The sequence below is a fragment of the Nitrospira calida genome, assembly GCF_976986435.1.
In genome coordinates this window covers 3,698,439-3,754,176 of the sequence record NZ_OZ335950.1, presented here as the reverse complement: position 1 = coordinate 3,754,176, position 55,738 = coordinate 3,698,439, and the positions used below count along the sequence as shown (strand labels likewise).

Below are 55,738 nucleotides of genomic sequence, written 5' to 3'. Positions count from 1 at the left end.
CATGGCGGCGACAGTCCCGATACTCGGCCATACACGGGTGAAGCCCTCGGTGTACTTCAATCCGATCGCCCAGACGATTTCGAACAGGCCCGCGATGCCCAGATAGATCCACGACATGAATGAGTCCTCCTGCTGATGCCTGTCCGGTCAATCGGTCGCCGACTCGTACGGCTTACCGTCGAGTTTGCGCATCCACCGGAGAATCCGTTGCTGGCGTTTGATCACCTGCGCGGTCACTTTAAGTGGATCGTGTCGGCGAGGTGCTGGAAGGATCGCTGCCAAGAGCGCCGCTTCTTCGGGGGTAAGGTCGCGGGCGGATTTACCGAAGTGATGGCGGGCCGCCGCTTCGGCGCCGTACACCCCGCGCCCCCATTCCGCCACATTGAGATACAGCTCCAGGATGCGTCGCTTGGACAGCCGGTGCTCCAGGGATCGCGCGATGAGCGCCTCGCGCGCCTTGCGCAGCAGCGAACGCTCCGGCGAGAGATAGAGATTCTTGGCAAGCTGCTGGGTGATGGTGCTGCCGCCGCGCCGGATTTCGCCCGCTTCCAGATTGTGCAACGCCGCGTCCTTGATGCCTTCCCAGTCGAAGCCTTCATGCGTAAAAAAGGAGGCGTCCTCGGCCGCGATCACCGCTCGCTGCAAATGGGGTGAGATGCGGGAGAGCGGGACCCAGACCCACTGGGTTTGGAACGGTCGCCCCCGCTCGCGGGCCTGCGCGAGCCGCGCCTCCATAAGAGCGGTCGAGGTCGGGTTCGTTCGCTCGAGAACGGCGACATCGGGCAGCGTCACCAGCCACACGAAGGCGAGCCCGCCAAGCGGCAGGCCCATCACCAGCACCAGGCTGATGAGAATCAGGGCCGCTCTACGTCGTCGGGTTGACTTGGACATGGTGCGAGTTCAGCAGGGCGATGGGTTATCGGCAGGGGTGACACTGGGAATCGAGACGATGAATGCCGATTGCGGAAAGCAGAAATTTATGGTTCTACTTTCATCGTCCCGGACGAGCGTTCACCTCGCACCGATTATTCATTATTTTATCCATTGCCCATCGCCCGGAAGAGAACTAATGAAAATTCTGTCCGCCGAGTTTATCAAAAGTTGCAACGCTCCCGAACAGTTTCCGCGCGAGCGCCTGCCGGAAATCGCATTCGTGGGGCGATCCAATGTCGGGAAGTCATCATTGATCAATTCCCTGCTGCATCGGCGCGGACTTGCCAAGGTTAGCCGGACGCCGGGCAAAACGCGGACGGTGAATTTCTTTCTGGTGACGACCGACGATCCGTCGTTGAAACGGCTCTATGTCGTCGATCTGCCCGGTTACGGCTATGCGAAGGTGGCCAAGCCGGTGCAGGAACACTGGGGGCCGCTGATCGAGCGGTACCTCACGAGGCGCGACGCGTTGCGCGGGGTGGTGCTGCTGGTCGAGGCGCGCCGGGTGACCGAGCACGATCAGGCGACAGTGCGATGGCTGCGCGCGATTAACCGGCCCGCCGTCGTGGTCGCGACCAAGATCGACAAACTGAAGAACAGCGAGCGACACCACAGCCGCGCGATGCTGCAAGAGGCGCTCGAATTGCCAGAAGGCGGCGAACCGATTCCGTATTCATCCGTGACGCACGAAGGACGGGAGGCGCTGTGGCACGCGATCCGCGACTTGCTGAGTGGTAAGTTGTAAGTGCAGAGTTCTGAGCGGCAAGTTTTTACTGAACTCGGCACTCAGAACTCAGAACTTCACTTCGATGTACGCCTTGTTCTTCAACTCCGCGATCCACACCTGATACACGTCCTCACTTTTCTGCTGGAACACAAGACTCTGGATTTCCGCTTTTACTTCTTCGAAAGGCCGGAACTGGCGCGGCTTCTTCTCGTCCACCCGAATGATATGAAAGCCTTCGGGGGTCTCGATGGCGTCCGTGATGTCGCCGACCTGCGCTGATGAGAGCGCCCGTTCGATGGGCGGGAGCAGTTCCCCTTGGCGGACGAGTCCGAGACGACCGCCGCGGGCGGCGTTGATCCCGTCGCTGTAGCGGAGCGCCAGATCTTCGAACTTCTCGCCCGCCTTGAGGGCCACCAGGACCTGTTTCGCCTTCGCCCGGGCGTCTTCGACGTCGTCGGGTCCCCGCGCGCGGATCAGGATTTGGCTGAGAGTGTATTCTTCCGGCAGGGCGAAACGATCCTTGTGTTCCTGGTAGTACCGCCGCATTTCCGATTCCGCGACCATGATGCCGCTCCGGACTTCGCGGTCCACCACTTTGAGGAGGGTCAATTGCTCGCGGACGCTCCTGACGCTCTCGGGATTCGCCGCGTCGATCTTCTCCCCTTGCCGCTTCATTTCCTCGATCGCCTGGCGCACTTCCTGGTCGGAGACTTCGACGCCCTTGCTTTTGGCGGCTTGGAGCTGCAACTTCCGTTCGATCATCCTGGTCAACGCCGTATATTCAGCCTGCTTCAACCGGCGCTGCCGTTCTTCGCCCGTGTACCGCTTCTGAATCCGCTCCTCCTCCGGTTCGATCTCCTTCTTCATTTCGGACAGCATGATCAACTCGTTGTTGACGACCGCCACAATGCGGTCCTCGAGATGCGCGGTGGAGGCCGCTGTCGGCCATCCCCCACAAAAAAGCGCAATCATGAACAGGCCGACGCGACGGAGCACGCGCCAGGCCGAGAGGCTGCCAGGCTGGCCTCTCGCGAGTGAAGGAGTCCTCGTCACCATTGGATCGTTTGCAGGATGAGAATCCGCTCGCTCGGAGTTCATCGCTGCCCGCTGCTTTGGACACAGAAATCCGCCTGCCGGCCGTCGCCGGCTGGCGGCCAGGATTCTACACGAATGAGGCCCGCGATGGGGAGCGCAGCCGAGGAAACAGGGAAACGGGGCGGGTGAGGGAGACGAGCGGTCAAGGGGCCCCGACGCTGCGGGGACGGTCGGTGTCGTCGGCCACGCGGCCGGCCGCGTCGGCCATGCGGATCGAGGCGCGGGCGCGCAGCTCGGAGACGATTTCCTCCAGTCGTCGGCGGCGTTTCTCCGCGAGAAGCTCCTGGCGAAGCCGCTCGCGGGTTGCCTGATCGGCTTGGAGCGTCTCTCGATCCAGGGGGCTGACTTTCACAAGGTAGTAGCCCTGGTCAGTCTTGATGGGATCGCTGACCATCCCGGGTCGGAGCGTCGGAATGACCGCGTCCACTTCGGGTGCCAACGCGCCCTTGCGATAGGGTCCGACCTCTCCGCCCTTCGCTTTGGTCTTTTCGTCGATGGAATAGCGCTGGGCAAACTTGCCAAAGTCGCCGCCCGACTCGACCTGTCGTTTCAGGTCCTTGGCCGCGTAAATGTTCGGGAGCAACATCTGCGAGACCTGCACCTTGCTGGGACCCAGCAATTCGTGGGCGTGCTGCGCGAAATAGGCCTCCAGTTCTTCCTTTGCCACCTCCACTTTCGTTTTGATCTTGTCTTTCAGCAGCTCGTCGAGCATTAACTGTTCCTTGAACCGCTGCGCACGCTCGCGGATGCTCTGGCTCTGATCCAGTCCCTGCCTGCGCGCCTCCTGCATCAGGAGTTCGCGTGTGATCAGGTCGTCCAGAAACTTCCGTTTGCCCCCTTCTTTCTCGTACCGTGCGCGGGTGGCCTCGGACAATTCCGACCATCGAAACTCGAACTCGCTTAGCGTGATGGGCCGACCGTTGACGATCACGACCACCGCTTCGTCCTGCTGCGGCGCGCAGCTGGAAAGGCTGCCCAGCCACAAGCCGGCCGCTATGCCCAGCATCGGCAGGACGCATCGCAACGGGGTCGGCGCTGGCGGAAGGATGATGTCGAAGGCGAGGATGAGCCGTCGAATCATAACGGGGCGTTCAAAAACCAAGGCCTCTCAGGCGCGCACGGACTCATGCTGCGTGCGTCCCTTGGTATCACAGACTCCCAGGGTTTGCAAGACAACGGTGAGTTCTTGAAATTGCGAAGGCCAGTCCTGATGCGGGATTCGTAATTCGAACGAGAAGGGCGAGAGAACATGCAGGCGCGTCCCGTAGCGATCCATAAGCGCGCGCACGGCTGCGTCCGGCACCCGGGCCTTGGGATTGAAGGCGATGACCAGCGCTCCCGCTTTGACTTCGACCGAACTGAGCCGGAGTGCCTTTGCCTGCAGCTTGATCTGCATCACTTCGAACAGCCGCTCGACCGGCTCGGGCGGAAGACCGTAGCGGTCCTGGATCTCGCCGTGCAGCAGGGCCAGGTCGCCCACCTGCGCGCACGACGCGAGGCGTTTGTAGAGCGAGAGCCGATGGTGCGCGTCCGCGACATAGTCCTCGGGAATGAAGGCGGACATGCTCAGGCGCAGCACGGGATCTGGCTCCTCTTCGACGACCTGTCCTTTGAGGCGTTGCACCGCCTGCTCGACCATCTGCAGGTACAGATCGAGCCCGACGGCGGCGATGTGCCCCGACTGCTGCTTGCCCAGCAGGTTGCCTGCGCCGCGGATCTCCAGATCCGCAGCGGCGATGCGGAAGCCGGAGCCCAGTTCCGTGAACTGCTGGATGGCGATGAGTCGTTTCTGGGCGTCGCCGGTCAACATCCCTTCGTCCGGAACGAGGAAGTAGGCGTAGGCCTGATGACCGGAACGGCCGACGCGGCCGCGGAGCTGATAGAGTTGTGCCAGGCCGAACGTATCCGCGCGGTTGACGATGATCGTGTTGGCGTTTGGCACGTCCAGCCCCGACTGGATGATGGCGGAAGCGACCAGGACGTCGGCCTCCCGGTGGAAGAATTTCAACATCACGGATTCGAGGAGCTTGGAGTCCATCTGGCCGTGTGCGATGACGACGCGGGCCTCCGGCACCAGGCGCTGTAGCCACGAGCCTATCCGCTCTATCGTCTCAACACGGTTGTGGACGAAGTAGGTCTGCCCGCCTCGGCCCAGTTCGCGGACGATGGCTTCGCGGATCGTCGTCTCGTTGAAGCGGACGACCTGGGTGCGGATCGCGAGGCGGCCGGCGGGTGGGGTCTCGATCACGGAGAGATCCCGCACGCCCGACATGGCCATTTGGAGCGTCCGGGGAATCGGCGTCGCGGTCAGCGTGAGCACGTCCACTTGGGTCCGCAGTTGTTTCAGCCGCTCCTTGTGCCGGACCCCGAACCATTGTTCCTCGTCGATGATCACCAGACCCAGGTTGCGGAACCGGACGTCCTTCTGGAGCAAGCGGTGGGTGCCGATCACCACGTCGATCGCGCCGGCTTCCAGGTCCTTGAGAACAGCTTTCGTCTCTTTGGGCGACTGAAACCGCGACAGCAGCGCGACGCGCGCGGGAAACGGGGCGAAGCGCTGGGAGAAATTGTCGTAGTGTTGTTGGGCGAGCAATGTGGTGGGGGCGAGCACGGCGACCTGCCGGTTGTTCTCCACGGCCTTGAACGCGGCGCGCATCGCCACTTCGGTCTTGCCGTAACCCACGTCGCCGCACACGAGCCGGTCCATCGGTTTCGGCGATTCCATGTCGCGCTTGATGTCCTCGATCGCTTTGAGCTGGTCCGGCGTCTCCTCGTATTCGAACGCCGCTTCGAACTCGCGCGTCAGGGTCGAATCGCCGTCGTAGGTGCTGCGCTGGACAAGTTCGCGGTTGGCGTACAGTTCGATCAGCTCCTGCGCCATCTCCTCGATGTCCTTCTTGACGCGGGCCGTGGTTTTGGCCCAACTGCTTCCGCCCAGTTTGTCCAGCTTGGGCACGTGGCCCTCGGCGCCGCTGTAGCGCTGCACGTGATTCAGCCGGTCCAGCGGGACATAGAGCCTGTCGCCGGCGGCGAACTCGAGAACCAGATAGTCGCTCTCGAACCCCTGCACCTCCAGGCGTTTCAAGCCTCGATAGCGGGCGATCCCATGCTGCACGTGCACGACGAAGTCGCCCATGTTCAGGTCGTCCAGCGAGGACAGGAATGTCGCCGCCTTGGTCTTCGGAGGTGGCCGGTGCCGGATTCCCTTCGCGAACAGTTCCTCTTCCGTGATCAGTGCAAGGCGCAACTCGGGGGACACGAACCCCGCCGAGAGGTCGCCCTGCACGACGGAGAACGGCTCTTTTGCCGGGGAGGTGGCGGTCCAAAACGCCGGCTGCCACGCGCGGGCGGGCAAGTCGTGTTCGGCGAACAAGGCGAGCAGCCGATCCACCTGCCCGCGGCTTCGGGCGACGATCAACACGCGGCCGCCGTCGCGGAGCCGGTCGAGAATCCGGAGGGTTTCACTGAACGGCGTGCCGCGCGCGGCCAAACCGACGCTGCTCGGCACACGGGCGGGAAACTCGACGACCGGTCCCCGCCCCGCATCGGACGCGGCCACCGGTTCCAGGGCCAAGGTCGGCCAGGCGTGGAGCCGTTCGTGCACGGCTTCCCATGAGAGGTACATCCGATCCGGCGCGGGATAGGGAGAGGAACCGGCGGTGTCCCCGTGCCGCAGGTATCCCTCCTCAATCTCGGCCCAAAATTCCTTGGCTTTCAGGGCCAGCATGTCCGGTTGATCCAACACCGCCACCGGCTCGCTTGTGAAGTAGTCGAGCAGCGTGTCCATCCGCGGATAGACGGTTGGCCCGCGCCACTCTGCGTCGGGGGGGAAGGGCTCGAGCGCGTCCGGGGATTCCAGCGGGCGGATCAGCTCCCGCGCCGGAAGCACCCAGGCCCGGTCGAGTCGCGCGGTGGATTTCTGCGAAGCGGGGTCGAAGAACCGGGCGGACTCCACGGTGTCGCCGAGGAATTCGATCCGGAGCGGGTCGGCGTAGGCCGTCGAGTAGATGTCGACGATGCCCCCGCGGATGCTGAACTCGCCGGGGACCTCCACGACTGAGACGCGCCGGTACCCGAGCCGCAAGAGTCCGGACGAAAGCGCTTCGCGTTCGATCGACGCGCCAGGACGCAGTTCGAGACAGGCGGCGGTGAACGCGGACTGCGGCAAGAGACGTTGGATCAGCGCCGGAATCGAGGTGACCAGCATCGTGCGGGCGCCTTGCGTCAGCCGATGCAGTGCCTTCATCCGTCGCGCGATCAGGTCGATATGCGGGGCGGCGGCCTCATAGGGCAGCGTTTCCCACTCGGGGAACAGCACCAATGCGTCGGAGGTCAAACCGAAAAGCGCATGGTAGAACCGGAGGTCGTTGTAGAGACGCTCGGCCGCCTCGTCTGTCGTCGCAACCACCAGCCACGACCGGCGGGCCAATCCGGCTTCTTCGCCGCCCCGCGCGCGCGCCAACACCGTCAAGGCGAAGCCGGCGGTTGAGCCATGCAAGCCGACCAGGCAGGCTCTGCCGCCGGGCGGTCGCAACGCGGCGACGACCGGTTCCAGGAAGCGGTCCCACTGACGGGGGGAGGATGTGCTGGACACAGCGCGAGTTACGGTTTGATCGCTTGAATGCGTTCGACCAGGGCCGTGGTGGACACGCCGGGCACGAGCGGGATGGTCAAGACCCGCCCGCCGCGCGCCTCGACGACGTCGCGGCCGGCGATGCGGTCCGGCGCCCAATCGCCGCCCTTGACCAGCACGTCAGGCTGCAGGGCTTTGATCAAGGCCACGGGATCAGGCTCGTCGAACACCACGACATAGTCCACGCAGGCCAAAGCGGCCAGGACCTCAGCCCGCTGCGCTTGGGGGACGATCGGGCGTCCGGCCCCTTTCTTGAGCGAGCGGACCGACGCGTCGCTGTTCACGCCAACCACCAGGATGTCACCCAGTTCACGCGCCGCCTGCAAGTACCGGGTGTGACCGACATGCATGAGGTCGAAGCAGCCGTTGGTGAACACGATGCGTTTGCCCTGCCGCCGCAGGTCTTCCAAAATGGCCGCGAGATCCGGCTTGCTTTTGATCTTGCCGATCACGGCCCCCATCATACCCGTTCAACGACCCGGAATCCTAGTCGGGTGGAGAGCGTCGCCGCACGATCAACGGCGCGAAACCGGAAACAGCCCTCGGCGGGTTGACGAGACTCCCCCCACGGTCCTACATTCAAACTCAGGAGGGGTTGTTTTTCATGGCGGAGATTCCCGACGAGCGCGGCGGCCGAGCCTACAGCCTCTACACATCGCTGCGGCGGTACTTCGAACCGCTGAGAGAACACTGGGACAAGCTCACCCGCGAGGAGCAGGATGTGGTGATCCAGGAGCTGGAAACGTTCTTGAACTCGGTCCGGCCGCCGGACGGTCGGCGGCCTGGGTGACGATCGTTCGTGCCATGGAACTGCCGTCGGAACACCGACAAACCGTGGAGGTGGCCGTGAGCGCCCGATTCGCCCAGGCGCATGGCTGGGTGGTCAACGCCATTACCGGCTTTTTGTCGGCCTATTACATGGAAGATCCACGGTTTCACTTCCGGAAACGCTATCAGGAGCTCGAGTCCGGCGCACACGTGTGGGAATGCGAGATCGAAGACGGCGTGCCGATGACGCGGCTGATCAAGCGGCTGCTGGTCGATCTTCCGCCCGGCAAAGCCGAACCGCAACCGAGCCCAAGCGGGAACGTCCGCTATCTCATCGATTGCAGGGATGATGGGCCCTTTCTCCATAAATAGACCCTGTGAGCCCGCGGCTCAACTCAGAGCTCGCAGCGGATATGAAAAGCCGGTGGTTCCGGCCTATCTTCATCCCCTTTCCCTGTGGAAGAGGAGAGGTGGGGGCATGTTTATTGGATAGGTGTCCCGAAGCACCACGTGGACGGTTCATTATTAGCCACTAGCCATTTGTACTAGTCTCACCGGAGGTCAACCCACTATGAGACGAGCCTGCCTTCCCGTTCTCATCGCGCTCGCGATGGTCCTCGGCTCTTCGGGGCTTGTAGCGGCCGACTCCGCCGAGAAGGCCTCCGACCGGCAGAAATCCGACCGGTCGAAGAGCAAGATCGATATCAGCGTCAAAGATTTGCCGAAACCGATTCCAGAGGTGTTGGAGGGCATCAAACGCGTCGGCGACGAGGTCGGCAAGGGTATCTCCAAGGCGACCAGCGCCGCCGCGGGTGCCGTGAACAAAGCGGTGTCCGAGAAGAGAGACAGGGACAAGAAAGAAGAACGAGACTAGGCGATGGACAACGGCAGGGTGAGCTGAATCGACGCGCCGGACTCGCAGCGTGGAGGGAGTGGGCGGAGGCGCTGGGCGACCGGCAGCTCGCGTAGCGGCCCCAAGCACGCGCCGCAGCGGTGGCGGCGGGGATGGATCGTGCGGCGCTGCCGGCGATAGACGCGCCCGCAGTCCTGGCAGCGCCAGGCGTAGCGGGACAGCGCGTCCACTTCCTGGACGAGGCTGTGATAGATCGTGACAGCCAACCCGTCGCGGTTCATGACTTCCATCATGCGACGGAACTCCGGGCCGTGATCAGGGCGGCGCTTGAGCACGTCGAACTGCCACTGGTGGATCATCTCATGGGCCAGGGTGCTGACCACCTCACGTTCCAGGCCGGAGCGCGGCTTGGGCAGTCGCCGGAGCAGCGGGATGGAAAGACGAATGCATCGCCGCTCGGGCCGCCTATCCGCGCCGTCGCCGGACCTGGCCCTTGGTCCGACCTGGCTCACGAACATGCCGGCTGAGGCGGTGAGGCGCGCGCTCCAGCGGATTTCGATGGGCGGCAATGTCCCGCCGAAGTAGCGGGCGTTGAGTTCTCCCCAGGTGCGTTGGAGGTGTGCGGTCGAAAGCGCCGACATAACGGTGTCGCCGTCGGGGAGATCAGCGGTCTGCCAGTTCTTCCAGAACCGCAGCCGCGAGGAGCGGAAACATGATCTCGTGATGGCCGATCAGCGTGTACCCTTTTCCGCCCTTTTGCGTGGGCCGCCGAACGACATTGGTCATTGGCCGGTAATGGGACAAGAAATCCATGTTGACAGTGGTGATGTTGCGGAGGTCGTGCCCCAGGTTCCGGCCCAGGGCCACGGTCTTGAGGAAGACCTCCGGCATGATGACCGCCGATCCGAGATTCAGATAGACCCCGCCCTCCATTCTCGCGACGACCGCGGCCAACCGGCGAAAATCCAACAAGGAGCCGGCGCCGATTGCTGCGCCGTCGGCGGACGGGTGCATGTGAATGATGTCCGTGCCTAACGCGACGTGGACCGTCACCGGGATGCCGAGCCTGGCGCCGGTCGCCAGGATGCTGGTGGCCCGGTTCGGGAACTGACCTTTGTAGCGGTTGATGTAGTGGCCGACCGCCTCGCCGAGTCCTTGGCCGTCCTTGACCCCCCGCGCGATGGCCTCGTTCAACATGCGGCCCGTCTCTTCCGCCATCCCGAACCGGCCCGAGTCGATCTCCGCGTCCACTTCTTCCGAGGTGTGGCCCATCAAGGCCAGTTCGAAGTCGTGGATGACGACGGCGCCGTTCATCGCGACGGCGCTGATGACGCCGCGCTCCATCAGGTCCACGACGACGGGATTGAGACCGACCTTCACCGGATGCGCGCCCATGCCGAGGATCACGGGTTTCCCGTAACGGTGCGCCCGCACAATGGCGTGCACGACCTCGCGCAAGGTCTTGACGGCGAGGATGTCGGGGAGGCTTCGGAGGAACTGTTTGAACGTGCCGCCGCGCTTCCAGGACGACGCAAAATCGGAAAGGCGGACTTTGCTGTGGCGCCGCTTCAGCGGGTAGGTTTTGAGATCGGCAACGTTGATGGGTGGGATGGCGGTCCGGGGAAGAACCGGCTCGCGCGCCCCCTCAGGCGTTTTTCGCAAAGGCCTGTTCCTCGATCAACTCGCACAGCACGTGCCCGAGCGTGATGTGGCTCTCCTGGATGCGGGCCGTCACGGTCGAGGGCACGACGAATGGGTAGTCCACCATACCTGCGAGCTTCCCGCCCGTCCCGCCGGTCCAGCCGATCGTCATGAGGCCGGCTTCCTTCGCCGCCTGGACACCCTTCAGCACATTGGGAGAATTGCCGCTCGTGCTGATCGCGATGGCGATGTCGCCCTTCTGGCCGTGCGCGCGGACTTGCCGGGCGAAGATTTCGTCGTAGGCATAGTCATTGGCGATACAGGTGATCGCCGCCATGTCGGTGGCCAGCGCGATGGCGGGCAGCGGAGCCCGGTCGCGGTGATAGCGGCCGACGAACTCGGCGGCGATATGAGAGGCGTCGGTGGAACTTCCGCCGTTGCCGAACAGCAACACCTTGCGCCCTTCGCGGAAGGCCCGTCCGATGAGTTGCGCGACCTGCGCAATCCGGTCGGCGTGCTCCCGCACGAACGCGCGCTTGACCTCCACGCTCTCCTCGAACGCCTTGATAATCCGATCTTTCATGAGGGGCGATTGTAGGGGACGACGGAATCTGTGTCAAACGAGGCGGGCAAACGGTCAGGCGCGTTGATCAAGTCGAGAGCGGATGCTATAGTCCCGCCCGTCATGGCGGCCGAGAGTCCCGTCAAAGCCCTGCTGATCGCGGTCACGGACGATGCGCCGGCGGCGGTCTATGCGATTAACCGTCTGAAGCCGGAATCGCTGTGCCTCTTCGTGCCGGAATCGGCGAAATCGTTGGTGGAGACCGCGATCCAGCCGAAGGTCGCGCAGATGCCGCGCCGATGGGACTGGATCGTGACGCCGGATCCCCAGCACTTTCTGGCGTGCTATCAGGCGCTGGCGCACGCGCTCCCCGATCTCCTGCGGACCTGGGAAGTGCATCCCGGCGAGCTGATGACGGACCTGACCGGCGCCACGCCGGCGATGGCCGCCGCCTCGTCGCTGGCGGGGATGCCCTATGCTTCGCGGGTGGTGACGATGCTGCGCCCCATCGCCGGTTCGTCATCCGACGGTGAAAGGGTGACCGTCGAAGGACAGACGTACGTGTGGGTGCAAGGCAATCCGTGGGACGAGGCGGCGGTCTGGTCCCGCCGGGAAGCCTGTGAGTTGTTCAATCGAGGGGAGTTCGGCGCCGCAGCGGCGCTGTTCCGCCAGATCGAGACGCGCGTCAGCGGCGGACAAAAGCCGCTCTATCGGGCGCTGGCCGATCTCGCCGAAGGCTACGGGCTCTGGGAGAAATTTCAGTATCGGCCCGCGTGGGAGAAACTCAAGACATCGCTCAAGGCGCTGGAGATGGCGTCGCTATGGGGCGGGCCTCCGGGCTTGAAGTCGGTCCTGCCGGCGATCAAGGCGAACGCCGGCTTTCTCGAACGGGTGGTGCTCGATCCGCAGGAAGTCAAGGAAGGGGTCGCGCTGGATCTCCTCGCGCACGCGCGCCGGCGCGCCGACGTCGATCATGACGCCGAAGCAGCGATGGCGGTCTTGGTCCGGGCTCTCGAGGCTTTCGCGCAGCGGCAGCTTTTCAAACAGTACAAGATCAAGACCTGGGACGTGCAGCCCGAGCAGTTGCCGCAGGCGCTGCGGGAGACCTGCCGGACCTGTTACCTCGACGACGTGGACGGCAAGTACAAGCTGCCGCTTCAGAGCCAGTTCCGAACGCTGGCCGGACTGGGAGATCAAATAATAGGGCAGACCTTCCTCGCCCAATGGCCGAAAATGAAACCGCTCCTCGACGCAGCCGGCCACGCGGTGCTCGGCCACGGTTTTGAGCCGATCAAAGCCGAGCGGGTGCAGCAGCTCTACGAGATCGCCGTCAAGCTGGCGGACGTGAACGAAGCGGCGCTGCCGAAGTTTCCGGTGTTGAACCTCTAGCGCGATGGGCGCGACAGGTGAGAAAAGCGGGACGGTGTTGGGTCTGACCGTACAAGGAGAGAAAGGCCTAAAGGAAGTGACGTTAAGGACCATTCAGACACATGCGTCTCGCTGGTAGCTGACGTGGACATCCGCATCTACTACGAAGACACGGACTGCGGCGGGGTGGTGTACTACGCCAACTACCTCAGGTATTTCGAGTGGGCGAGGACGGAATATCTCGAAGAGCGCGGCATCTCGGTCGTCGACCTATTGAAGGATGGCACGCAGTTTCTGGTGGTCCACGCGGACGTGGACTATCGGTCTCCTGCCCGCTACGGCGAAGTCCTCAGCGTCGAAACAAAGTTGGCGGACATCGGCCGCAGTTCCCTGACCTTCAGCCACGTGATCCGGGAACGGGCCAGCCGGCGCGTCGTCGTGGAAGGCTCGGCGAAACTGGTGGCCGTGGATCTGCAAGGCAAGGTGAAGCGGTTGGATCCGTCGCTGGTGGAAGCGCTGCAAGCGCCGGTCGAGCGAGGCCATTGATGGAAAAACTCGGCACCTGGTTGGCCATTGCGGCGGTCGCGGTCGGTTTCGTCGTCCTGGCCTGGCTGCTGTTTGCGGAGAGACCGAAGGACAAGAAGAAGTGAGCGTCGGGTCACCTGCCGTCCGGCAGTTCGCGGAGCCGTCGTTCCAGAAACCGCCGCTCCGGCTCCTGCCGTGTGAGACCGAGCGCGCGTCGGTACGAAGCTCGAGCCTCTGTGGTTTTCCCCAGCCGCCGGCACAGGTCCGCCCGTGCGGCGTGAACGAGATGGTAGTCCCGCAGATCGCCGCGCGCCAGGATGGCGTCCACCAGCACCAAGCCGGCAGCGGGTCCGTCGCGCATCGCCACCGCCACCGCCCGGTTCAACTCGACCGCGGGCGACAGCTCCGCCCGTAACAACACGTCGTACAGCCCCACGATCTTCGCCCAGTCCGTCTCGGCGGCGCTCGGCGCCTCGGCATGCACCGCCACGATGGCCGCCTGAAGCGTGTACGGGCCGAACCGGCGCGAGGCGAGCGCTCGGCCCGCCAGCGCGAATCCCTCCGCAATCTGATCCCGGTTCCAGAGCGAGCGGTCCTGGTCGGCCAGCAGGATCAGCTCGCCGTCTGACGACGTGCGCGCCGCGCGCCGCGATTCATGGAGCAACATCAACGCCAACAGTCCCAGCGCCTCGGGCTCCGGGAGCAACTCGATCAGCAGCCGCCCCAGACGGATCGCCTCGGTCGAGAGGTCGCGCCGCGTCAGTGAGACGCCCGAGGAGGCGGAGTAGCCCTCGTTGAAGACCAGATAGACCACGCGGAGCACCGCGTCCAACCGGTCCGGCAGATCGGCGTGCGACGGCACGTGATAGGGGATGCGTGCGTCGCGGATCTTCCTCTTGGCCCGCACGATGCGCTGGGCCACCGTGGGCGGGGAGATGAGGAACGCGCGCGCGATTTCTTCCGTGGTGAGGCCGCAGATCTCGCGCAGCGTCAGCGCCACCTGGGCTTCGGGGGACAGGGCCGGATGGCAACAGGTGAAGATGAGCCGCAAGCGGTCATCCTCCACGCTCTGGTCGTCCCACGCTGCGGGATCGGGAGTCTCGGTTTCGAGCCGCTCGGCCAGCTCCGCCAGCGACGCGTCGTACCGGGCGCGGCGACGCATCCCGTCGATGGCTTTGAAGCGACCGGCCGAAATGAGCCACGCTCGGGGATTGGCGGGCACGCCGTCCCGCTCCCATTGCTCGACCGCCGTCGCGAAGGCGTCATGCAAAGCTTCTTCCGCAAGCTCGAAGTCGCCAAGCAGACGAATGAGCGTGGCGAGGACATGCCGCGACTCGGCGCGGTAGACAGCGTCCACTGCTTCGCGAGCCCGCTTGGTCGCGTCCTCGTTGTACTCCATATGACACCGGTTTCGCCGGCGACAAGGGCGGAAGGCGCCCACATCAGGCTGTTGCGCGGGTGCCCGCGGGAATTCAGGCGTCGACCAGGATCTTAAATCCGCCGTAGGCCATGCGCGTGACGTCGAAGGGCATGAAGTCGGGCTCTCCCTTCGCTAGTCGTGCTGTCGGGAAAAAACCCTCGCGCGTTACGGCTGAGGATTCATGGCGACAAAAGGCACGTCTCCTCTTACCCTCCCGCCATGGCCCCGACGATCAGAAAAGGCTCGGCTCCCGTTGCGACGGCGTCGGGGAGCGGAACATCGGGTGACTCGTGGGACAGATCCTGTTCGCAGGCGAAGAACCGCAGGAACGGGCGGCGCTGGTGCGTGACATGATCGCGGATCGTCCCCCGCAACATCGGATAGCGGGTCTCCAGCGCGTCGAGGATCGACCGCTGCGTCACCGGGCCTTCAAGATCCAGCCTCACCTCGCCGTCGATGCGCGCCAGCGTCCGCAGATGGGCCGGCAATACAACCCGAATCATTTCGTATCTCGCCAAAAACCGTCGTACGTATCTCGTCGCTCGTATCTCGCTTGCGAACGACGCTCCACGCGATACGCTTCACGAAGGTTCAGGGCAGTGTCTGCACCTCGACCGACAGCACAGCCGGCAGATCCCGGACGATCGGCGCCCAGCTCTCCCCGGCGTCGGCCGAGGCGTACACCTGCCCGCCGGTGGTGCCGAAGTACACGCCACAGGGATCGAGCGAGTCGACGGCCATCGCGTCGCGCAACACGTTCACGTAGCAATCGCGTTGCGGCAGACCTTTCGTCAGCGCCTCCCACTCATTGCCGCCCGTCCGGCTGCGGTACACGCGCAGCTTGCCGTCGGGCGGAAAATGCTCCGAATCGCTCTTGATCGGGACGACGTAGATGGTCTCCGGCTGGTGCGCGTGTACGGCGATCGGGAATCCGAAATCGCTCGGCAGGTTCCCGCTGATCTCGCGCCACGACTCGCCCGCGTCGTCGCTTCGCAGCACGTCCCAGTGTTTCTGCATGAACAGCACGTTCGGCTGTGACGGGTGCATAGTAATGCGATGCACGCAGTGGCCGACGTCTGCGTCCGGGTCAGGTAGCTCATACTTGGATTGCAAGCCTCGATTGATCGCCCGCCATGTCCTGCCGGCGTCGTCGGTCCGGAACGCGCCGGCCGCCGAGATCGCAATATAGATCCGCTGAGGATTGGTCCGGTCCAGCACGATCGTATGCAGACACATGCCGCCGGCACCGGGCTGCCACAGATTCCCCTTCACCTCGCGAAGGCCGGCCAGCTCCTGCCACGTCCGTCCGCCGTCGATCGAGCGGAACAAGGCGGCGTCTTCCACCCCGGCGTAGACCGTGTCCGCATTGGTCAGCGACGGTTCGAGGTGCCAGACCCGTTTGAATTCCCACGGCCGTTGCGTACCGTCGTACCACTGATGCGTGGTGAGCGGCCTGCCGGTGTCAGCAGACGTATCGTAGAGAAACATGTTGCTCTCGCCCTCCGCCATGCCGTCCGGCCCCATGAGATCTTTGGGTTGGGTTCCGGGGGCATTCCAGGTTTTGCCGCCGTCATCCGACCGTTGAATGACCTGTCCGAACCAACTGCTGGTTTGGGAGGCGTAGAGCCGATTCGGATCGACGGGAGATCCCGCGAGATGGTAGATCTCCCAGCCCGCAAACAGCGGACCGTTGATGTCCCAGTTCTTGCGCTTGCCGTCCGACGTGAGAATGAAGGCGCCTTTCCTGGTCCCAACCAGAACCCGTATCGTGCTCATCGCTCTCTCCTTGACATGATGAACTGTCACGTTCAGTCGCTCTTCTCGACGCAGACTCTCGTTCGGATTTCATCCCGGCGAGCTGTAGCCGTCAGCCGAAAACTCTCCTATCGGCGGTATCGCCGGGTTTGCGGCCGGTTCAATAAACTGCGCCCGCTCTTCGGCGCCGAGGGCGCGCTTGTAAAAGTCGATCGCCTTGTTCGTGTCCAGAACCGTGAGCATGGGAGTCACGGAGTGGTAGCCTGTGGGAATAGGTTTCACCTGCGTGGCCATGACATCCTCCTTGTCTCTCGGGATTGAAGCTACCGGCTATGAACTTTCAACTATCAACTCCGATCTCTCCCGAGATGCGCTTCACGCTTCGCGGTCCGGCAAGCCCTGGACTTCGATCACCGGCCTGACCTCGACGGTGCCCTTGCGCGCTATGGGAATCCGTGCGGCGACGGCAATGGCTTCGTCGAGATCCTTGGCCTCGATGAGGAAATAGCCCCCAGTTGCTCGTGCGTCTCCGCAAACGGGCCTCTGTCACGAGCCGGTTGCCGTCCCGCACGCGGGCGCTGATCGCCATCGAGGTTGGGTGCAGCGGGTTGACGGCCAGATATTGATCCTTCGCGCGAAGTTGATGCGCGAGCTGTATGGACTCCACGTAACACTCCTGCCGCTCGGCCTCGCTCAGCGCTTTTTCGTCGTGGTAGATCAGCAGCATGTATTTCATGTGGAAGGCTCCTCTACTGACTTCTCGGCAGAACAGGCGAGAAGGGCGTGACTCGCGGACTCGTCTGGAAGTCGCGTTCAGCCTGTCCCGCTTTTCTTGCAAGTCCCGCTTTGTCCCACAGGATAGTCGCGGAGGTCGCCAAAATCGACCATGATTTTACCCTCAGCGCAGGTCCCTGACCGGCCGCATCTCCAGGCTGCCGAACCGCGCTGATGGAAACTTCACGCCATGGTCTCTTGCAGCGAACCTCCGATGGGCATGTGAACCGTTGTTCTTGGTGGATAGTCGTTCGAAAATCTTAAAATCGACATGGGGCTTTCCGAAGCGAAGTAGAGAAAGGAGCGGATATGCGGCGGGGTTGGGGATCGGAGGTGGAAACGGGTCTAATCGGTTGAATCACGCTGGGTTACGTCACGCCAGCCGGGTTACCGTTGCTTTGAGAACTCCGCCGTGAGCACGGCTTCGCCGTTCTTATAGGCGATGCGCTCGGCGATCTCCATCGGCAGCTCAGCCAGCCATGCCCGCACCGAGCTGGCGTGCGAGCCGATCATGCCCCAGCGCTCCGGAGCGAACGTGTCCGTGCCCACCATGAACCGGTCGGAAAATTCGAGCAGGAGGGCCTGCCACTCCCTGGCAAGGCGACCATTCGGAGCGATATCGTTACGTGAAGAGAGCTCTGCCCAGAGGTTCTGATAACGACGCAACATCTCCCGCACGCGTGGCGGCTTCTCGTAGCCGGCATGGGCCCAGAGGATCCGCGCCTCCGGGTCCTGGCGGAATAAACGCTCCACCGCATCGGCATCCGAGTGAGCGTGCAGCATCAAGCCGTGCTGCTTGGCGAGCCGGACGACAGCGCGTACCACCGGCAGATCCGCATCCGCGCCGGTCACGTGAAATTCCCCGATTGCGACGTACCTGTACCGCTTCAGCCGTTCTTCAAGATAGCCGGGCAGCGACTCGTCGCGCAGCCAACGGGAGGTCTCCCCGTTCTTCCGGTAAGGTCGCAGCTCCGGCACGATCAGATCGGGCGCCTCTGCATACAGCTTTTGCGTGCCGTCGTCGCTGGAACTGGACACGAGCGCCCGCAGGACACCGGCCTGGCGCAGGAACGCGATCGCCTCCCTCGGCGAGACCACCTCCCAGGCGTCGTGGTTATAGTGGATATGAGCGTCGAACAGCGAAAGCTCGGCCGCCTGGGTGCGCGTCGGTGCGCCGAGCAGCAGGACGAGCGCAACAGCGGAAAGCAAGCGGAATGTTGGCGACATCGCTAATAGAGGACGCGCCGGAAATCGCGTTGGGATCTCGCGGAAGGGACGGCTATCGTGCGGCGGGTCGTGCGAGAACCGCTTGTGCCGCATCACGCACCCCGGCATCGGCCTCCGTTTCCAGTATGCGCGTCATGGCCGCTGCAACCGACGGGACATCGAATTCGCCCAGGGCGAGGATCGCGCGGAGACGGATTCGCCGGTCGGAATGGAGCATCAGTCTCTCGAGGACAGGGATCGCTCGACTCTCTTTGAGACGCCCCAGTTCCTCGATGGCGTTCTCCCAGGCCCGTGAAGCATAGTAGAGATCGAGGTCGGGAAAGGTTTCGGCCGGCGACAACAGCGTGTCGAACGGAGTGGGGACCCGTTGGTGAAGCTGGCGTTCGAACCGGTGAGCCAAGGCTTGAACCAAGGCCCCTGGGAGGTCTAAGTGATCCTCGACGCTTCCGCGAATCAGGTCACCGAGAAAATAAAAATAGGGATTTTCTTGGAGCTTCTCGACCACCTCCACGTAGGGAGCGGTGACCAATTCGGCATAGCTCGGCGACTCGTGAATCCTTGTCGCCAGCAGCCGCCCTCGCCGGGGATCATCGAGAGCCACGAGGCACGTAATCTCCGTGCCAGAAAGCCCCAGAGAGATCGGCTTTCCTCGTTCCTCTCGGTAGTCCACCGTGAGGATCAGATCGCGAGGGGTCTCCGGGTCCTGCGTGACGGCAAACCCAGCGGAAGTCAGTTTTGACTTCAGCGCAGGGGTCAGCGCGAACGAGACCCGCCCGCGCGTCCGCCACGTGCTGGTGTTGACGTCCAAATAAATGACTGGTGGTTTGCGAAGTCCGGCTGTTGGTTCGATCGGGGTGTCCTGCGCAGAGGACGAAAGCGCAGCGGTCAAGCCGACAAGAAGAACAGAACTGAAAAAAAGAAGTCTCATGGTATCGGCTCCGGAAGGCGAGCAAACGCGGCGATGCTACGGGAAGCGCGAAAAGGAGTCAAGCCGGATCGCACTGTCGCTTGAGCCTCTTTGGCCCAACGCATTACCGTCCAGCCAGACAAGCCGGTGAGCTGGGCCTCTTGGGCTCCCAGCACTCCGGCTTCCAGAAGGTGAACGGCGCCGAAAATTGGCCGTGCTTCTGGGGATCGGTGCTTCGCACGTCCGCGCCCGCATGAAACTCCTTGATATGAATGCGCCGGCGCAACTCCTCTGGCGTATCGTGGAGGGCGACCATGAGGTTGGTGAACCGCCCCGCGGTGCGGTCGTGCGGTGTCGCGGGATTGGCCAGGAACTCATCGACCCACACGAGCAGAGAGCCGCGCGGTGGAAGGTCCACATAACGGACCGGCTCCCAGCGGTCGCGAGCCTCCGCCCGTGCATGCAGAGTCAGATGGTAGAACTGCGCGCGAGGGTTCTTGGCCAGATAGGGGAAGACGCTGTCCTCATACTCTTTAACCGATGCGGCCGCAGCCATGTAGACGATCCGATTGAAGGGCATCGTCCCAGACGGAGATGTCCCGAAGTCGTGGATCAAACGATTGAGCACGATCGTGCCCATGCTGTGGCCCACCAACGTGATGTCCCAAGCGTCGGCGCCGCCGTTCCGCTCGAGTTCCTCCTGAAGCCGGCGCATGAAGACTGAGAACCCGCCGTCCGCCTGGACATGCTGATAGCCTTTCTCCGTGTGCGCCCGCTTAGCGACGTCGGACGCGGTGGAGAAGTCGCCGTCGGTGTGGTACAGCAGGTCCGTGCGCCGCAACATGATCTCCCAGGTGCTTTTGCCGAAGGCGTCGATGAACGGCGCGGTCAGCAGTTTGGTCGGGAGGGTGACGAACCAGGAGAATCCCGAGGCAATCATCTCGGCGATATTCCGCTTGTCGTCTCCCTCCGCCAAGTCGAAGATCCCTTCCCGTTTGACGTCGTCGGCGATGCGCCTGGCGTCCGTTTCGTCCGGCGGGGTGAAGAACGGAATGCTCCGGATGTCGTTCCAGAATTGGAACGACCAGACGACGGGCGCGCGGGCCACGCTCCGCGCCACGTCGGCGAGCAGGTAGAAGGGCGCGAACGGCACGCCCGCCACCCCAAGGTCCTGACCTTTCCTGATGTAGAGCAGGTGATCGAAATAGCTGGAGAAGAGCGAGGACTGCCAGTTGAGGAAGACCGGGAAATAGCCCGCCGCTTGGATGGTCCGGTGGAGAGCAGCGGCCCGTTGGATCGTCCCCACTTGGGTGTTCAAGCCACCGTGGACGAAGATCAAGAGCCGTTTCTTGCCGTCGATCATGGGCGCGTCACGCCGCATCGCCTCGAACAGCTTCGATAGGTAGGCGTCGTACCGGTCCCGTGTCATCTCGGGATAGGCCGTGAACCAGAAGTGCGAGCCGTCGCACGGCGCCGGCTCCTCGGCGCAGCCGACGTTCCCGGTTGGGTCCACAGGGTTCCCGCGGCCGTTGATCATCACGATGTGCTCGGGCGGCACTTGCAGGATCGACGAGCAGCCGGCGAGCACCGCCAGCCCCAGGACGATGAGCCAGCCGGCCCCCAACGTGAGGCGTAGCCCGTTCGCGCGTTGGCTTCTTCCCAAAGGGTTTCGCTGTGCGGTTATCGAGTCTCTTTTTCGGGCAATCGTCATGTTTATAACCGCGGGCGCATCATCTATGGCGCTTCGTTGCGTTGCGCCCGTTGCCTGGGCTCATTACTAGTAGCGATAGAAGATTGAGCGGCCCCGAGCGACGGCTCTTCGGCAGTCACGGGGCGAGACGGGCGAGTGGAGTCCCGAAGTCAATAAACGGGACAGCCTGCTTTGTTTTGTTGTCGAAATGTTGGCCTTGATCAATCTTGGAGCACTGTGAGTGCTCTTATATCCGAACTACAATATCCCTATCTTTCTTCCTTTTTGGCGTTTTTTTCGGCCGATGCTCTACTGCCTCATCTGGCCCACCCGCGCGCCGGCCTGCTGAAAATGATTCGGCAGCAGCATGATGCAATTCGGGTTGAACCCCTGTGTCTTCAACGTGTCGATGCTCCCAAGCACCTGCCCGCCCCTGGCCAAGTCGATCACCGTGACGGAGCCATCGCTCATGCCCTCAAGATTCAGCAAACTGTTTTGCACGAACAGATAGCGCTCGTCGGGAGACAGCACGCTATGATGCGCACCAGCCGCGGCAGGAATGGCTTGCAGAAATTTCGGCTGTCGCGGATCGGTATTGTCATACACATTCACGAACCCCGGCTTGGCCGTTGTGACGTACAACCGGTCCCCCTTGGCGTTGTACAGCATTTCCAGCGGCACACCTTGTTGCCGCGGGCCGAAGTCGTCCACCTGATGGAATGCGAAGGTCTTCGCCTGAGGATCCCAGACACCAGCCCACAGCGTCCCTTCCAGCATAGTGGTGATATGGACCACCGGCGGATCGGACTTGGGCGAGAACATGATTTCCACCGGTGCGGATTTCGCAGGAGAGAGTTTCACCGCAAGCTTGTGCGTGGACAGCACCTTCCCCGTGCTTGCTTCCAACACCGTCACGGTCTCACCCGCTTCCGACATGTTATCCGGCTTCACCGTACTCGTGACGAGCACCCGGTCGATGCCGTTATGGATCGCGATCCCGTGCGGGTAGAGGATGAAGGCCTCAGCGGGCGGGGCGGCGCTTATGACTTTCAACGGCAGATCCTTCACGGCGTCGCCCATAATCACGTTGCTCGATCCCATACAGGTCAGGTACCACGTGCGGTTGTCCTCGGAGACCACCAAGTCTTCCAGCACCTGGCACTCAGGCACGTTGATAGCGCGGAGACGGTAAGGGAAGCGGGTGAGGTCGACGACATGGAGCACCGGTTTGCCGAGCGCCGTGATGTACGCCTTGGTCCGATCACGGTTGAAGAAGATATGGTGGGCCACTAGGTCGGGCGGCAGAGGCACCTCCATTAAAATTTTCCCAAAGTCCGCCGACTGAGGATCGATGTCCATGATCGCGATGCCTTCACGCCGGACCGGCTGATTCGGCTTGCTCTCATAGTTCAAGAGAGCGAGGATCTCTGCCGCAGCGAGCGAGGCAGAAGACAAGAGGAGCACCAGACACATGGCGAAAAGACGATAGGTACGCATTGGTCCCTCCTCGAGATGAGAGGACAAGTGGCGAGCCCTTTCTTTGTGTTTCATCGTGCATCTGATGCGATTGAGCATTCGGCCGAAATAGACCAGAACGCCAACCGGTCATACGGGGTCGCAGATGAGGAACTATCATACTCTACATCGACAAAGAAAACGAACGAAGAGAAGGGAACGAAGAAAAGGGGTCGGGAATCTTTTAGCGCACAGGAATCTTTTATCGCAGATACTCACGCCCTCTCCACATGCCTGGACGAAACCTTTCTCTCCAAAATTCATGTCACAGTCACCTTGCCTCGGTCGCTGAATGCGTCATTCTACTAACCGTAGCAGGCCTGACCGATAAAAGAATCCCGACCTCTTTGTTACTGGACGCCTGGCTCAACGGTACCTCACCACTCGCGATCCTCACCAGAGCTTCGCCGTCAACCAGGTCATCACCCGGCTTCCAATCACCTCGCCCAGCGGATGTTCCCGATGTTTGTCGTTCAAGGCGTTAAAGGCCGAGACAGCCAACTCGACTTTCTCCCGCCAAAAGCGGTAGGCGACGCGGAGATTCAGGAGATTGTAGCTGCCGACCCGTCCATCCGGGACCACGGCGCCGAACGGGGCCAAGGTCGCAAAGGTGGGGTCGATCGGATAGACGGCGGCTCCGTAATGGTGCAACAGCGCTTCGGCGCTGATCCCGTTGCCCCATTCGGCGCGCAGTCCCGCGTTAACTTTGAACCGTGGGGCCCCGCGCTGCGCGCGAGTCGTGAAGGTCTGCCCGACCTCTTGGTAGGCGTAGTTCGCAAAACCGGTGAGCCATGACGTCGCCAGAAACTCGACACCCGCTTCCCCGCCGTAGATGTCGGCCTCGCCTTCGTTCACATTCACGGCGGTCGTGGCCGTCGGGGTGCGCACCGCGATCAGGTCGGAGATGTGATTGAGAAACAGATCCGCCCGCAGCCTAAGCCGGTGTCGCAGGAACCAGCCTTGATAGCCGACTTCGTAGGACACGATTTGCTCGGGATTGAGATTCGAGGTAGGCATGCCGGTCGTCACGACTGGCCCGGGGAGAACCGCGCGGGTATCGAGGTGCGTCTCCAGCAAGGTCGGAGGCCGGTACGCGACCGAGAGGGTGGCGCGGAACGTTTGATCGCGGATGGGGGTGTACAGCAGGGAGACACGCGGGCTCACTGTCGGGTTGATCTCCGTATGGAGATCGTAGCGGACCCCAGTCACCAGTCGTACAGGCCGAGTGACCTGCCATTCGCCTTGAAGGTACGCCCCCAACCGGTCTTCCCGGCCGTACCGGTCGATGATGGTGCTCGACAAGGAATTATGCCGGTAATTCACGCCGTAGGTGACGCGGTGCCCCTCGCCCACCTCGACCGCGTGCTGGGCTTCGATATTGTAGGAATTGTTGACGAAGGCGCCGATGGGCCGGCCGTTGCGATCTGTCAGCACAAACAATCCGGCGAGCCCCGGGTGGGTCCTGAAGTCCGCCGCCGTGTCGAACTCCCGCCACCACGCGCGGACGAAACCATTCCGCCGTTCGTAGCCGATGGTCGCGTAGCCGTCAGTGAACGTGCCGTTCAGCCCGACTCGGTCGGTGATCGGTCCGTCGAATCGGTTGGCGTCGACCAGTCCTCCTGAGACGACCAGCCGCGAGGCCTCATCCAGCGCATACTCGGTATGGACGTTGAACTTATACGCTCGAAAGGCGAGCGCGCGGCGGTCGTCCCATTGCTGGGTCTGATCTTCGCCGATTGAGAGGCGATAGCCGAGCTTGCCCTGGGTGTCGGCATGGATCGCGGCACTGGTCAGCGTGCCGAACTCGCCGCCGCCGACCTGCAGGGTCGTGCCTTTGATCTCGTCGGGCGATTTCGTGATGATGTTGATGACGCCGTCGAAGGCATTGAACCCGTACAACGCCTCGATCGGTCCCTTCACCACCTCGATGCGCTTGATCTCCGGCAGCGTCACCGGGATGGTCTTCCAGAACACCGAACCCTGCACATCGACGTAGATCGAACGCCCATCGACCAGCACCAACAGCTTGTTGGCGAAGACTTGGTTGTCCCCGCGGGCGCTGACGTTGAAATCCGCGCCCGTCATTTGCATCACTTCCAGGCCGGGCACGCGGCGTAGCAGGGTTGGAAGATCCACGGCACCGGAATGACGGATGTCTTCATCGGTGATCACATAGACATTGGAAGGTGCCTCAGAGATCGGCTGCTCGTGACGGATGGGGGTTGTGACTGTTTCCTCTTTGAGCAAGCGAAGCTCGTCCTGAACGCCGGGCGAAAATTCCTGCGACGTCGCTGGGGCGGGCTGCATCAACGCCCACCAGCTCAGGACCAGCGCACGGGCGAAAGGAGTGGGCTCTGGGAAACGGAGGCATGGGGGCCCCGATTCGGCTGTAAGGGATTTCCTACAAGCTGGATGCACGGCGCACGCTCCTGTGTCGGCAGTCAGGCATACCGTAAAAGAGCCGCACTACTAGCTAGTTGATTTCACTTTGTCAAGGGGGACAGGGTGATGGGTTTCGAACTACACCGGACTCACGTAGCCGAGTGACTGATGCAGTCGCTGCCGATTAGAGAAGACTTCAATGAACTCGAACACCTCCGCCCGGGCCTCGTCGCGGGTGTGATAGTCCCGGTCGTGGACCAGCTCGTTCTTGAGCGTGCTGAAGAAGCTCTCCACCACCGCGGTGTCGTAGCAGTTCCCCTTGCGGCTCCTGCTGGCGACGAGACCCTGCTGGGCCAGCCCCTGCTGAGAGGCCCCGCTCGTGTAGAGCGCCCCTTGATCCGTGTGAGGGATCAGGCCGGGGGCGGGCTGCCGCTGGGCCAGGGCCATCTCCAGCGCCGCCACGGCCACCTGTTGGTCAGGCGTGGCGCTCATCGCCCACCCGATCACCCGGCGCGAGTACAGATCGCGCAACACCGTCAGGTACAGCCAGCCGGCGCGGGTGGCGATGGCCGTGAGGTCCCCGGCCCAGACGCGATTCGGCGCGGGGGCCGTGAAGACCCGCTGCACGTGGTTGGGCGCCGGTGGGGCGCACTGATGGCGTTCGATGACGGTCCGGAACCGCCGGATGCGTCGGGCGACCAGCCCATGCACGCGGCGCAAACGGGCCACCCGATGCCGCCCACAGGCCACGCCCTCGGCGAGCAGCGCCCGCCAGAGCGTGATGGCGCCATACCGTTCCGTCGTAGCCACATGGAGCTGCCGCAGGCGGGCTCCCAGCGCCCGATTCGCCGGGGCGCGCCGACTCGTCGGGCGAGTCCGCCAGGCATCGGAGCCGCTGCGGCTCACCGCGAGCACCCCGCCCAGCCGGCGGATCGTGAACTCGTGGGCATGGGCGTGGATGAAGCCATACCTCAGGCCGACTCCCGCGCCAAGGACGTGGCGGCTTTTTTTAATTTAAAATGTCGCGCTCCTCCCGCAAGCAGGCATGCTCCCGCCGCAAGCGCTGGAGCTCGCGGGCCACTGCGGCGGCCGGGCGGCCGGAGGATTTCCAGAGTCGGAGAGCTTCCAGGTTGAATTCTTTGGTGAACCGCGATCGTTTCGCCATCGGACACCTCCTGGGGGCTATTGGCCCCTTTTGGAGGGGTCTACGAAAGTGGGGCTAGCTCATCCCGCCCCTTTTCATCTTCACCGGTACTTCATGCCGCCAAGTGGCGTCGGTGATTCGATCACCCAGTAAAACTCCTTGGGAAGATCGACTCCGTTGATTGAGTGCCTTGGTCTGGGTCAACAAGCCTTATCGCCGCTTCCTATTCCTAACGCTCACGTTGACCGGCCGCGGCGAGCGAATGCGAGCCAGCGGTCCTGTCAACGTGTTGTTAGCCAGCCTCCTTGATGATCGCGGCGAGTTGTGCCGCCTTCCTGAGGACGGCTGCCGCGTCTTTCTTCGTCGGTGCCGTGCAGGGGAATCTGGCCGGGTGGAGAATGAATGGCTCATCCTCGAGCTTGCACGGAATACCCTGCGGCCAAAGCCGTTGTAGGAGATCCAACTTCGTCGTCAGTTTCACCTGGCGCGGCACGATGACGCCCGGAGTCTTGAGAACCGCTCGTCGCGCCATGTCTCCCAGAGTCACAACATGCGGCGGGCGCAAGGATTGAAATTCAGGCGCGAATCCCACCGGGTTACAGCAGCCAACCACCGGAGGCGGCGGGTTCTGGGATCCATGTGCGTTGGGGACGATCGCGCACTTGACCGCATGAATAAGAAACAGGCCTTTACCCGTGAGTGCGTCCCACGGTTGGGCAAGAGTCTCTTCGACGAACGATCGCACGTTGTCCGACGGGTCATTCGTAGCGCTCTTCGCAACCTTACGCACGCAGACACCATCTTCATGAGGCGGCGCCAGACCGACAAGCAGTAGGGACACGGATACCTTCGGAGATACCGTCCGCTGGCGAATTTTGAGAGCGACGCAGGGGTTGGTCGCACACTTCTCGCAGTCCCAGATCCCGGTCTGGATCCTCTCCCAAGACGCGGCCCCCTCCATGGTTGCCCCGTTGCCCCGGCCTGCCCCACGCTCCGGTTCAGCGGCAGACCGCGCACCGGACCGTCTGCTGCAACCGGTTGTTATGCCGTCTCATCGATCCACCTCTTCACGCCATCGTGGAGTTCGTAGCAGCCATTGAGAATCGCGAGCGCTGTACGGAGGATGTCGCGGTCGCGCGCAACCTCCCCAATAGGGCCGTCGGGGTACTTCCCGCCGTGGAACAGGTTGTTTTCCTTGCGGTCTTGAAAAGGCGAAGGACGTACGTCTCCTCAGACTCGCCAGCACCCTGCACGATCGGGTCCCAGCCAAGCCGTCCGCCGCGCACAACCTGGCGCTGCGGAGAAAGCAGCTTGAGCTTGGCTACCGCCTCTGCAAAGCCGGGATCTGCGACCTGCGCGAATTACCCTCGCACTTTGCTGCCGAAGCGATCCCAGTCGGGCGCAGCTCCATTGTCTCGCCTGGTCTTGAGAAAGCCCTCTCGCTTAAGCGCGCACTCGTACACAGAGAACTTTCAGAAGAAGTCCAGAACGAGGTCACGATCAAGCGCGCCGGGCGGAAGTCTGGAACCCATCCTCGGGCCTCACGGCTTCTCAGTCGGCATAACGGCCGCGTCGAAGAGCGGGCAGCTTGCCGCGCGTCGCTTTCGAACGCGTTGTTATGCGGCTTCTACTTCGACGAGCTCGCTTGTGGAGGCAGGAGCCGGAATCGGTTGACCTTGTTCCTTCAACCCCTCTAAGTGAAGCTCAATCGCTCCGCGAATCAGCGATAGAACCTCCTCCTTCGATTCGCCAGCTGCGACGCAGCCCGGAAGATCCGGAACGTACGCCCCATAGGAACTCGGGCCCTTTTCGACGACAACAAGGTATCGCATACTCTTTACTTCTCCTTCTTGAGCCCGGCTTGCTTCAACGCGCTATTCAACGTACCGGGCGGAATGTCAACGTTTGGCTTTCCTGCAACCGTCACGGTGCCCTTCTTCGTCGGATGATGAAATTGACGGTGACTTCCCTTCATTCGTACCTGATACCACCCATCGGCCTCCAGCAGCTCGATGAGTTCTTTCACCTTCATGCGTAGAAGAGTACTCCCGTTCTGGTTCTGGCCGCCTAACGCCCGCGTTGAGCGGCGCGACGCCCGCCGGCGCGTCCGCTCTCAAACGCGTTGTTAGCTGCGATTGGGGTTAGGTAATAATAGAAGAGCCGGGGCATCGTCTTTGGCCTTAACAAATACGATTGCGCCAGAAATGGATTCAGGAAGAACGAAATACCCTGAGACATAGCCAATATAGACCACTGGTTTCCTGGCGTCATACTGCAGCGATAGCTTTGAACGCGAAACATCGACCAGCATTGAGTCGCGGCCGGTTCTCGCTAAATGAGCATTGTAGGTGCCGTAATAGAAGGCCATTCCGGCGACGAAGATTAAGAGGAACTGAGCTAGCCCCACTTTCGTAGACCCCTCCAAAAGGGGCCAATAGCCCCCAGGAGGTGTCCGATGGCGAAACGATCGCGGTTCACCAAAGAATTCAACCTGGAAGCTCTCCGACTCTGGAAATCCTCCGGCCGCCCGGCCGCCGCAGTGGCCCGCGAGCTCCAGCGCTTGCGGCGGGAGCATGCCTGCTTGCGGGAGGAGCGCGACATTTTAAATTAAAAAAAGCCGCCACGTCCTTGGCGCGGGAGTCGGCCTGAGGTATGGCTTCATCCACGCCCATGCCCACGAGTTCACGATCCGCCGGCTGGGCGGGGTGCTCGCGGTGAGCCGCAGCGGCTCCGATGCCTGGCGGACTCGCCCGACGAGTCGGCGCGCCCCGGCGAATCGGGCGCTGGGAGCCCGCCTGCGGCAGCTCCATGTGGCTACGACGGAACGGTATGGCGCCATCACGCTCTGGCGGGCGCTGCTCGCCGAGGGCGTGGCCTGTGGGCGGCATCGGGTGGCCCGTTTGCGCCGCGTGCATGGGCTGGTCGCCCGACGCATCCGGCGGTTCCGGACCGTCATCGAACGCCATCAGTGCGCCCCACCGGCGCCCAACCACGTGCAGCGGGTCTTCACGGCCCCCGCGCCGAATCGCGTCTGGGCCGGGGACCTCACGGCCATCGCCACCCGCGCCGGCTGGCTGTACCTGACGGTGTTGCGCGATCTGTACTCGCGCCGGGTGATCGGGTGGGCGATGAGCGCCACGCCTGACCAACAGGTGGCCGTGGCGGCGCTGGAGATGGCCCTGGCCCAGCGGCAGCCCGCCCCCGGCCTGATCCCTCACACGGATCAAGGGGCGCTCTACACGAGCGGGGCCTCTCAGCAGGGGCTGGCCCAGCAGGGTCTCGTCGCCAGCAGGAGCCGCAAGGGGAACTGCTACGACACCGCGGTGGTGGAGAGCTTCTTCAGCACGCTCAAGAACGAGCTGGTCCACGACCGGGACTATCACACCCGCGACGAGGCCCGGGCGGAGGTGTTCGAGTTCATTGAAGTCTTCTCTAATCGGCAGCGACTGCATCAGTCACTCGGCTACGTGAGTCCGGTGTAGTTCGAAACCCATCACCCTGTCCCCCTTCGCGGGTGTCCACGGTATCGGGGGTAGCTCAGAATGTCTCTTTTTCTTCTTACTTATGAGTGGCACCGTCGTCACGTAAACCCAGAATCTCAGTCCAACGTTAGCGTTTCGGGCGGCTTCGGCATTCCAGCGGTACCCGGAGTCCGGCGAAGGAATAAGCCACTGAGGGACCGCGATACGGGATTCATATAGTCCGTTCCGTCATGTAGGTGCTTTTCGCCATTACTCCTGGGTTCGTGAGCGTTAGACGCCACTTCTCACCACGACGTGTCTGAGCAGACCAAGGAGCTTCTCGACGTTGCCTCGATCCAAACGTTCGAGCAGGCCTTGAACCCCTACCCGGCTGAGGAGGTCCGGCTCGAGGACAATGCCGACGCGAAGCGCGGGAATGGAGCCCATGGTGGTCAGCGCCTTGATGAAGTTGCGTGCGGGATCCTGGGTCCTGCCAGAGTCCGCGAACTGGTCGAGACTTCCGTTCGTGTTGTTGAGTCGGGCGTCCAGGTTCTGGGCCTCCCCGACGTAGAGGGGTGCCTTCGCCGCGTCGCAGATGACATACCAGCCCGGGTCAGTGGGCAGGCGACCCTCCGGGGTGCGGAAATAGCATTCGCGGTGGAGCTCGAGCGCGTGCCAAGCTGCTGGAGCCGAGAGCACCGCGGTGACGGTCTCCAGGAGGCGACGCACCAGTTCGATGTCATTCAGGTCCAGCTTGTCGCAGATCAGCTTGGCACGCAGACTCAGACCACGAGACATCGCCGGCTCAGGCGCGGACACCGTGACCCGGGCCTGCGGCGTACTGTCGCGGATGACGTTCACCGTCTTCGTCCGCCCGCAGCGCACGCGCCGATCCTGGCGGCGCGTGATGTGCCGAGGCTCGAGTCGCCGGCAGATCTGATTTACCTGCTGCCGTGGCTCGATGCCCGTCGCTGTCGCGATGCAATCATCGCAGCACGCGGTCGTCCCCTCCAGAAACTTCAGGATGGTTTCGGCGTTGCTCATCGCCAAGGCCCCGGTTGTGCGCCTAACTATTGAGTAGATTGGTCAGCCTATCCCCGCAACCGGTTTCTTGGTTACGGCCAATCTAATAAGCTTTTTCCGTACTTAGCAAGAAATTTTTCGGCCCTCCGGAGCCTGGCAAACCCTGCAAGCCTGGTCAGCCTATCCCGGCGTGCCTTCACAGCTCTCCGCCCCGCCTGTCAGGGTGTGGGCAGGTCCATATCCCAGGCGATCAGCCGGGCTATGGATTCCCCGACCGCCCCGGTTTAAGACATGCGTGTAGATCATCGTGGTGCTCACGTCCCTGTGGCCCAGCAGCTCTTGGACCGTCCGAATATCATACCCGTCCTCCAGCAGGTGGGTCGCAAAGGAGTGGCGCAACGTATGGCAGCTTGCCGGCTTGGCGATCCCGGCTTTCAGTCGGGCTGCCTTGAAGGCGCGCTGCAGGACGGACTCGTGCAGGTGGTGCCTGCGCCGCTCACCGGTAATGCGGTCGGTGTAATGGCTGGTGGCGGGAAAGACCCGTGGCCATGCCCACTCCTTCCCGGCAGTGGGGTACTTCCGCTCCAGGGCATTGGGTAAGGCGACGCAGCCCGCACCGTTCCTAAGATCGTCCTGATGTTGGCGCTTGACCACCTGCAGATGACGAAGGAGTGCCTCCTTGACCGCCGCAGGCAGCGTAGTGTAACGGTCCGTATCCCCCTTGCCGGCCCGCACCACGATCTGATTCTGAGAGAAGTCAATGTCTTTGACTCGTAGACGGCAACACTCCAGCAAACGCAGTCCCGCGCCATACAGGAGCATCGCCATCAACCAGGGAGTGCCGCTTAAGCCACTGAGCACGCGTTTGACTTCCTCCCGTGTCAGCACCACGGGCAACCGTCTCGGCTTTTTGGCGCGGACCACGCCGTTCACGTACCCGATGTCCTTGCCCAAGACCTCACGGTACAAAAACAAGAGGGCATTCAACGCTTGATTCTGCGTCGCAGCACTGACGTGCGCGTCACTGGCCAGGCACGACAGGAAGTGACCGATCTCCGTTTCGCCCATCTCTGCTGGCTGACGGTTCTGATGGGAAATGATGAATCGCCTGTCCACCCAACAGACGCATCCTCGGTTCGATGACTAAAATGCCTGGCGCGGATGGCTTGGCGGACCTGGTCGACGAGCTTGATAGTGGTCGCCACCGGTTGATCGCCTGCCGGCTGATGGGACGGCTTCTGATCGGTGGTGGTATTTGCCGGACGGAGCGACGCGTCTACCTCGACCGGCTCTCCCGCAAAGAGGGCCAGCAGATGGGCGAGCGCCGAATCGGTGTGGGGAATCGTCCAATACTTCTCCCCCTGATGCCAGCGGCGGCCAGCGATGGTCTTGATCTTCATCACGAGATCGCAGGAATACGGCAGGCGCACGATCAGACGGCCCGCCTCGCCCGGCTTGATCTGAATCGGACCCCGGTCCATGGCTCTGCAAGGGCGCATTGCTCTCGCGGTCATGGCCGAGGCTTGGCGTAGCCTTCCACCTTCAACAACTCCGCCACGTTCTGGTCGTTGACGTACACGTCGGCGAGCATCCGGCCGTAGAGATCGCGGCCGTGGGGGACGAGACGGATCGGCCCGTCCTTGAGAAGCCGGGCCAGGCGTTGCGTCGCGTCGAACCCGCCGGCCTCGGTCAGTTCGGGCGTGTCGATCCCTCTGACTCGAATCCGCTCCATGCCGTACCGAATCGTGTCGCCGTCGATTGCCTGGACCTGCCACGCATCGAGCAGATAGCCGGGGCCGTCCGTGGCGCTCAGGGCACGGTGGGGGAGGGACCGCCGCAGGGACGAATGCGGGGCGCGACTGCGCCAGCCCAATTTGCGGTGCGGGCGATGCCCTTTCTTGATGTGATGGCCATGTAACGGTGACCCGGTTGACCGGAGTTGGTGTTGGTTAAGTGGAGCTGGATTCCAGCACAGATCGCAATGCGGGCGCAGGTCGGTCGCTAAGCCGGCCGCGTAGGCGCCCGTCGGTTGCGGGGGCGAAATCTGTGCGCCAGCCGCCGGGATAGGCACACTGGGCTGTAGGAACAGGACTGACAGCCAGACTGCAAGCAGGACATGTTTGGAGACCATAAGCCGCTCCGCTCAGGGTGGGATTTCATCACGTGCGCGAGGCAAGAAGCACAGCCCGTGCCACTTCAAGACGGGGCCCGGCTCGGTTGACAAGGAAGAAAACCGCGTGCTGGAATAGGCGCGCCTCTCGTATCTCGTGAAGCGTATCTCGCAAGCGACGAGATACGAGCGACGCCTTACGAACCACGGAGGGTTTCGCTATGGATATGTTCGGCAAAGTGGGGTTGGTCGAGATCCCCGTCCTGATTGCGCCCGATCAGAAGGCGTGGATGGATAAGATGATCAAAGAAGGAAAGATCGCCATTCCGCCCGGTGGAACGCTGGAGAAGGGCTCGCTGTATTCGATGTTCATCCGGATGCTCCTGCACAACGCGATGGAGGAGCAGAAGCGGCAGGAGGCGCTGGAGGCGCAGGACGAGGACGACGAATAGGCCTCTCGGCTGTATCGAGCGAGATACAGGCCGAATCGATTTCGATACAGCCGCACGGCGCGTTTAGCGTGAGGCGTGAACGGTCTCGGGCCCCAAGGTAAGCCATCATCTCTGCGGCCCGAGCCATACGCTATGCGCCATAGCTCCTACAGTCTTTTGAAAACCGCCTGCGCTGCGGCGATCGTTTTCTTGATGTCGGCCTCCGTGTGGGCAATGGACAGGAACGCCGCTTCGAACTGGGAGGGTGCGAAGTACACGCCCTTCTCCAACATCCCCCGGAAGAATTTCGCGTAGCGCGCCGTGTCCGATTGTTTGGCCGTCGCCCAGTCCACTACCGGGCCCTTGGTAAAAAAGGCTCCCAGCATCGACCCCACCCGCGTCTGCGTCAGCGGGACTCCCGTCTTTTTGGCCGCGTCTCTCAATCCCTCGGCCAACGCCGCGGACAGCGTCTCCAGTTTCCGATAGACGCCCCGCGCCTGGAGTCGAGCCAGCGTCTCGATGCCCGCTGTGACGGCGAGCGGATTGCCCGACAGCGTGCCGGCCTGATACACGGGCCCGGCCGGCGCTACCAAATCCATGATTTCTTTCTTGCCCCCGTAAGCACCCACCGGCAGTCCCCCGCCGATAATCTTGCCCAGACACGTCAGGTCCGGCGTTATACCGTACAAGGTCTGCGCGCCACCATAGTGCACGCGGAAGCCGGTGATCACTTCATCGAAAATCAGCAGGATGCCATGCTGTTCGGTGAGGTGCCGCAAGGTTGGGAGGAAATCCTGGCCCGGCGGCACGACACCCATGTTGCCGGCGACCGGCTCGACGATGATGCAAGCGAGCCGCCGGTGATGCTCGTTGATCAGGTGCGTGACCGTTCGGATGTCGTTGTAGGGCGCGGTGATGGTATGGCGCGTAAAGTCGGCCGGCACGCCAGGCGAATCGGGAAGGCCCAAGGTCGCGAGCCCGGAGCCGGCTTTGGCGAGCAGGTAATCGCTGTGCCCATGGTAACAGCCCTCGAACTTGAGGATCGCATCCCGTTTCGTGTAGGCGCGCGCGACGCGGATGGCGCTCATCACAGCCTCGGTGCCGGAACTGACCAGCCGCACCTTTTCCATCGACGGGATCGCCTCGTGGATCATGCGGGCCAGCCGCACCTCCAGTTCGGTGGGGGCGCCGTAGCTGGTGCCGTTGGCGGCGGCCCGCTGAATTGCCTTGATCACCGGAGCCGGCGCGTGGCCGAGGATCATCGGTCCCCACGACAGCACGTAGTCGATGAAACTGTTCCCGTCCACATCGAAGAGTCGACTGCCTTTCGCCCGCTTGATGAAGAGCGGCTGCCCGCCGACCGAGCGGAAGGCCCGAACCGGGCTGTTCACGCCGCCAGGAATATAGTGTTGCGCCTCGGTAAAGAGCTTCTGGGATTTCGTGGTTTTCATAGCGAACAGTTGGTAGCGAATAGCCAAAGCTCGAGAAAAAAGCGGTGCAACGTAACATGTGGTGCGTGAGGCGGTCAACGCGCTTTGCTGGTATTTCCACGTCTGTTAGAATGGCGGCGACTCTATCGCACGCTGGCTAGAGGCGAGAAGTTGGGGGCGAGGTGCGGACTGCCATGCGTAAAGCGAAGATCGTGTGCACCATTGGCCCGGCGAGCGATTCCCCCGCCTTGCTCGATCAGCTCATCGAGAGCGGGATGGATGCTGCGCGGCTGAACTTCTCGCACGGCAATCATGAATGGCATGGGCGCGCCCTTCACGCGGTTCGTGCAGCAGCCGAGCGACGCCGGGTTGCGGTGGCTGTCATCCTGGATCTCCAAGGCCCGCGGATTCGCGTCGGTGAGCTGACCGCCGATGCGATGGACGTCGTGCCCGGTCAGCGGGTGATCCTGCAGACCATGCTTTTGCGGTCCGGCGGTCAGATCGGCGCTCACGCTGTCGCGCGGGCGGGACTCTCCGGTGACGTTCCGGAAATTCCGGTGACGTACCCCTACCTGGCGCGTGACGTCCAACCCGGAGCCAGGATTTTCATCGACGATGGGTTGGTGGAGCTGCAGGTCAACCGGATCTCGGGCGGCGCCGTCGAATGTACGGTCATGACCGGCGGGCGGATCGTCTCCCAGAAGGGCATCAACCTGCCGGGCACGCGGGTCAGCGCGCCGACGGTGACCGACAAGGATCAGGAAGACCTCCGGTTCGGCATCGCCCAAGGAGTGGATTACGTAGCGCTCTCGTTCGTGCGGGGGCCGGAAGATATCGTCGCCGTAAAGAAACGGATCGCGGACTTGGGCGGCGATCAACCGGTCATCGCCAAGATCGAACGGGCGGAAGCCATCACCGCCCTGGACGCGATTCTGGAGCAGGCGGACGGGGTCATGATCGCGCGCGGCGACCTCGGGGTCGAAATGGGGCCGGAAGCTGTGCCGGTTTTGCAGAAACGCATCATCGCGGAAGCGAATCGCCGCCGCCGTCTCGTGATCACCGCGACCCAGATGCTGGAGTCCATGACCCACCAGACCAGGCCGACCAGAGCCGAAGCCTCGGATGTGGCGAACGCCGTCTTTGACGGGACCGACGCGGTGATGTTGTCCGCGGAAACGGCCGTCGGGCGGTATCCGGTGGAGGCGGTGCGGGTGATGGATCGAATCATTCGGGCGGCAGAAGAAGGCGTCGGGCCGGCGTTGCCGCGACGGGCGGACGCCGGCCGAAGCGACGTCTCCTTTCCGGAGGCTCTCTGCACGGCGGCGTCGGAAGCGGCCGCCGCGGTGGGAGCCAGCGCCATCGTCGCCTTCAGCGAGTTGGGCATGACGGCGCGCCTTGTTTCCAAACAGCGTCCGCTCGCGCCGATCATTGCCTTTACCCCCTTCGGAACAGTCCGCCGGCGGATGGCCCTCTATTGGGGCGTCATCCCCCATACGATGCCGCAAATTGATCAGACCGACGAACGGGTGGATGAAGCCGAACGGCGGTTGAAGGCGGAGGGGCTCGTCAAAACGGGGGAACGGATCGTGATCTTGTCGGGGACCCGGATCGGCCAGCCTGGCGGGACCAACCTGATGAAATTGCACGAAGTGACATGAATTGTGATCGACGGATGACGAAACACCGCTGGCTGCGACTGGCGATCGTGAGCCTCTTCGGCGTCGTGTCGGCGGCAGGGCCCGGGCTCGCCCAGACAGGGGCCATCAACAATTCACCGGCCGAAGTGGTCAAGAAGTACCTTTCGCTGGATGCGCGGGGGGCGCGTCTGGACGGCCTGTCGTTCGACGCAATCGTGCCCTACGTCGGATGGAAAGAAGAGCCGGCCTGGGGGCACGTCGTCGTGATCGACAGCTACGCGGTGCCCGAGCGGTTGAGACAGTGGGAGATCGTCAACATGCTGGAGGTTGTGATCCCGGTCGAGTTCCGCGTGCTCGGCGCGGTCTATCTGGAGACGGCGTCGTTTATTCCGGAGGTCACGACCGAGCAGGTTCGGGTCCGCGTCCGGGCGGTGAACAACCGCTGGCGGATCGTCGAACCGATCCTCCCTCCGCACGTCGGGCGCACACGCATGCTGAACTTCGTGCGGGAGGCCATCCTGCAGGAATCCGACGCCGGCCGCCGCGCGAAACTGATTATGCTGCGGGACGACTTACGAAAGGTGAAGTGAATGGTCGTGAAGACGCCGGTGGATCTCTTGATCTTCGATCTGGACGGCACGCTCATCGAGTCCAAGTGGGACATCGCCTATGCGGTCAACCTCACGCTGGAGGAACTCGGCCTGCCGCGCCGTCCCCAGGAGGAAATCTTCGGGTTCGTGGGCGATGGCGTCAAGCGCCTGCTGCGGCTGGCGGTCGGTGAGGCGAACCAGGCCAAATACGAGGAAGCCTTGCGCGTCTTTCGCGGCCATTATCTGGCGCACTGCCTGGACCGGACCCGTTTCTATCCGGGCGTCGAGACGATGCTCGCCCACTTCGCCGATAAGTACAAGGCAGTGGCGACCAACAAGTCCATCGAATACACCAAAGTGATTTTGGACGGGTTGGGGAATCATCACTTTGCCTACGTGGTCGGCGGCGACAATGGCTACGGGCTGAAGCCCGAACCGGGGATGCTGTTGAAAATTATGGAGGCGCTGAACATCCCTCGCGAGCGCACGGTCCTCGTCGGCGACAGCACCAACGACATCAACGGCGGGCACAACGCCGGCATTCGGGTCTGCGCGGTGGGCTACGGGATGGGGAATCGGGAGAAGATGGCGGCCTGTCGGCCCGAGTGGTTCATCGAACGGCCGGAAGAATTGATGGAGATCTTTGTATGAAGAAAACGTTGCTGATGTTCGTCCTGGTCCTCGGCCTCAGCCTTCATCTGAGCCTCGCCTTGTCGCGGGCCGACATGTCCGGTCTGGCCGAACGGGTCATCGAGCATCAACTCTCAAACGGCATGAAGGTGCTGATGGTCGAGCGGCACCAGACGCCGGTCGTCTCGATCAACCTCACGTTCGGCGTCGGCGGCATGAACGAACACACCGGCCGCACTGGCGTCGCCCATCTTTACGAACACATGGCCTTCAAGGGCACCCGCATGGTCGGGACGAAGGATTACGAAAAAGAGCGCCCGCTGCTGGAAGAGTTGCACCGGCTCGGGACCGAAATCGAGCGGCGGCAACGGGAGGCGGCGGTGAAGACCTCTGGCAGGCCGTCGTCCGCCGGCGCGCCGGCGCTCGATCAGCTCATGCAGCGTTTCAAAGAGCTGCAGGACAAGGCCGGTGAGTACGTGGTCGCGAACGAGATGGCGCTGCTGTATCAGCGGCATGGCGCGGTGGGACTGAACGCCACCACGGGCAAGGATCTCACGCGCTACATGGTCAGCCTGCCGTCGAACCGGCTGCCGCTCTGGGCGGTCCTGGAAGCCGACCGCATGGCGCACCCCGTGTTGCGCGAGTTCTATAAGGAGCGGAGCGTCGTCATGGAAGAACGGCGGCTGCGGACGGACGACAATCCGCAGGGGCTCTTGTTCGAGACCTTCACGGCCGCCGCGTTTCAGGCCCATCCGTACGGGCTTCCGACCGTCGGCTGGGCGTCGGACATCGAAGCGCTGACGCCCGCGGCGACGGAGGAGTTCTTCAAGACGTATTATGGACCTGCAGGCGCCACGGTCGCCATCGTCGGCGACATTCACCCCAAGGAAGTGATCGAGCTGCTCGAACGGACGTTCGGAGTCATCCCGCCGGCGCCGCCCCCGCCGCCGGTCGTGACGGTCGAACCGCCGCAGCGCGGGGAACGGCGGGTTGAAGTCGAGTTCGATGCGGAACCGACGCTGCTCATCGGCTATCACAAACCGGGCATCGGGCATCCCGACGATTTCGTCTTTGATGTGATCGACGCGGTGTTGTCGGACGGGGTGACCTCCCGCCTATACAGCCGGTTGGTGCGGGAGAAACGGCTTGCCGCTTCGGTCATGACAGACACCAACTACCCCGGTGTGCGGGCGCCCAACCTGTTCGTGATCAGCGCGACGCCGTTGGCGCCTCACACCGCCGCGGAAGTGGAGGCGGCGATTTACGAAGAGCTGGAACGGTTGAAGACCGAACCGGTGACGCCGCAGGAACTCGAAAAGGTACTCAACAACCTGGATGCCTCGCTGGTGCGATCGCTCCGGTCGAACAGCGGGTTGGCCTCGCAGTTGGCCTTTTACCAGACCGTCGCCGGGGATTGGCGCTATATCCTCGATGCGCGCGATCGCATCGCCAAGGTGACGCCGGAGGACATTCAGCGGGTGGTAGCCCAGTATTTGAAGAAGTCTAACCGCACGGTTGCGACGCTCGTGAAGATGCCCGCCACTCGCAAGATCGCAGCGAAGGCGGCCGATGAGGTGAGGCCATGAGTGGTGTGACACGTGAAACGTTACTCGTGAAGCGCGGGGAAAAGCCCGGAATGCAGGTGAGCGGTCATCGCATGGTGCCTAACAGCGTCATTTTCATTGCGTTGATGTCGATCACGCTCATCACCGTGACCGGACCCGTCTTGGCGGCCGATGTCGGGCTGACCGATCCGCGGCTTATGCGCTTTCCTCCGGTCGAGTTCAACCCGCCCGAGCCGGAGCGGCTGGTCTTAGACAACGGCATGGTGGTGTACCTGCTGGAGGATCACGAATTGCCGCTGGTCACCGTGCAGGCCATTATGCGGACTGGGAGTTGGCTCGATCCACCCGACAAGATCGGACTGGCCGGGTTGACCGGTGTGGTCATGCGCACGGGCGGGTCCAAGCGGATGTCCGCCGCGGACGTGGACGAAGAACTCGAGCGGCTGGCGGCGGTGATCACGATCGGGATCGGCAAAGAGTCGGGCTCCGCCACACTGGACGTGTTGAAAAAGGATCTCAAGCGCGGGCTCGAGATCTTCGCCGACTTGCTGCGGACGCCGGCGTTTGAGCCGGATCGGGTTGAATTGGCCAAGCTGCAAGCGATCGAGAGCATCCGGCGCCGGCAGGACAACCCCCAATCCATCGCTGGACGGGAGTTCGCCAAGCTGATCTATGGCGCCGATCATCCCAGCGCGCGGGAGAGCACGATCGAGTCCGTCACGCGCGTGACCCGGCATGATCTCGTGGCGTTCCATCAACGGACGATCCATCCCAACGGTATCATCCTCGGCGTCACCGGCGATTTCGACAAGACTGATGTGCTGGCTGCACTGCGCGAGGTGTTTGGCGACTGGCCCAAAGGGGATGTGCCGGAATTGAAGATTCCCGAAGTGGTCGAAGCGGGCGCCGACGGCGCCAAACCGGTCGTCCGCTATGTCAGTAAGGACACCTCTCAGACCCACCTACGCGTGGGACATCTCACGATCAAGGAGAACGATCCCGACTATCCGGCTCTTTCCCTGCTGAACGACATCCTCGGCGGCAGTTCCTTCCGCAGCCGATTGTTCCGGGACGTGCGGACCCAACGGGGGTTGGCCTACTCCGTCGGCAGCGGCCTGCGTGTAAGCACGCACGATCAGGGAGTGTGGTATCTGCGCGCCGAGACCAAGCTTTCCACGACGCAGGAAGTCATCGACCGGTTCATCGCCAACGTCGAGCGGTTGCGCAAGGAACCGGTGACGGACGAGGAATTGGAAGAGGCGAAGGAGGCCTTCGTCAATTCGTTCGTTTTTTCGTTCACGAGCCCATCCAGCATCGTGGGACGCCTGATGGATCTTGAGTACGACGGCTTACCCAAGGACTTTCTGCAGCAACTGCGTGACAAAGTCGTGAAGTTGACCAAGGAGGATCTGCTCCAGGCGGCTCGCAAGCATTTCCATCCCGAGCGGTTCCGAATTCTGGCGGTCGGATCCCCTGACACGTTGCCGCGCCTGTTGTCGGCGTTCGGGGAGGTGCAGGAGATCAAGTTGGCGCCGGAGGGCTGAAGGAAGTGGGACCGTCTTCGGAACGCGCGAAACCTTGGAAGACTGTTTCGGTTGCTGGGATCTTTTGATCAATGGACAAGACAAGTCTCACGATCGCCGTCATCCACGGCAGTATCCTGGACGCGGACGCGCAGGCGATCGTCAATGCCGCGAACAGCCAGGGCATCATGGGTGGCGGGGTTGCGGGCGTGATCAAGCGGGCGGCGGGTCAGGAAGTGGAAGCGGAGGCGAAAAAGCAGGCGCCGATTCCGGTGGGGAGCGCGGTCCTGACCTCCGGCGGCAAGACCAAGTTCAAGGGGATTATTCACGCGCCGACGATGCCGGCGCCGGCCATGAGGATTCCTGTGCAAAACGTCGCGGCAGCGACGAAAGCGGCGTTGACGTTGGCGGATGAGAAGAACTTTGAGTCGATCGCCATTCCGGGTATGGGCACCGGCATCGGCGGAGTCGCGCATGAGGAAGCGGCCAGGCTCATGGTGAATGAGATCCGCACATTTCCCGCTCGCTCGCTGCGCACGGTGATCCTGGTCGATATCGATGAGCAAATGGTAAACGCGTGGAGGCTTGCGGTGGCGAAGAGCGAATAGCCAACAAGGTTGGTCTTCGTCCCGCAGCGCTGTTCGCTGTGGGCCGCTCGCTCTTAGCATATGCGTATGCCGCTCGAAGACGATTTCTGCGACATCATCAAGAAAGCCCGGACCGGGCAGGGATTGACTGTGGGGGACCTCGCCCGCATGACCGGCCTGCCCGGACATGATATCGCTGCGCTGGAGCGCGGTGATCCACCGAGGGATCGCGAGGAGGTGCAGGCGCTCGCCAAGGCGTTGGGGCTTCGGCCAGAACCCTTGGAGGCCATCGCCCTGAAAGGCTGGAGGCCGGCGCCGGCGCCGGCCTCCATCACCTGCGTCGAAACTATCCACGGCGAGATCAGCGGCTATGCCGTGAAGGGTTATGTGCTGCACGATTCGGGCGAGGCGCTGCTGATCGATACGGGCTACAACGCCGGCGCTGTGCTCGACTTCTTGAGCCGCCGGGGGCTGCGACTGGTCGCCATCTGTCTCACGCACGGCCACGCCGATCATGCGGAGGGAATCGACCGGATTCTCTCGACCCGGCCTGTGCCGGTGTATGTGGGGCCGGACGATGTCGCGCTCCTCAACTGGAAGCCTCCGAGCGAGCAGCGTTCCGTTCCGGAAGACGGGCGTACGATCCAAGTTGGGTGCCTGACCGTCCGGTGCCTCACCACGCCCGGACATACGCCGGGCGGTATTTGTTACCATGTCGAGCAAGGCGGACAACCGATCTGTTTCGTGGGCGACACGCTGTTCGCCGGGTCCATTGGCCGGGCCAATCCGGCGAAGCTCTACCCAATTCACCTCGAATCGGTGCGCACGCGGGTCCTGACGCTTCCGCACGACACCGTTCTTTTCCCCGGTCATGGGCCATCCACGACGGTGCAGGAGGAACTAGTGTACAATCCCTTTGCAGGGACGAGCTGAAGGGTGTCGAAGATGGATCGTGACGAACGAGGCGGCGAGTGGTCCGGACACTCGATCCATGACCCCTGGCCCCGTCCCGGGGTCGAGCTGGCCAATGGCGGCGATGTCATCGAAGAGCGGCTGATTCCGGTCGCCGACGATCCGGCAAAGCGCGGATTATCCCAAGTCTTGCTCCCAGCCATCCTCTTTCTCATCACTGTGTTCACCACACTCTGGGCTGGCGCGTACCAAACGAACACCACGCCATTTCTGGGAGCCTGGCAGTTTCTCGTGCAGGATCCCAGCGTGTTGTGGCGCGGGGTCCCCTTCGCGGCCACGTTGCTCGGCATTCTGGTCACCCATGAACTGGGCCATTACGTGCTGTCGCGGATTCACCGCGTCCCTGCGTCGTTGCCGCTGTTCATTCCAGGGCCGCCGCACTTCATCGGAACGTTCGGCGCGATCATTCGCATGCGCGGTCCCATCCTGAGCCGGAAGGCGCTGTTTGACATTGGAGTGGCGGGACCGATCGCGGGGTTCGTGGTGGCGGTCATCGCATTGATCGTCGGGCTTCGGCTCTCCAAGGTCGTGTCGGGCGAGACGGCCTACGGCCTGCACCTGGGCGAGCCGCTCTTGCTACAATTCATCTCGTGGCTCGTGATCGGCCCGCTGCCGCCCACGGCGGATGTCGTGCTCCATCCGATCGGATTTGCCGCCTGGTTCGGACTGTTCGTGACCTCGCTGAATTTGATCCCGATCGGGCAGCTCGACGGGGGCCACGTCGCCTATGCGCTGTGGGGTCCGCGGCAACGGACAATGGCCGTGGCGATCGTCCCGGTGCTCCTCGTGCTGGGGGTCGTCGGCTGGCCGGGATGGTTTCTGTGGGCCGGCATGGCGGGCCTGTGGGGGTTGGCGCATCCGCCGGTGCAGGATCCCGAAGTTGCCCTCGGTCGCGCCCGTATTTGGGTGGGCTGGGCGGCCTTGGGGATTTTCATCGTGACTTTTGCGCCGGTGCCGTTCTCCGTGCATTAGGCAAACGATCTGGGTTCAGCGCGCAGACAGCGTGATCGACCCGTGATGACTAGGACGCCATACCGAGGCTGGGCCATGCTCATCGGTTTCGGACTGTGGACTGCCGCATCACCGCTTCCTGCGGCCGACCGGTTCACGATGGTCTTCAACGGGGAAGCTGTCCGGGACAACCAGACCGGACTCATCTGGGAGCGAGAGCCGGACCGTGAGTTCGATGTCTGGAGCGCTTCGATTGCGCGTTGCGAGAGGAAGACCGTCGGAGGACAAACCGGTTGGCGGGCTCCGACGATCGAGGAATTGAAAAGCCTGGTGGATCCGTCGCAAAAAGATCCGGCGCTCCCACCCGGTCATCCCTTTGTCAACATCAAGTCGGCGATCTACTGGACGGCGACGCCGTCGCCCACCGATGAGATCGTCGCCTGGCAAGTCAGCTTCTTCTCCGGCGAGGCCGTCACTGACCAGAAATCCGGGACGCGCCGCGTGTGGTGCGTACTTGGTGAGCCGAAGAAGTGATTGGCTTCCTCTCCCCCACCTGATGCCGACGAATCCCTTCAGAACCGTGCTCAACCACGCTCGGCGAGTTCACGGGGCTCCGTGGAAGCCGGTTTCGAACGGACAGGGTGCGGTTATGCTATCGGGGCTGGTGGGATTCTTTGCCCTGCTGGCCTCGGACGACGACGGCTTCATCTTCCTCGATCACGTTAATCTCGTCTTTCACGAGGCGGGCCATCCGCTCTTCGGTCTCTTCGGAGAGACGGTGGGGCTCTACGGCGGGACGCTCGGGCAGCTCGCGATACCGTTCCTGGTCTGGCTGGTGTTTTGGCGCCGGCGCGACACGCTCGGGTGTGCCGTCGCGGGCGTCTGGTTCTTCGAAAACGTTCTCAACATCGCGCGGTACATGGCCGACGCCCGTTCACAAATACTCCCGTTGGTCGGCGGCGGAGAACATGACTGGGAACGGATCTTCAGTCGATGGAGCGTGCTGGCCTCGGACACGGTGATCGCACGTCGTGTTTCGATACTGGGGTGGGCTGGCATGCTGCTCACGTGTGCGTGGCTGGTCTTGCGGTGGTATCGGACGGAGGCTCGTGAACGCACGGTCTCCTGAGCGCCTCCTCTCCCTATCTCCGTTTTTCACTCTTCACGATTTGACGCTGTCTTGATAGTCTGCCGTTCCATTTTCACGCCTTTTTGATGCGGCCTCGGCTAAAGTGCAAAACAGAAAGTGCAAAACAGGGTGAAGCAAGAACGGAGCCGATGATGAAGCGATGGGTGCGAACGAGCACAGCGATCCTGTGCTTCTGGTGGATGTGGGGGACGTCCCTCGCTGTCGAACATCCGCTTACTCGGGGTTCGTATGCCGCCCCTGGGGAAGACGTTGTTGATCTCGGCGTCCGAGAAGAGCCGACCGTACAACGCGGAGCCGGGAAAACCGACTGGCACTATGGCGGGTTCGTGGATCTCGGCTATTCGCTCGATTTCAATTTTCCTGCGAACCATCTGTTCCGGAACCGCAGCACCACGCCGCGGGTCAACGAACTGGACCTGAACATGGGGGGAGCCTATGTCCGCAAGGATGCCACGGAACAATCGCGCTGGGGGACGGAACTGCTGGTGCACGGCGGACAAGACGCGAAAGAGTTCGGGGTTCATGCGAACCAGCCGAAGGTCGGCTCATCCGATCAACTCCGCCACTTCGGGCGAGCCAACGTGTCCTACCTGACCCCGGTGGGAAACGGGCTGACGATCCAGGGAGGGCTCTTCAATAGCCTGATCGGCTATGACTCGCTCTATGCCAAGGACAACTTCAGCTATACGCGACCGTGGGGTGGAGACTATACGCCATATCTGATGTTCGGCGTCAATGCCAGCTATCCCTTCAACGAACGTCTCACCGGCACGCTGTTTGTGATCAACGGCTACTTCCACCTCTCTCACCCGAACGACCAACCGAGCTACGGCGGGCAACTGTCCTATAAGGCCACACCCCGTCTAACAATCAAGGAGACGATCTATTACGGCCCAGACCAATCCGATACCGCGATCGAGTTCTGGCGGTTCTTTTCCGACAGCATCGCAGAATGGAAGGGGGAGGCAGTCACAATCGCATTCGAGTACCAGATCGGCACCGAACGGCTTGCTATGCCGGACACGCCGCGCATCTTTTGGACGGCCGGGCAATTACCAATCCATTGGCGCATCAACGACCCCTGGAGCGTGACCGTCCGGCCTGAATTCTATTGGGACCGTAACGGCCGGTTGACGGGGTTCGAGCAGTTCGTGAAAGCCGTCACGACCACGCTGGAACATAGAGTGTCCTCCACGTGGACGAACACGATTCTCCGGCTGGAGCACCGATTCGATGAATCGACCGGCATCGGCGGCGGGTTCTTCAAGGGCAACGAGATCCGTCCCGGTATCATTGGTCTCACGGCGGCCCAGCACCTGCTGATCTTCGCGGCCATCTGGACCTTCGATTCGCCGTGATGAAGATCACTCCGCAGGAAGATCATGCGGCGGCTCCGGCTGACGCCCGCGGTCACTCCGTTTTGAGGCGATACCCCACGCCCAACTCGGTCACGAGATAGCGCGGATGCGCCGGGTTGGCTTCCAATTTGTACCGCAACTGCCGCATGTAGACGCGCAGGTAGTGACTCTCGTCGACGTGGAGTGGTCCCCAAACCTCTTTGAGGAGTTGTCGATGGGTCACGACCTTTCCGGCGTACTTCACGAGCGTCGTCAGTAACTTGTATTCGATTGGGGTCAGATGGACTTCTTTCTCGGCAACCCATACCTGTCGCCGACCGAGGTCCACTCGGAGATCCCCCGTCGTGAAGACTGGGTCACTGTCGGCCACCGCGGCGCGAGCCGTGTGTCTGAGGGTCGCGCGCATGCGAGCCAGGAGTTCGTTGAGGCCGAAGGGTTTCGTGACGTAGTCATCGGCGCCGAGGCCGAGCGCGGCGACTTTCGTCTGTTCCTGATCGCGCACCGACAAGACGATGATCGGGACCGGCGTCCACTCGCGCAGGCGCTTGATGATCTGGACGCCGTCCATGTCCGGCAGGCCGAGATCAAGCAGGATCAAGTCCGGATTACGCGCTTCCGCTTGCACCAGTCCGTCCGCTCCTGTGACGGCTTCATAAATGCGGAAGCCGTGCTCTGGAAACGTCGTTCGGAGAAAGCGACGGATCTCGGGCTCGTCCTCGATCAACAGCACGGTTGGGATGGGACGCTCGCTCATGACGAGTCCTTTCGCGCATAATTCATGAACGCTTCTGCTGCAATCGTGGATTCGCTACTCGGCACCGGGGACCCATTGCTCTTCTTGCTGCAATGGGTCCAACACGACGCGACTCCCGGCTACTCGTTGCTCTTCCATTGCAACGGGTGTGGCGCGACGAACCGTCATGAATTATGCGGGCTATGCTGTGCGGAGTTCGGCCTTTTCCGGCTCGATGACAGGTTGAGTGCCCTCCAGAGGGAGAGTGAAACGGAACACCGCTCCGCCACCGGAGCGGTTCTCGGCCCAGATCCGTCCGCCGTGCGCCTCGACGATGCCCCGACAAATTGTCAGCCCCAATCCGACTCCGCCCTCCCGAGGCGGGCCGGCGCGGTAGAATTTGTCGAAGATCCGCTTTTCCTCCCCAGGCGGCAAGCCCGGCCCCCTGTCCGCAACTTCAACGAGCACTTCCTTCTCAGAACCCGACGCCGTCACCTCGATCGCTGTGCCGGCGGGCGCGTATTTCACGGCGTTTTCCAGCAGATTGATCAGCACCTGCTGGATCAATACCCCATCGATCGGCACCAACGGCAGCGTCGCCGGAAACCGGGTCTGCACCCGGTGTCCTTCTAGTCTCTTTCCGAGACGGGCCAGCGCTGCGCCGACCACTTCATCCAGCGGGTGCCATTCCTTGCGGAGTTGCACCGCGCCGGCTTCCAGCCTGGTCATGTCGAGGAGGTTCTTCATCAGGCGGTCCAGACGGTTCGCTTCGTCGTAGATGCCCTGGGCCAGCTCCCGTTGTCGGGGATCCATTCCGGACGGGGAATTGAGCAGCCCGCTCGCCGCTCCTATGATCGTGGCCAGGGGCGTCCGCAGATCATGCGAAACCGCGCTGAGGATGGCGTTGCGCGTCCGTTCGGTCTCGGCCTGCAGGGTGGCTTGTTGTGACTCCTTGGCCAGGCGGGCGCGCTCGATCGCGAGCGCGGTCTGATTGGCAAGAGTCTCCAGCAAATGCAGTTGTTCCAGGTCGAATCGGCGGCCGTGTTGAGCCGGGCGCACCGCCAGGACCCCGACCGGACCCTGCGAACCAACCAGAGGCCAGTACAGAGCCCCGGAGCCTGGCAAGGTGTCGGTTCCCAGCCCTGCTGGCTGACTATGGTCATACACCCATTGGACGACCCCGGCATCCTTCGGATCGAATTCGAAGAACAACAGCTCGGTTCGTTGGAGAACCAGACGCTTGGTCGCGTCCGGCAGGAACACGGCGACCTGACCGTCGAACACCTCGCGGATATGGCGTGAGGCGACGTCGACGAGCTCGACGATCTTGCGCCGTGTGGCAAGGTCGCGGCTCATGGCGTATAGAAGCGCGGTCTTCCGTTCCCGGTGGCGGGACGCCGCCGCGTGTTGCTGAATCCGGACGGTCAACCCGCTGATCAGCAGCGCGATGACCAACATGACGGCAAAGGTCAGGACGTATTGGGTATCGGACACAGCGAAGGTCAGGTATGGGGGGGCGAAGAAGAAATCGAAGGCCGCCACGCTCGCGATCGATGCAAGCACCGACGGTCCACGGCCCCAACGGGTTGCGGCGATCGCCACGCCGAGCAGATAGATCATGACCAGATTCGCCGCTCCGAAGAAAGGAAAGAGGAGCCAGTTCAACGCGGTACAGGCCAGGACCACGGCGCCCGCCTGCCCGTACGCCGGCCAGTCGATCTGTCGGGGTCTCGTCTGGGCTGAGAGGGGACAGCTCTCGCCTTTTTCTCCAGTGATGACGTAGATGTCGATGTCCCCGCTCCGACGGATCAACTCCTCGACCACCGATCCGAAGAGCCAGGCTTTCCACCGCGACCGAGTCGGCTTGCCGACGATGATTTTCGTGACGTTGCGCTCGCGGGCGTAATTCAGCAATTCACGGCTGACGTCCTCAGCGCTCAAGGTCACCGTCTCCGCTCCGAGTTGCTCGGCGAGGCGCAACGTCTCGACCACCCGGTTGCGCTCGTTGTCCGGCAGGCGAAGGTGCCGCGGGGTCTGCACGTAGGCCGCGATCCATTTCGCGTGCAGCTCTCCCGCCATACGCCTGGCCGCCCGGATCAAGCGGGCTCCGCGAGGCTTCATGTTCACGCACACCATGATGGTCTCACCCGCGGGCCAGGTGCGCACCACCGCGTGCTCACGGCGGTATACCTCCATCTGCTGGTCGACCCGCTCGGCCGTCCGCCGGAGCGCCAGTTCTCGCAACGCGATCAGGTTGCCCTTGCGGAAGAAATTCTGCATGGCATGCCGCGCCTGTTCCGGCACATAGACTTTCCCATCTTTCAAGCGTTGCAGCAGATCGTCGGGAGGGAGGTCGATCAATTCCACGTCATCGGCTTGTTCCAGGACCGAGTCCGGCACCTTCTCGCTCACGCGGACGCCGGTGATCTGCGCAACGACGTCGTTCAGGCATTCCAAATGCTGGACGTTGATGGTGGTGTACACGTTGATGCCGGCGTGTAGAAGCTCCATGACGTCCTGCCATCGTTTCGAATGGCGGGACCCCGGCGCGTTGGTGTGAGCGAGTTCGTCCATGAGGAGGAGCTGCGGGCGGCGCGCGAGCGCCGCGTCCAGGTCAAACTCGCGCAGCGTCGTGCCTCGATACTCGACCGTGCGCGGAGGAAGCAGTTCGAGGCCTTTCAGAAGGACTTCTGTCTCCGCGCGGCCGTGGGTCTCCACCCAGCCGATGACCACGTCCACGCCATCCCGTCGCTGCTCGTGCGCGGCTTCCAGCATGGCATAGGTCTTCCCGACTCCGGCGGTGGCGCCGAAGAAGATTTTCAACTTGCCTCGGGCCTGCCGGGCTTCTTCCTCGCGCAGGCGCTTGAGCAGGGTGTCAGGATCTGGTCGTGATATATCCATGGCGAGCCCAGAGGGAGAACGGGGAACCGGCGAGACCTCGTGTGATTCTAGAAAAGGCAACAGCCAGCGTCAATGAACGCGAGCGCCGGCATGGCTTAGTATCCGCACCCTCCTGATGTAATCGGGCGTGGGCAGGCCGAACCGGGTCTTATCGGGCCGCATCAAGCGCCAGGTTCAGTTCCAGCACATTGACCCGCGGCTCGCCCAAAAAGCCCAGTTGACGTCCTTGCGTGTGCCGAGCGACGAGTCGACGCACCGCTGCTTCGTCCATCCCCCTGGCGCGCGCCACGCGGCGGATCTGGTACTCGGCCGCCGCCGGGCTGATGTGAGGATCGAGCCCGCTCCCCGAGGTGGTGACCAGATCTATGGGAACGGGAGCCGGATTGTCCGGATCGGCGTCCTTCAAGACTGCGATCCGATCCTGCACGGCCTTCATCAGCGCCGGATTTGTAGGTCCGAGATTCCAGCCGGAAGACGCAGCGGCATTGTATGGGAAGGGCGACGTCGCCGACGGGCGGCTCCAGAAATATTTCGGGTCATCAAACGGCTGACCGATCAGCGACGATCCGACGACTCGACCGTTCTGCACGATGAGGCTGCCGTTGGCTTGATGCGGGAAGAGCGTTTGAGCGATTCCCGTAATGGCCAGTGGATAGAGCAGACCCATGAGCATCGTCAACAGCAGCAGCGTCATGAGCGCGGGTCGGAGTTGGGTCATGATATTCATGATTGTTACACCAAATGGAAGGCGACCAATAGCAGGTCGATCAGTTTGATCCCGACAAAAGGCACGATGATGCCCCCGAGTCCATAAATGAGGAGGTGCCGGCGCAGTAGCGGCTCGGCGCCGATCGGTCGATACTGAATGCTGCGCAGAGCCAGCGGAATGAGCGCGATGATAATCAGCGCATTGAAGATCACCGCGGAGAGCACCGCGCTCGACGGTGTTGCGAGTCCCATCACGTTCAATGCACCGAGAACCGGGTAGGTGCTCGCGAGGGCCGCCGGAATGATGGCGAAATACTTCGCCACGTCGTTGGCGATGCTGAATGTGGTGAGTGCCCCGCGGGTCATCAGCAACTGTTTGCTGATTTCCACGATCTCAATGAGTTTGGTGGGATTGGAGTCGAGATCCACGAAATTGCCGGCTTCCTTCGCGGCTTGCGTGCCGGTATTCATCGCCACGGCGACATCGGCTTGTGCGAGCGCCGGTGCGTCGTTGGTGCCGTCGCCGGTCATGGCGACCAGATGGCCTCTGCTTTGCAAGTCGCGAATCAGCTTCAACTTGGCTTCAGGCGTCGCTTGCGCCAGGAAATCATCCACGCCGGCCTCCGCGGCGATCGCTGCGGCCGTCTGGGGATTATCGCCGGTGATCATGATGGTCTTGATTCCCATCCGCCGGAGCTCGGCAAAGCGCTCCTTGATCCCTCCCTTGACGATGTCTTTGAGGTGGATCACACCCAGCACCTACTTCCCCTCGGCCACCACGAGGGGGGTGCCGCCTTGCTTCGCGATGCTTTCGACAACGGCGGCGACCGTCGGTGGAAAGTGCCCGCCCCTCTCACGCACGTAGGCCTCGATGGCGTCGGCCGAGCCTTTGCGAATCTGTCTTCCGTCGAAATCCACGCCGCTCATCCGTGTCTGAGCGGTAAACGGCACGAACGTCGCCCCCAACGCCTGAATGTCGCGCCCGCGTAACCCGTACCGTTCTTTCGCCAGAACCACGATGCTCCGCCCCTCGGGGGTCTCGTCGGCCAAGGATGCGAGTTGCGCGGCGTCCGCCAAGGCGGTCTGGCTGACTCCCTCGGCGGGCAGGAACTCGGTGGCCTGGCGGTTGCCCAGCGTGATCGTGCCGGTCTTGTCGAGGAGCAGGACGTCCACATCGGCAGCTGCCTCGACGGCCTTCCCCGACATGGCGATGACATTGGCCTGGACCAGGCGGTCCATCCCGGCGATGCCAATGGCGGACAGCAATCCACCGATTGTCGTCGGGATGAGACAGACAAACAAGGCCACCAGCACTGTGACGGGGACCGGCGTGCCCTGACCGGCGGCCTGTACGCTATAGATCGAGAAGGGCAGGAAGGTGACCGTGGCCAGCAGGAATATGATCGTCATCGCGGCCAGGAGAATCGTGAGCGCAATTTCGTTCGGCGTCTTCTGACGCTTCGCCCCCTCGACTAACACGATCATGCGGTCCAGAAACGTTTCGCCTGGCGAGGCTGTGATCCGGATCACGAGCCAATCGGACAAGACCTTGGTGCCTCCGGTGACCGCGCTGCGGTCGCCGCCGCTCTCCCGAATCACCGGAGCGCTCTCGCCGGTGATCGCGCTTTCATCGACCGACGCGATCCCTTCGACCACCTCGCCGTCGCCGGGAATGAAATCCCCTGCCTCGACCAGGACCGTGTCCCCTTTCTTCAGGGTGCTGGCCGGAACCATCGTGTACTCAGTTCGCTGCTGCGGGCCGTCGAGCTTCTTGGCCATGAGGTCGCGTCGGGCCTTGCGGAGCGATTGCGCCTGCGCCTTGCCTCGACCTTCGGCCATGGCCTCCGCAAAGTTGGCGAAGAGTACGGTGACCCACAGCCACAGGGAGATCGCCAGAATAATGCTCGGGGAGGCTTCGCCGTTTCCAATCCATGCCTGGACAAAGAGCAGCGTGGTCAACACACTGCCGATCAAAACAGCGAACATGACCGGGTTCTTGACCTGGTGCCTGGGGTCCAGTTTGCGAAGAGAATCCAGAAGAGCCTGCCGGACCAGAGATGGCTTGAACAGCGAGCGGGTTCTCGGGATTCGTAGCTGCGCCTTCATCGAGGATTCCTCTTCTCAGAAGGGATCACCGGCTGATCATCTGCAGATGCTCGACGATCGGGCCGAGCGCGAGCGCCGGCACGAAGGTGAGCGCCCCGACCATGACCACGACGCCGATCAGGAGGATCACGAACAACGGTGTATGAGTCGGCAACGTGCCCGGGCCGGCCGGCACCACCTTCTTGCGCGCCAGCGACCCGGCCAGGGCCAGCGTCGGGATCGCCAGCCAGAACCGGGAAATCAACATCGCGAGGCCACCCGTGAGATTGTAGAAAGGCGTGTTCGCGCTGAGTCCCGCAAACGCACTACCGTTGTTGTTGCCCTGAGAGCTGTAGGCGTACAGTATCTCGCTGAAACCGTGCGCGCCAGGATTCAGTATGGAAGACGTGCCTACCTCGGTGACCACGGCGACGGCCGTCAGTCCCAGGACGACCATCGGCATGATCAGGATCACCAGCGAGACCATCTTCATCTCATACGGTTCGATCTTCTTTCCGAGGTATTCCGGCGTCCGGCCGACCATCAGCCCTGCCACGAAGACGGCGATGATCGCGAAGGCGATCATGCTGTAGAGCCCGGAGCCGACCCCGCCGAAGACGACCTCGCCGAATTGCATCAAGAGGAGAGGAACCAGACCGCCGAGCGGGGTGTAGGAATCGTGCATGGAATTGACCGAGCCGTTCGACGACGCCGTGGTGGCTGCAGCCCAAATGACGGAATTCACGATACCGAACCGCGTTTCCTTTCCCTCCATATTGCCGCCCGGCTGGCGGTCATTCGCAACTTGATCGACTCCGATGGCGGTCAAGGCAGGGTTGCCGCGTTGCTCCGCCCACACCCCCAACACGAGCATTCCTGTCAGGATCACGGTCATGGCGGCAAGCAGGATCCATCCCTGACGGGGCTCTCCCACCATCACGCCAAAGGTGTAACAGAGGGCGGCGGGGATGAGCAGGAGGGCGAGCATCTCGAGGAAATTGGACAGCGGGGTCGGGTTTTCGTAGGGATGAGCGGAGTTGACGTTGAAGAAGCCGCCTCCGTTCGTCCCGAGCTGCTTGATGGCGATTTGTGAAGCCACTGGTCCGACTGCGAGGATCTGCTCGGTGACCGTCGTCGGCTCCATCTTGGGCTGCCTCTGTTCGTCCAGCACCGGTTGCCCGTTCACATCGGTGACGGGTTTGGCATAGCCGACCGGTTGCAGGAGCGTGGCTGTATGATAGGGACCGAACGTCTGCACCACGCCCTGGGAAACGAGGGCCAATGCCAGCAGAAGCGAGAGGGGCAAGAGGATGTACAGTGTGCTCCGGGTGAGATCGACCCAGAAGTTTCCGATGGTCTGCGCATTCCGGCGAGCCAGCCCGCGGATGAGGGCGACCAGGATGGCCATCCCGGTGGCCGCCGACACGAAATTCTGCACAGTCAAGCCGAGCATCTGGACGAGATAACTCAGCGTCGATTCGCCGCCATAGGCTTGCCAGTTCGTGTTGGTGGCAAAGCTCACCGCTGTGTTGAAGGCCAAATCCGGCGCCACAGCGCCGAACTTCACTGGGTTCAGCGGCAGGGATCCTTGCAGGCGTAACAAGGCGTAGAGGGCCAGCAGCCCCGCCGCATTGAAGAGGAGCATCGCCGTTCCATATGTCTTCCAGTCCATCTCCTCGTTGGGGCGGACGCCGCACAGCCGGTACATCACGCGCTCGACTGGGCCGAGCAGCCGATCCAATCCGCAGAATCGCCCCTCGTAGACTCGGGCCATGTACCAGCCGAGCGGCTTCACGGCTGCCAATAGGGCGAGGAAAAAGACGCCGATCTGAAAGATCCCGTTCGCAGTCATCAAAACCACTCCGGCTTGAGAAGCCCGATCAACAAATAGACCAACAGGCCCAAGGCAAGAATTCCCCCGAGAAGGTACATGGGCGGCTATAGGTTCTCCAGAGAGGTGAGAAGCCATCCCGAAATGACAAAGAAGATGAGCGTCAATCCGATGAGAGCGATGTCCATGACGATCCCTTGCGGCCAGGCTAGTCCGGCTTCACCCTATCACCGGTCGTGTAAAGGCGGTGTCAAAATCCCTGAAGGAGAGATAAGGGAAGAATAAAAAGCGTCGACCTACTGCTTCACGAGGTGAGATTTCAGATGATCCTCCAATCGCTTGCCGAATGCTGCGAGGGCCTGGCGCTTCGCCTGCTCGACGGTGTCGTGATCCCGCACGAACGCCGCGGGGCCGACGGTCCTGGCCAGCGCTTCGGCTTCCACCGAGAAGCGGAGCGATTGGGTGCGGATCTCCCAGAAGGTCCCTTCGAGCAGCACCAGCGCATCGCTATGGGTTCCGGACGCCAGGTACGCGCCGAGAATCGTCCAATACACGAAGGCGGCCTTCGCATTGTTGTATCGGTCGACGGCCGCCGCGCCGTCCATGATCAACACTGCGTCCGCCCCGTAGCGGGCCGCGGCGAGCCGGATGTCGTTCAGTCCCCTGCCATGGACCGACGAATCCGCCAGCAGTAGGAGGTCCGATAGAACGCCATCGGACTTGAGCCTCTCGCCCCAGGCCGTCAGTGTTTCCCTATCGGCAGCGGTCCATTCGAAGCGCCGCTCGAGGTAAGTCTTCGGCTGCAAGTACACCGCCAAGGTAAAGGGCACCGAAAGGCGGGAAGTTTGAGGCGGTACCGGGTTCGATTGAGCAAGAAGTTGTTGGGTCTCTGCGCGAAGCGCCTCCTGCAGCGAGGCCCGATCCAGACCCTTGCTGCCTGCGCAGCCCGTCAGGATCACGACGGCCAGGCCGAAGAGGGCCGTGTGCAAGACGGCCCCGCCCATCGCAGCCGGGAGTATTCGTTTCATCCACCCTCTCACGAGTCCCACCGTGGCTCAGGAACTGCGCCTTTCTAGCACAGAACTCGACGGGGAGAAATGGCAGTAGGAGGTCGCGAGCAAAGCTCGTATAATCGTCCGGGAGGCGGAGTTCCGGGCATCACGCCGCTGGACACCGCGCTGGCGTGCAGCCTCGCGCTTCTCACGAAGGTTGCGAACGGCCTCGTGTACCCGACAAGCCGAAAGCTGGCCGCGCGTTCGGACTCCGCCGATGGATGTCATGTCACCGTCACGGGCCATAGTCGGGTTCGTCCTCTGGACCGTGTTGGTCGCGACAGACGAGGCGATCAGCCATGACTGCGGTACATCAGCCCGGCCGACTACTGATGGCGGAGCGGAGGGGAGCACGGAGGTCCTGGCCGCGACGAAGAACAATCTGGGCATCATGCTCCAAAAGGATGCGGAGCGCGGCATTGACCCCGCCAACAATCTGCAACGGGCGATGACGCTATTTCAGGAGGCGCTTGTCCTGTTGAACGACAAACAGGATTCCACCATGTACGCCGGCGTGTTGACCAACTTGGGGATTACCTATCGGATGCTGTCGGAGTGGGGCGTCGAGTCCCGTGCGAATCTCGAATATTCGGGCAGCGCCTTGCAGGAAGCAGCGGCGATCCATCAGCGGCAGGGGAACAGCGCGGGTCTAGCGACGGCGATGAACGGCCTGGGGTTGACATATCGCATGCTGGCCGAGGACGAGCCGGACCCGGTGGAGCATCTCAAGAAGTCGGAACACGCGTTACGGATCGCGGCTGAACTCTGGAGGCGATTGGAGAACGAGCGGAGCCGCGCCGGCGCGCTCAACAACCTCGGTATCACCTACCAAGTTATGGCGCAACGCGACATTGATCCGGAAGAAAACCTTAGGCGGTCGATCGAAGTGATTCGAGACGCGATTCGTCTGCGGAAACAACAGCAAGCCTGGCTGAGCTATGGCCGCGCGCAGAACAATCTCGGGACGGCGCATCGGATGCTGGCGGAACGCGGGATTCAGAAGCCGACCAATTTAGAGTCGGCCCGCGCAGCGTTCGAAGAGGCACTGCGCGTGTTCGGAGAACTCGGCCGCAGATCGTATGAAGCCGGGG

Annotated in this window: 56 protein-coding genes and 2 pseudogenes (2 of these 58 only partly in view); 21 read left to right on the top strand and 37 right to left on the bottom strand. The window is 62.6% G+C overall.

Annotated features, from left to right (window positions below; genetic code table 11):
• Positions 1–117: the 5' portion of a quaternary ammonium compound efflux SMR transporter SugE gene (gene sugE / locus ACWHTU_RS18310; protein ID WP_447860844.1), read on the bottom strand. Its footprint begins 198 nt before the window's first position; only the first 117 of its 315 coding nucleotides appear in the window; the start codon lies at positions 115–117; its stop codon lies beyond the left edge, outside the window.
• 30 nt (positions 118–147) lie between these two features.
• Positions 148–891, bottom strand: a complete 744-nt coding sequence (gene mtgA, locus ACWHTU_RS18305; protein ID WP_447860843.1) for a monofunctional biosynthetic peptidoglycan transglycosylase — start codon at positions 889–891, stop codon at positions 148–150.
• 178 nt (positions 892–1,069) lie between these two features.
• Here mtgA and yihA point away from each other — a divergent pair, with 178 nt between their 5' ends.
• Positions 1,070–1,678, top strand: coding sequence for a ribosome biogenesis GTP-binding protein YihA/YsxC (gene yihA / locus ACWHTU_RS18300; protein WP_447860842.1), 609 nt, complete (start codon positions 1,070–1,072; stop codon positions 1,676–1,678).
• A gap of 48 nt (positions 1,679–1,726) precedes the next feature.
• Here the strand turns inward: yihA and ACWHTU_RS18295 are convergent, their stop codons facing one another.
• The 4 genes from ACWHTU_RS18295 to rfaE2 all read right to left on the bottom strand — a co-directional run bounded on the left by ACWHTU_RS18295 (position 1,727) and on the right by rfaE2 (position 7,852).
• The gene (locus ACWHTU_RS18295; protein WP_447860841.1) at positions 1,727–2,758 is read right to left on the bottom strand and encodes a peptidylprolyl isomerase; all 1,032 of its coding nucleotides are present in this window, start codon (positions 2,756–2,758) and stop codon (positions 1,727–1,729) included.
• 139 nt (positions 2,759–2,897) lie between these two features.
• On the bottom strand, positions 2,898–3,836 hold the full coding sequence (locus ACWHTU_RS18290; RefSeq protein ID WP_447860840.1) for a foldase protein PrsA: 939 nt from the start codon (positions 3,834–3,836) through the stop codon (positions 2,898–2,900).
• A 27-nt stretch (positions 3,837–3,863) separates the two neighbouring features.
• Entirely contained in the window at positions 3,864–7,349 is a 3,486-nt protein-coding gene (gene mfd / locus ACWHTU_RS18285) for a transcription-repair coupling factor (RefSeq protein ID WP_447860839.1), read from the bottom strand.
• Positions 7,350–7,357: 8 nt separating this feature from the next.
• Entirely contained in the window at positions 7,358–7,852 is a 495-nt protein-coding gene (gene rfaE2, locus ACWHTU_RS18280) for a D-glycero-beta-D-manno-heptose 1-phosphate adenylyltransferase (RefSeq protein ID WP_447860838.1), read from the bottom strand.
• A 140-nt stretch (positions 7,853–7,992) separates the two neighbouring features.
• Here rfaE2 and ACWHTU_RS18275 point away from each other — a divergent pair, with 140 nt between their 5' ends.
• The 3 genes from ACWHTU_RS18275 (at position 7,993) to ACWHTU_RS18265 (ending at position 9,030) form a co-directional block, all read left to right on the top strand.
• On the top strand, positions 7,993–8,178 hold the full coding sequence (locus ACWHTU_RS18275; RefSeq protein WP_447860837.1) for a hypothetical protein: 186 nt from the start codon (positions 7,993–7,995) through the stop codon (positions 8,176–8,178).
• A gap of 14 nt (positions 8,179–8,192) precedes the next feature.
• Positions 8,193–8,528 (top strand): hypothetical protein, encoded by a 336-nt coding sequence (locus ACWHTU_RS18270; RefSeq protein WP_447860836.1) that lies wholly within the window; start codon positions 8,193–8,195, stop codon positions 8,526–8,528.
• Positions 8,529–8,727: 199 nt separating this feature from the next.
• Positions 8,728–9,030: a hypothetical protein gene (locus ACWHTU_RS18265; RefSeq protein WP_447860835.1), complete on the top strand. Its 303-nt coding sequence runs from the start codon at positions 8,728–8,730 to the stop codon at positions 9,028–9,030.
• On the opposite strand, the gene ACWHTU_RS18260 is transcribed toward ACWHTU_RS18265, so the two are convergent.
• From ACWHTU_RS18260 to ACWHTU_RS18250, 3 genes are read right to left on the bottom strand one after another with little or no spacing between them, the layout of a single operon-like run.
• A complete protein-coding gene (locus ACWHTU_RS18260) occupies positions 9,027–9,650 on the bottom strand; it encodes a SprT-like domain-containing protein (RefSeq protein ID WP_447860834.1) in 624 nt (207 codons plus the stop codon). The genes ACWHTU_RS18265 and ACWHTU_RS18260 overlap by 4 nt on opposite strands.
• A gap of 22 nt (positions 9,651–9,672) precedes the next feature.
• On the bottom strand, positions 9,673–10,671 hold the full coding sequence (locus tag ACWHTU_RS18255) for a hypothetical protein (RefSeq protein WP_447860833.1): 999 nt from the start codon (positions 10,669–10,671) through the stop codon (positions 9,673–9,675).
• Positions 10,655–11,233 carry a D-sedoheptulose-7-phosphate isomerase gene (locus ACWHTU_RS18250; protein ID WP_447860832.1) on the bottom strand — a complete coding sequence of 193 codons (579 nt, stop codon included), beginning with the start codon at positions 11,231–11,233 and terminating at the stop codon, positions 10,655–10,657. The genes ACWHTU_RS18255 and ACWHTU_RS18250 overlap by 17 nt, the downstream gene beginning before the upstream one ends.
• A gap of 102 nt (positions 11,234–11,335) precedes the next feature.
• Between ACWHTU_RS18250 and ACWHTU_RS18245 the strand changes: the two genes are divergently transcribed.
• Both ACWHTU_RS18245 and ACWHTU_RS18240 read left to right on the top strand, forming a co-directional pair.
• Positions 11,336–12,601: a TIGR02710 family CRISPR-associated CARF protein gene (locus ACWHTU_RS18245; protein WP_447860831.1), complete on the top strand. Its 1,266-nt coding sequence runs from the start codon at positions 11,336–11,338 to the stop codon at positions 12,599–12,601.
• 123 nt (positions 12,602–12,724) lie between these two features.
• On the top strand, positions 12,725–13,126 hold the full coding sequence (locus ACWHTU_RS18240; protein ID WP_447860830.1) for an acyl-CoA thioesterase: 402 nt from the start codon (positions 12,725–12,727) through the stop codon (positions 13,124–13,126).
• 112 nt (positions 13,127–13,238) lie between these two features.
• Here the strand turns inward: ACWHTU_RS18240 and ACWHTU_RS18235 are convergent, their stop codons facing one another.
• The 16 genes and pseudogenes from ACWHTU_RS18235 to ACWHTU_RS18160 form a co-directional block, all read right to left on the bottom strand.
• Positions 13,239–14,504 (bottom strand): RNA polymerase sigma factor, encoded by a 1,266-nt coding sequence (locus ACWHTU_RS18235; RefSeq protein WP_447860829.1) that lies wholly within the window; start codon positions 14,502–14,504, stop codon positions 13,239–13,241.
• Positions 14,505–14,731: 227 nt separating this feature from the next.
• On the bottom strand, positions 14,732–15,028 hold the full coding sequence (locus tag ACWHTU_RS18230) for a MoaD/ThiS family protein (protein WP_447860828.1): 297 nt from the start codon (positions 15,026–15,028) through the stop codon (positions 14,732–14,734).
• Positions 15,029–15,116: 88 nt separating this feature from the next.
• Positions 15,117–16,301: a WD40/YVTN/BNR-like repeat-containing protein gene (locus ACWHTU_RS18225; protein WP_447860827.1), complete on the bottom strand. Its 1,185-nt coding sequence runs from the start codon at positions 16,299–16,301 to the stop codon at positions 15,117–15,119.
• Positions 16,302–16,370: 69 nt separating this feature from the next.
• Entirely contained in the window at positions 16,371–16,574 is a 204-nt protein-coding gene (locus tag ACWHTU_RS18220; protein ID WP_447860826.1) for a hypothetical protein, read from the bottom strand.
• An 81-nt stretch (positions 16,575–16,655) separates the two neighbouring features.
• A pseudogene (locus tag ACWHTU_RS18215) lies at positions 16,656–17,016 on the bottom strand (YciI family protein).
• 425 nt (positions 17,017–17,441) lie between these two features.
• Positions 17,442–18,389: an amidohydrolase gene (locus ACWHTU_RS18210; protein ID WP_447860825.1), complete on the bottom strand. Its 948-nt coding sequence runs from the start codon at positions 18,387–18,389 to the stop codon at positions 17,442–17,444.
• Complete coding sequence (locus tag ACWHTU_RS18205; protein ID WP_447860824.1) at positions 18,334–19,209, bottom strand: HEAT repeat domain-containing protein; 876 nt, start codon at positions 19,207–19,209, stop codon at positions 18,334–18,336. The genes ACWHTU_RS18210 and ACWHTU_RS18205 overlap by 56 nt, the downstream gene beginning before the upstream one ends.
• Positions 19,210–19,312: 103 nt before the next feature.
• On the bottom strand, positions 19,313–20,851 hold the full coding sequence (locus tag ACWHTU_RS18200) for a hypothetical protein (RefSeq protein WP_447860823.1): 1,539 nt from the start codon (positions 20,849–20,851) through the stop codon (positions 19,313–19,315).
• Between the two features lie 336 nt (positions 20,852–21,187).
• Entirely contained in the window at positions 21,188–22,375 is a 1,188-nt protein-coding gene (locus ACWHTU_RS18195) for a YncE family protein (RefSeq protein ID WP_447860822.1), read from the bottom strand.
• A gap of 411 nt (positions 22,376–22,786) precedes the next feature.
• Entirely contained in the window at positions 22,787–24,700 is a 1,914-nt protein-coding gene (locus tag ACWHTU_RS18190) for a TonB-dependent receptor plug domain-containing protein (RefSeq protein WP_447860821.1), read from the bottom strand.
• A 213-nt stretch (positions 24,701–24,913) separates the two neighbouring features.
• A complete protein-coding gene (locus tag ACWHTU_RS18185) occupies positions 24,914–25,789 on the bottom strand; it encodes an IS3 family transposase (protein WP_447863394.1) in 876 nt (291 codons plus the stop codon).
• Entirely contained in the window at positions 25,785–25,940 is a 156-nt protein-coding gene (locus ACWHTU_RS18180; RefSeq protein WP_447860816.1) for a hypothetical protein, read from the bottom strand. The genes ACWHTU_RS18185 and ACWHTU_RS18180 overlap by 5 nt, the downstream gene beginning before the upstream one ends.
• A gap of 271 nt (positions 25,941–26,211) precedes the next feature.
• Positions 26,212–26,709 (bottom strand): hypothetical protein, encoded by a 498-nt coding sequence (locus ACWHTU_RS18175; protein ID WP_447860820.1) that lies wholly within the window; start codon positions 26,707–26,709, stop codon positions 26,212–26,214.
• 826 nt (positions 26,710–27,535) lie between these two features.
• On the bottom strand, positions 27,536–27,751 hold the full coding sequence (locus ACWHTU_RS18170) for a type II toxin-antitoxin system HicB family antitoxin (protein WP_447860819.1): 216 nt from the start codon (positions 27,749–27,751) through the stop codon (positions 27,536–27,538).
• A gap of 5 nt (positions 27,752–27,756) precedes the next feature.
• Positions 27,757–27,951, bottom strand: a complete 195-nt coding sequence (locus tag ACWHTU_RS18165) for a type II toxin-antitoxin system HicA family toxin (protein ID WP_447860818.1) — start codon at positions 27,949–27,951, stop codon at positions 27,757–27,759.
• A gap of 93 nt (positions 27,952–28,044) precedes the next feature.
• Positions 28,045–28,326 carry a hypothetical protein gene (locus tag ACWHTU_RS18160; protein WP_447860817.1) on the bottom strand — a complete coding sequence of 94 codons (282 nt, stop codon included), beginning with the start codon at positions 28,324–28,326 and terminating at the stop codon, positions 28,045–28,047.
• A 48-nt stretch (positions 28,327–28,374) separates the two neighbouring features.
• Here ACWHTU_RS18160 and ACWHTU_RS18155 point away from each other — a divergent pair, with 48 nt between their 5' ends.
• Complete coding sequence (locus ACWHTU_RS18155; protein WP_447860816.1) at positions 28,375–28,530, top strand: hypothetical protein; 156 nt, start codon at positions 28,375–28,377, stop codon at positions 28,528–28,530.
• Positions 28,526–29,401, top strand: a complete 876-nt coding sequence (locus ACWHTU_RS18150) for an IS3 family transposase (protein WP_447863394.1) — start codon at positions 28,526–28,528, stop codon at positions 29,399–29,401. Before ACWHTU_RS18155 ends, ACWHTU_RS18150 begins: the two co-directional genes overlap by 5 nt.
• A 270-nt stretch (positions 29,402–29,671) precedes the next feature.
• Here the strand turns inward: ACWHTU_RS18150 and ACWHTU_RS18145 are convergent, their stop codons facing one another.
• The 4 genes from ACWHTU_RS18145 to ACWHTU_RS18130 form a co-directional block, all read right to left on the bottom strand.
• On the bottom strand, positions 29,672–30,424 hold the full coding sequence (locus ACWHTU_RS18145; RefSeq protein ID WP_447860815.1) for a hypothetical protein: 753 nt from the start codon (positions 30,422–30,424) through the stop codon (positions 29,672–29,674).
• A gap of 159 nt (positions 30,425–30,583) precedes the next feature.
• Positions 30,584–31,471 carry an integron integrase gene (locus ACWHTU_RS18140; RefSeq protein ID WP_447860814.1) on the bottom strand — a complete coding sequence of 296 codons (888 nt, stop codon included), beginning with the start codon at positions 31,469–31,471 and terminating at the stop codon, positions 30,584–30,586.
• Complete coding sequence (locus ACWHTU_RS18135) at positions 31,387–31,884, bottom strand: hypothetical protein (protein WP_447860813.1); 498 nt, start codon at positions 31,882–31,884, stop codon at positions 31,387–31,389. The genes ACWHTU_RS18140 and ACWHTU_RS18135 overlap by 85 nt, the downstream gene beginning before the upstream one ends.
• A 29-nt stretch (positions 31,885–31,913) precedes the next feature.
• Entirely contained in the window at positions 31,914–32,534 is a 621-nt protein-coding gene (locus ACWHTU_RS18130) for a thermonuclease family protein (RefSeq protein WP_447860812.1), read from the bottom strand.
• Between the two features lie 200 nt (positions 32,535–32,734).
• On the opposite strand from ACWHTU_RS18130, the gene ACWHTU_RS18125 reads away from it, so the two are divergent.
• Positions 32,735–32,965: a hypothetical protein gene (locus ACWHTU_RS18125; protein ID WP_447860811.1), complete on the top strand. Its 231-nt coding sequence runs from the start codon at positions 32,735–32,737 to the stop codon at positions 32,963–32,965.
• Positions 32,966–33,111: 146 nt separating this feature from the next.
• Here the strand turns inward: ACWHTU_RS18125 and hemL are convergent, their stop codons facing one another.
• The gene (gene hemL / locus ACWHTU_RS18120) at positions 33,112–34,395 is read right to left on the bottom strand and encodes a glutamate-1-semialdehyde 2,1-aminomutase (RefSeq protein WP_447860810.1); all 1,284 of its coding nucleotides are present in this window, start codon (positions 34,393–34,395) and stop codon (positions 33,112–33,114) included.
• Between the two features lie 173 nt (positions 34,396–34,568).
• On the opposite strand from hemL, the gene pyk reads away from it, so the two are divergent.
• The 11 genes from pyk to ACWHTU_RS18065 all read left to right on the top strand — a co-directional run bounded on the left by pyk (position 34,569) and on the right by ACWHTU_RS18065 (position 45,337).
• The gene (pyk, locus tag ACWHTU_RS18115) at positions 34,569–36,032 is read left to right on the top strand and encodes a pyruvate kinase (RefSeq protein WP_447860809.1); all 1,464 of its coding nucleotides are present in this window, start codon (positions 34,569–34,571) and stop codon (positions 36,030–36,032) included.
• Complete coding sequence (locus tag ACWHTU_RS18110) at positions 36,029–36,601, top strand: hypothetical protein (RefSeq protein ID WP_447860808.1); 573 nt, start codon at positions 36,029–36,031, stop codon at positions 36,599–36,601. The genes pyk and ACWHTU_RS18110 overlap by 4 nt, the downstream gene beginning before the upstream one ends.
• Complete coding sequence (locus tag ACWHTU_RS18105; protein WP_447860807.1) at positions 36,602–37,252, top strand: HAD family hydrolase; 651 nt, start codon at positions 36,602–36,604, stop codon at positions 37,250–37,252.
• Positions 37,249–38,817, top strand: a complete 1,569-nt coding sequence (locus ACWHTU_RS18100; RefSeq protein ID WP_447860806.1) for a M16 family metallopeptidase — start codon at positions 37,249–37,251, stop codon at positions 38,815–38,817. The genes ACWHTU_RS18105 and ACWHTU_RS18100 overlap by 4 nt, the downstream gene beginning before the upstream one ends.
• A complete protein-coding gene (locus ACWHTU_RS18095) occupies positions 38,814–40,340 on the top strand; it encodes a M16 family metallopeptidase (RefSeq protein WP_447860805.1) in 1,527 nt (508 codons plus the stop codon). Before ACWHTU_RS18100 ends, ACWHTU_RS18095 begins: the two co-directional genes overlap by 4 nt.
• Before the next feature lie 71 nt (positions 40,341–40,411).
• Positions 40,412–40,927, top strand: coding sequence for a macro domain-containing protein (locus ACWHTU_RS18090; protein ID WP_447860804.1), 516 nt, complete (start codon positions 40,412–40,414; stop codon positions 40,925–40,927).
• 66 nt (positions 40,928–40,993) lie between these two features.
• Positions 40,994–41,839 carry an MBL fold metallo-hydrolase gene (locus tag ACWHTU_RS18085; RefSeq protein ID WP_447860803.1) on the top strand — a complete coding sequence of 282 codons (846 nt, stop codon included), beginning with the start codon at positions 40,994–40,996 and terminating at the stop codon, positions 41,837–41,839.
• A gap of 12 nt (positions 41,840–41,851) precedes the next feature.
• The gene (locus tag ACWHTU_RS18080) at positions 41,852–42,850 is read left to right on the top strand and encodes a site-2 protease family protein (protein WP_447860802.1); all 999 of its coding nucleotides are present in this window, start codon (positions 41,852–41,854) and stop codon (positions 42,848–42,850) included.
• A 75-nt stretch (positions 42,851–42,925) separates the two neighbouring features.
• Entirely contained in the window at positions 42,926–43,363 is a 438-nt protein-coding gene (locus tag ACWHTU_RS18075) for an Lcl C-terminal domain-containing protein (protein ID WP_447860801.1), read from the top strand.
• Positions 43,364–43,478: 115 nt separating this feature from the next.
• Positions 43,479–43,958, top strand: coding sequence for a hypothetical protein (locus ACWHTU_RS18070; protein ID WP_447860800.1), 480 nt, complete (start codon positions 43,479–43,481; stop codon positions 43,956–43,958).
• 149 nt (positions 43,959–44,107) lie between these two features.
• Positions 44,108–45,337, top strand: a complete 1,230-nt coding sequence (locus tag ACWHTU_RS18065; RefSeq protein WP_447860799.1) for an outer membrane beta-barrel protein — start codon at positions 44,108–44,110, stop codon at positions 45,335–45,337.
• A 52-nt stretch (positions 45,338–45,389) separates the two neighbouring features.
• Here the strand turns inward: ACWHTU_RS18065 and ACWHTU_RS18060 are convergent, their stop codons facing one another.
• The 7 genes and pseudogenes from ACWHTU_RS18060 to ACWHTU_RS18030 all read right to left on the bottom strand — a co-directional run bounded on the left by ACWHTU_RS18060 (position 45,390) and on the right by ACWHTU_RS18030 (position 54,623).
• A complete protein-coding gene (locus tag ACWHTU_RS18060; RefSeq protein WP_447860798.1) occupies positions 45,390–46,091 on the bottom strand; it encodes a response regulator in 702 nt (233 codons plus the stop codon).
• A gap of 180 nt (positions 46,092–46,271) precedes the next feature.
• Positions 46,272–48,971 carry a DUF4118 domain-containing protein gene (locus ACWHTU_RS18055; RefSeq protein ID WP_447860797.1) on the bottom strand — a complete coding sequence of 900 codons (2,700 nt, stop codon included), beginning with the start codon at positions 48,969–48,971 and terminating at the stop codon, positions 46,272–46,274.
• Positions 48,972–49,119: 148 nt separating this feature from the next.
• Positions 49,120–49,692: a potassium-transporting ATPase subunit KdpC gene (kdpC, locus tag ACWHTU_RS18050; protein ID WP_447863393.1), complete on the bottom strand. Its 573-nt coding sequence runs from the start codon at positions 49,690–49,692 to the stop codon at positions 49,120–49,122.
• An 11-nt stretch (positions 49,693–49,703) separates the two neighbouring features.
• Positions 49,704–51,785 (bottom strand): annotated as a pseudogene (gene kdpB, locus ACWHTU_RS18045) (potassium-transporting ATPase subunit KdpB).
• 25 nt (positions 51,786–51,810) lie between these two features.
• Positions 51,811–53,616 carry a potassium-transporting ATPase subunit KdpA gene (kdpA, locus tag ACWHTU_RS18040; protein WP_447860796.1) on the bottom strand — a complete coding sequence of 602 codons (1,806 nt, stop codon included), beginning with the start codon at positions 53,614–53,616 and terminating at the stop codon, positions 51,811–51,813.
• The gene (locus ACWHTU_RS18035) at positions 53,616–53,696 is read right to left on the bottom strand and encodes a potassium-transporting ATPase subunit F (protein ID WP_447863392.1); all 81 of its coding nucleotides are present in this window, start codon (positions 53,694–53,696) and stop codon (positions 53,616–53,618) included. The genes kdpA and ACWHTU_RS18035 overlap by 1 nt, the downstream gene beginning before the upstream one ends.
• A gap of 195 nt (positions 53,697–53,891) precedes the next feature.
• On the bottom strand, positions 53,892–54,623 hold the full coding sequence (locus ACWHTU_RS18030; RefSeq protein WP_447860795.1) for a hypothetical protein: 732 nt from the start codon (positions 54,621–54,623) through the stop codon (positions 53,892–53,894).
• Between the two features lie 250 nt (positions 54,624–54,873).
• On the opposite strand from ACWHTU_RS18030, the gene ACWHTU_RS18025 reads away from it, so the two are divergent.
• Positions 54,874–55,738 carry the 5' portion of a hypothetical protein gene (locus ACWHTU_RS18025; RefSeq protein ID WP_447860794.1) on the top strand. 98 nt of this gene lie beyond the right edge of the window, so 865 of the gene's 963 nt are visible here — the first part of the coding sequence; the start codon lies at positions 54,874–54,876; its stop codon lies beyond the right edge, outside the window.

Bases quoted from the DNA above. Each gene is read 5' to 3' on its own strand.
- ACWHTU_RS18190 (WP_447860821.1), bottom strand. From the start codon at position 24,700: ATGCAGCCCGCCCCAGCGACGTCGCAGGAATTTTCGCCCGGCGTTCAG.
- ACWHTU_RS18080 (WP_447860802.1), top strand. From the start codon at position 41,852: ATGGATCGTGACGAACGAGGCGGCGAGTGGTCCGGACACTCGATCCAT.
- ACWHTU_RS18035 (WP_447863392.1), bottom strand. From the start codon at position 53,696: ATGTACCTTCTCGGGGGAATTCTTGCCTTGGGCCTGTTGGTCTATTTG.
- ACWHTU_RS18105 (WP_447860807.1), top strand. From the start codon at position 36,602: ATGGTCGTGAAGACGCCGGTGGATCTCTTGATCTTCGATCTGGACGGC.
- ACWHTU_RS18205 (WP_447860824.1), bottom strand. From the start codon at position 19,209: ATGAGACTTCTTTTTTTCAGTTCTGTTCTTCTTGTCGGCTTGACCGCT.
- ACWHTU_RS18095 (WP_447860805.1), top strand. From the start codon at position 38,814: ATGAGTGGTGTGACACGTGAAACGTTACTCGTGAAGCGCGGGGAAAAG.
- ACWHTU_RS18265 (WP_447860835.1), top strand. From the start codon at position 8,728: ATGAGACGAGCCTGCCTTCCCGTTCTCATCGCGCTCGCGATGGTCCTC.
- ACWHTU_RS18245 (WP_447860831.1), top strand. From the start codon at position 11,336: ATGGCGGCCGAGAGTCCCGTCAAAGCCCTGCTGATCGCGGTCACGGAC.
- ACWHTU_RS18235 (WP_447860829.1), bottom strand. From the start codon at position 14,504: ATGGAGTACAACGAGGACGCGACCAAGCGGGCTCGCGAAGCAGTGGAC.
- ACWHTU_RS18110 (WP_447860808.1), top strand. From the start codon at position 36,029: ATGAATTGTGATCGACGGATGACGAAACACCGCTGGCTGCGACTGGCG.
- ACWHTU_RS18195 (WP_447860822.1), bottom strand. From the start codon at position 22,375: ATGCGTACCTATCGTCTTTTCGCCATGTGTCTGGTGCTCCTCTTGTCT.
- ACWHTU_RS18155 (WP_447860816.1), top strand. From the start codon at position 28,375: ATGGCGAAACGATCGCGGTTCACCAAAGAATTCAACCTGGAAGCTCTC.
- ACWHTU_RS18055 (WP_447860797.1), bottom strand. From the start codon at position 48,971: ATGGATATATCACGACCAGATCCTGACACCCTGCTCAAGCGCCTGCGC.
- kdpA (WP_447860796.1), bottom strand. From the start codon at position 53,616: ATGACTGCGAACGGGATCTTTCAGATCGGCGTCTTTTTCCTCGCCCTA.
- ACWHTU_RS18100 (WP_447860806.1), top strand. From the start codon at position 37,249: ATGAAGAAAACGTTGCTGATGTTCGTCCTGGTCCTCGGCCTCAGCCTT.
- ACWHTU_RS18295 (WP_447860841.1), bottom strand. From the start codon at position 2,758: ATGAACTCCGAGCGAGCGGATTCTCATCCTGCAAACGATCCAATGGTG.
- ACWHTU_RS18170 (WP_447860819.1), bottom strand. From the start codon at position 27,751: ATGCGATACCTTGTTGTCGTCGAAAAGGGCCCGAGTTCCTATGGGGCG.
- mtgA (WP_447860843.1), bottom strand. From the start codon at position 891: ATGTCCAAGTCAACCCGACGACGTAGAGCGGCCCTGATTCTCATCAGC.
- ACWHTU_RS18165 (WP_447860818.1), bottom strand. From the start codon at position 27,951: ATGAAGGTGAAAGAACTCATCGAGCTGCTGGAGGCCGATGGGTGGTAT.
- ACWHTU_RS18140 (WP_447860814.1), bottom strand. From the start codon at position 31,471: ATGGGCGAAACGGAGATCGGTCACTTCCTGTCGTGCCTGGCCAGTGAC.
- hemL (WP_447860810.1), bottom strand. From the start codon at position 34,395: ATGAAAACCACGAAATCCCAGAAGCTCTTTACCGAGGCGCAACACTAT.
- ACWHTU_RS18250 (WP_447860832.1), bottom strand. From the start codon at position 11,233: ATGAAAGATCGGATTATCAAGGCGTTCGAGGAGAGCGTGGAGGTCAAG.
- ACWHTU_RS18230 (WP_447860828.1), bottom strand. From the start codon at position 15,028: ATGATTCGGGTTGTATTGCCGGCCCATCTGCGGACGCTGGCGCGCATC.
- ACWHTU_RS18085 (WP_447860803.1), top strand. From the start codon at position 40,994: ATGCCGCTCGAAGACGATTTCTGCGACATCATCAAGAAAGCCCGGACC.
- ACWHTU_RS18060 (WP_447860798.1), bottom strand. From the start codon at position 46,091: ATGAGCGAGCGTCCCATCCCAACCGTGCTGTTGATCGAGGACGAGCCC.
- ACWHTU_RS18075 (WP_447860801.1), top strand. From the start codon at position 42,926: ATGCTCATCGGTTTCGGACTGTGGACTGCCGCATCACCGCTTCCTGCG.
- ACWHTU_RS18145 (WP_447860815.1), bottom strand. From the start codon at position 30,424: ATGAGCAACGCCGAAACCATCCTGAAGTTTCTGGAGGGGACGACCGCG.
- ACWHTU_RS18270 (WP_447860836.1), top strand. From the start codon at position 8,193: ATGGAACTGCCGTCGGAACACCGACAAACCGTGGAGGTGGCCGTGAGC.
- ACWHTU_RS18125 (WP_447860811.1), top strand. From the start codon at position 32,735: ATGGATATGTTCGGCAAAGTGGGGTTGGTCGAGATCCCCGTCCTGATT.
- ACWHTU_RS18225 (WP_447860827.1), bottom strand. From the start codon at position 16,301: ATGAGCACGATACGGGTTCTGGTTGGGACCAGGAAAGGCGCCTTCATT.
- ACWHTU_RS18135 (WP_447860813.1), bottom strand. From the start codon at position 31,884: ATGGACCGGGGTCCGATTCAGATCAAGCCGGGCGAGGCGGGCCGTCTG.
- ACWHTU_RS18030 (WP_447860795.1), bottom strand. From the start codon at position 54,623: ATGAAACGAATACTCCCGGCTGCGATGGGCGGGGCCGTCTTGCACACG.
- rfaE2 (WP_447860838.1), bottom strand. From the start codon at position 7,852: ATGATGGGGGCCGTGATCGGCAAGATCAAAAGCAAGCCGGATCTCGCG.
- ACWHTU_RS18220 (WP_447860826.1), bottom strand. From the start codon at position 16,574: ATGGCCACGCAGGTGAAACCTATTCCCACAGGCTACCACTCCGTGACT.
- ACWHTU_RS18260 (WP_447860834.1), bottom strand. From the start codon at position 9,650: ATGTCGGCGCTTTCGACCGCACACCTCCAACGCACCTGGGGAGAACTC.
- yihA (WP_447860842.1), top strand. From the start codon at position 1,070: ATGAAAATTCTGTCCGCCGAGTTTATCAAAAGTTGCAACGCTCCCGAA.
- ACWHTU_RS18130 (WP_447860812.1), bottom strand. From the start codon at position 32,534: ATGGTCTCCAAACATGTCCTGCTTGCAGTCTGGCTGTCAGTCCTGTTC.
- ACWHTU_RS18275 (WP_447860837.1), top strand. From the start codon at position 7,993: ATGGCGGAGATTCCCGACGAGCGCGGCGGCCGAGCCTACAGCCTCTAC.
- ACWHTU_RS18210 (WP_447860825.1), bottom strand. From the start codon at position 18,389: ATGCCGGGGTGCGTGATGCGGCACAAGCGGTTCTCGCACGACCCGCCG.
- ACWHTU_RS18290 (WP_447860840.1), bottom strand. From the start codon at position 3,836: ATGATTCGACGGCTCATCCTCGCCTTCGACATCATCCTTCCGCCAGCG.
- ACWHTU_RS18180 (WP_447860816.1), bottom strand. From the start codon at position 25,940: ATGGCGAAACGATCGCGGTTCACCAAAGAATTCAACCTGGAAGCTCTC.
- pyk (WP_447860809.1), top strand. From the start codon at position 34,569: ATGCGTAAAGCGAAGATCGTGTGCACCATTGGCCCGGCGAGCGATTCC.
- ACWHTU_RS18065 (WP_447860799.1), top strand. From the start codon at position 44,108: ATGATGAAGCGATGGGTGCGAACGAGCACAGCGATCCTGTGCTTCTGG.
- ACWHTU_RS18090 (WP_447860804.1), top strand. From the start codon at position 40,412: ATGGACAAGACAAGTCTCACGATCGCCGTCATCCACGGCAGTATCCTG.
- ACWHTU_RS18070 (WP_447860800.1), top strand. From the start codon at position 43,479: ATGCTATCGGGGCTGGTGGGATTCTTTGCCCTGCTGGCCTCGGACGAC.